The organism is Rhodoferax sp. BLA1, assembly GCF_013416775.1.
Taxonomy (GTDB): Bacteria; Pseudomonadota; Gammaproteobacteria; order Burkholderiales; family Burkholderiaceae_C; genus Rhodoferax.
This window is the reverse complement of sequence record NZ_SZVI01000010.1, coordinates 1-57,522: the sequence shown is the minus strand read 5'-3', so window position 1 is coordinate 57,522 and position 57,522 is coordinate 1. Positions and strand designations below refer to the sequence as shown.

The 57,522-nt window shown below is 59.6% G+C and carries 50 protein-coding genes, 3 tRNA genes and 3 pseudogenes (1 of these 56 only partly in view); 22 read left to right on the top strand and 34 right to left on the bottom strand.

Translation table 11 applies throughout. From position 1 onward, the window contains the following. The 3 genes from cls to FDG13_RS11135 all read left to right on the top strand — a co-directional run. Window positions 1-709, top strand: the 3' portion of a protein-coding gene (gene cls / locus FDG13_RS11145; protein WP_180127657.1) for a cardiolipin synthase. 692 nt of this gene lie to the left of the window's left edge; 709 of the gene's 1,401 nt are visible here — the last part of the coding sequence; the start codon falls outside the window, past its left edge; it ends in the stop codon at window positions 707-709. A 376-nt stretch (window positions 710-1,085) separates the two neighbouring features. Then, window positions 1,086-1,592, top strand: coding sequence for a chemotaxis protein CheW (locus FDG13_RS11140; RefSeq protein WP_180127655.1), 507 nt, complete (start codon window positions 1,086-1,088; stop codon window positions 1,590-1,592). A gap of 354 nt (window positions 1,593-1,946) precedes the next feature. After that, on the top strand, window positions 1,947-3,494 hold the full coding sequence (locus tag FDG13_RS11135) for a PAS domain-containing methyl-accepting chemotaxis protein (RefSeq protein ID WP_180127653.1): 1,548 nt from the start codon (window positions 1,947-1,949) through the stop codon (window positions 3,492-3,494). A 122-nt stretch (window positions 3,495-3,616) separates the two neighbouring features. Here FDG13_RS11135 and FDG13_RS11130 read toward each other — a convergent pair whose 3' ends face one another. From FDG13_RS11130 to FDG13_RS11120, 3 genes and pseudogenes are all read right to left on the bottom strand, one after another. After that, complete coding sequence (locus FDG13_RS11130) at window positions 3,617-4,045, bottom strand: VOC family protein (RefSeq protein WP_180127651.1); 429 nt, start codon at window positions 4,043-4,045, stop codon at window positions 3,617-3,619. 44 nt (window positions 4,046-4,089) lie between these two features. After that, a pseudogene (locus FDG13_RS11125) lies at window positions 4,090-4,248 on the bottom strand (IS3 family transposase); the annotation flags it as partial. Window positions 4,249-4,319: 71 nt separating this feature from the next. Then, entirely contained in the window at window positions 4,320-4,538 is a 219-nt protein-coding gene (locus FDG13_RS11120) for a hypothetical protein (RefSeq protein ID WP_180127647.1), read from the bottom strand. Window positions 4,539-4,743: 205 nt separating this feature from the next. On the opposite strand from FDG13_RS11120, the gene FDG13_RS11115 reads away from it, so the two are divergent. Next, window positions 4,744-5,322, top strand: a complete 579-nt coding sequence (locus FDG13_RS11115; protein WP_180127645.1) for a BON domain-containing protein — start codon at window positions 4,744-4,746, stop codon at window positions 5,320-5,322. A 12-nt stretch (window positions 5,323-5,334) separates the two neighbouring features. Further along, the gene (locus FDG13_RS11110) at window positions 5,335-5,628 is read left to right on the top strand and encodes a hypothetical protein (protein ID WP_180127643.1); all 294 of its coding nucleotides are present in this window, start codon (window positions 5,335-5,337) and stop codon (window positions 5,626-5,628) included. Here the strand turns inward: FDG13_RS11110 and FDG13_RS11105 are convergent. The 5 genes from FDG13_RS11105 to FDG13_RS11085 all read right to left on the bottom strand — a co-directional run bounded on the left by FDG13_RS11105 (window position 5,619) and on the right by FDG13_RS11085 (window position 11,640). Then, on the bottom strand, window positions 5,619-6,341 hold the full coding sequence (locus tag FDG13_RS11105) for a Crp/Fnr family transcriptional regulator (protein WP_180128090.1): 723 nt from the start codon (window positions 6,339-6,341) through the stop codon (window positions 5,619-5,621). The genes FDG13_RS11110 and FDG13_RS11105 overlap by 10 nt on opposite strands. Window positions 6,342-6,367: 26 nt before the next feature. Then, window positions 6,368-7,189 carry a response regulator gene (locus tag FDG13_RS11100; RefSeq protein WP_180127641.1) on the bottom strand — a complete coding sequence of 274 codons (822 nt, stop codon included), beginning with the start codon at window positions 7,187-7,189 and terminating at the stop codon, window positions 6,368-6,370. A 94-nt stretch (window positions 7,190-7,283) separates the two neighbouring features. Further along, on the bottom strand, window positions 7,284-7,892 hold the full coding sequence (locus tag FDG13_RS11095) for a chemotaxis protein CheB (protein ID WP_180127639.1): 609 nt from the start codon (window positions 7,890-7,892) through the stop codon (window positions 7,284-7,286). Further along, window positions 7,889-9,253 (bottom strand): PAS domain-containing sensor histidine kinase, encoded by a 1,365-nt coding sequence (locus FDG13_RS11090; protein WP_180127637.1) that lies wholly within the window; start codon window positions 9,251-9,253, stop codon window positions 7,889-7,891. The genes FDG13_RS11095 and FDG13_RS11090 overlap by 4 nt, the downstream gene beginning before the upstream one ends. A 74-nt stretch (window positions 9,254-9,327) precedes the next feature. Next, the gene (locus FDG13_RS11085) at window positions 9,328-11,640 is read right to left on the bottom strand and encodes an ATP-binding protein (protein WP_370528209.1); all 2,313 of its coding nucleotides are present in this window, start codon (window positions 11,638-11,640) and stop codon (window positions 9,328-9,330) included. Window positions 11,641-11,885: 245 nt separating this feature from the next. Between FDG13_RS11085 and FDG13_RS11080 the strand changes: the two genes are divergently transcribed. Next, on the top strand, window positions 11,886-14,927 hold the full coding sequence (locus FDG13_RS11080; RefSeq protein ID WP_180127635.1) for a chemotaxis protein CheB: 3,042 nt from the start codon (window positions 11,886-11,888) through the stop codon (window positions 14,925-14,927). A gap of 19 nt (window positions 14,928-14,946) precedes the next feature. Beyond that, on the top strand, window positions 14,947-17,274 hold the full coding sequence (locus tag FDG13_RS11075; protein WP_180127633.1) for a bifunctional diguanylate cyclase/phosphodiesterase: 2,328 nt from the start codon (window positions 14,947-14,949) through the stop codon (window positions 17,272-17,274). Window positions 17,275-17,444: 170 nt separating this feature from the next. Here FDG13_RS11075 and FDG13_RS11070 read toward each other — a convergent pair whose 3' ends face one another. The 8 genes from FDG13_RS11070 to kduD all read right to left on the bottom strand — a co-directional run bounded on the left by FDG13_RS11070 (window position 17,445) and on the right by kduD (window position 26,408). Beyond that, on the bottom strand, window positions 17,445-18,818 hold the full coding sequence (locus FDG13_RS11070; RefSeq protein WP_180127631.1) for a polysaccharide lyase family 1 protein: 1,374 nt from the start codon (window positions 18,816-18,818) through the stop codon (window positions 17,445-17,447). Continuing rightward, window positions 18,815-20,044 carry a pectinesterase family protein gene (locus tag FDG13_RS11065; protein WP_180127629.1) on the bottom strand — a complete coding sequence of 410 codons (1,230 nt, stop codon included), beginning with the start codon at window positions 20,042-20,044 and terminating at the stop codon, window positions 18,815-18,817. The genes FDG13_RS11070 and FDG13_RS11065 overlap by 4 nt, the downstream gene beginning before the upstream one ends. Before the next feature lie 137 nt (window positions 20,045-20,181). Next, on the bottom strand, window positions 20,182-21,330 hold the full coding sequence (locus tag FDG13_RS11060; RefSeq protein ID WP_180127627.1) for an oligogalacturonate lyase family protein: 1,149 nt from the start codon (window positions 21,328-21,330) through the stop codon (window positions 20,182-20,184). A gap of 13 nt (window positions 21,331-21,343) precedes the next feature. Beyond that, window positions 21,344-22,642, bottom strand: a complete 1,299-nt coding sequence (locus tag FDG13_RS11055; RefSeq protein WP_180127625.1) for an ABC transporter substrate-binding protein — start codon at window positions 22,640-22,642, stop codon at window positions 21,344-21,346. A gap of 45 nt (window positions 22,643-22,687) precedes the next feature. Continuing rightward, window positions 22,688-23,812: a sn-glycerol-3-phosphate ABC transporter ATP-binding protein UgpC gene (locus FDG13_RS11050; protein ID WP_180127623.1), complete on the bottom strand. Its 1,125-nt coding sequence runs from the start codon at window positions 23,810-23,812 to the stop codon at window positions 22,688-22,690. A 14-nt stretch (window positions 23,813-23,826) separates the two neighbouring features. Further along, window positions 23,827-24,726 (bottom strand): carbohydrate ABC transporter permease, encoded by a 900-nt coding sequence (locus tag FDG13_RS11045; protein WP_180127621.1) that lies wholly within the window; start codon window positions 24,724-24,726, stop codon window positions 23,827-23,829. Further along, window positions 24,726-25,610, bottom strand: coding sequence for a carbohydrate ABC transporter permease (locus tag FDG13_RS11040; protein ID WP_180127619.1), 885 nt, complete (start codon window positions 25,608-25,610; stop codon window positions 24,726-24,728). The genes FDG13_RS11045 and FDG13_RS11040 overlap by 1 nt, the downstream gene beginning before the upstream one ends. 36 nt (window positions 25,611-25,646) lie before the next feature. Continuing rightward, window positions 25,647-26,408: a 2-dehydro-3-deoxy-D-gluconate 5-dehydrogenase KduD gene (kduD, locus tag FDG13_RS11035; RefSeq protein WP_180127618.1), complete on the bottom strand. Its 762-nt coding sequence runs from the start codon at window positions 26,406-26,408 to the stop codon at window positions 25,647-25,649. Window positions 26,409-27,066: 658 nt separating this feature from the next. Between kduD and FDG13_RS11030 the strand changes: the two genes are divergently transcribed. The 3 genes from FDG13_RS11030 (at window position 27,067) to FDG13_RS11020 (ending at window position 29,547) form a co-directional block, all read left to right on the top strand. Beyond that, a complete protein-coding gene (locus FDG13_RS11030; RefSeq protein ID WP_180127615.1) occupies window positions 27,067-28,098 on the top strand; it encodes a porin in 1,032 nt (343 codons plus the stop codon). Between the two features lie 321 nt (window positions 28,099-28,419). Beyond that, complete coding sequence (locus tag FDG13_RS11025) at window positions 28,420-28,641, top strand: glycine zipper 2TM domain-containing protein (RefSeq protein ID WP_180127613.1); 222 nt, start codon at window positions 28,420-28,422, stop codon at window positions 28,639-28,641. A gap of 3 nt (window positions 28,642-28,644) precedes the next feature. Beyond that, entirely contained in the window at window positions 28,645-29,547 is a 903-nt protein-coding gene (locus FDG13_RS11020) for a hypothetical protein (protein WP_180127611.1), read from the top strand. A gap of 35 nt (window positions 29,548-29,582) precedes the next feature. Here FDG13_RS11020 and FDG13_RS11015 read toward each other — a convergent pair whose 3' ends face one another. Then, window positions 29,583-29,867: a hypothetical protein gene (locus tag FDG13_RS11015; protein ID WP_180127609.1), complete on the bottom strand. Its 285-nt coding sequence runs from the start codon at window positions 29,865-29,867 to the stop codon at window positions 29,583-29,585. Between the two features lie 221 nt (window positions 29,868-30,088). Between FDG13_RS11015 and FDG13_RS11010 the strand changes: the two genes are divergently transcribed. Both FDG13_RS11010 and FDG13_RS11005 read left to right on the top strand, forming a co-directional pair. Further along, window positions 30,089-30,298 (top strand): CsbD family protein, encoded by a 210-nt coding sequence (locus FDG13_RS11010; protein WP_078366304.1) that lies wholly within the window; start codon window positions 30,089-30,091, stop codon window positions 30,296-30,298. A gap of 44 nt (window positions 30,299-30,342) precedes the next feature. Beyond that, a complete protein-coding gene (locus tag FDG13_RS11005; RefSeq protein ID WP_180127607.1) occupies window positions 30,343-30,759 on the top strand; it encodes a PRC-barrel domain-containing protein in 417 nt (138 codons plus the stop codon). Between the two features lie 120 nt (window positions 30,760-30,879). Here FDG13_RS11005 and FDG13_RS11000 read toward each other — a convergent pair. From FDG13_RS11000 to fumC, 3 genes and pseudogenes are all read right to left on the bottom strand, one after another. Beyond that, window positions 30,880-32,219: pseudogene (locus FDG13_RS11000) on the bottom strand (sorbosone dehydrogenase family protein). Between the two features lie 34 nt (window positions 32,220-32,253). Further along, window positions 32,254-32,502, bottom strand: coding sequence for a hypothetical protein (locus FDG13_RS10995; RefSeq protein ID WP_180127605.1), 249 nt, complete (start codon window positions 32,500-32,502; stop codon window positions 32,254-32,256). 97 nt (window positions 32,503-32,599) lie between these two features. Next, on the bottom strand, window positions 32,600-34,042 hold the full coding sequence (gene fumC, locus FDG13_RS10990) for a class II fumarate hydratase (protein ID WP_180127603.1): 1,443 nt from the start codon (window positions 34,040-34,042) through the stop codon (window positions 32,600-32,602). Between the two features lie 197 nt (window positions 34,043-34,239). Here fumC and FDG13_RS10985 point away from each other — a divergent pair, with 197 nt between their 5' ends. The 3 genes from FDG13_RS10985 (at window position 34,240) to FDG13_RS10975 (ending at window position 37,090) form a co-directional block, all read left to right on the top strand. After that, window positions 34,240-34,791 carry an NADPH-dependent FMN reductase gene (locus tag FDG13_RS10985; protein ID WP_180127601.1) on the top strand — a complete coding sequence of 184 codons (552 nt, stop codon included), beginning with the start codon at window positions 34,240-34,242 and terminating at the stop codon, window positions 34,789-34,791. A gap of 26 nt (window positions 34,792-34,817) precedes the next feature. Further along, window positions 34,818-35,069, top strand: coding sequence for a DUF2789 family protein (locus FDG13_RS10980; protein ID WP_180127599.1), 252 nt, complete (start codon window positions 34,818-34,820; stop codon window positions 35,067-35,069). 299 nt (window positions 35,070-35,368) lie between these two features. Further along, complete coding sequence (locus tag FDG13_RS10975; protein WP_218942707.1) at window positions 35,369-37,090, top strand: methyl-accepting chemotaxis protein; 1,722 nt, start codon at window positions 35,369-35,371, stop codon at window positions 37,088-37,090. Between the two features lie 249 nt (window positions 37,091-37,339). Here FDG13_RS10975 and FDG13_RS10970 read toward each other — a convergent pair whose 3' ends face one another. Beyond that, entirely contained in the window at window positions 37,340-37,996 is a 657-nt protein-coding gene (locus FDG13_RS10970; protein WP_180127597.1) for a TetR/AcrR family transcriptional regulator, read from the bottom strand. Between the two features lie 166 nt (window positions 37,997-38,162). On the opposite strand from FDG13_RS10970, the gene FDG13_RS10965 reads away from it, so the two are divergent. The 4 genes from FDG13_RS10965 to FDG13_RS10950 are packed head-to-tail and all read left to right on the top strand — an operon-like array spanning window position 38,163 to window position 44,607. Then, complete coding sequence (locus tag FDG13_RS10965) at window positions 38,163-39,362, top strand: efflux RND transporter periplasmic adaptor subunit (RefSeq protein ID WP_180127595.1); 1,200 nt, start codon at window positions 38,163-38,165, stop codon at window positions 39,360-39,362. 20 nt (window positions 39,363-39,382) lie between these two features. Next, complete coding sequence (locus FDG13_RS10960; RefSeq protein ID WP_180127593.1) at window positions 39,383-42,544, top strand: efflux RND transporter permease subunit; 3,162 nt, start codon at window positions 39,383-39,385, stop codon at window positions 42,542-42,544. A 1-nt stretch (window position 42,545) separates the two neighbouring features. Then, window positions 42,546-43,952 (top strand): AdeC/AdeK/OprM family multidrug efflux complex outer membrane factor, encoded by a 1,407-nt coding sequence (gene adeC / locus FDG13_RS10955; RefSeq protein WP_180127591.1) that lies wholly within the window; start codon window positions 42,546-42,548, stop codon window positions 43,950-43,952. A gap of 19 nt (window positions 43,953-43,971) precedes the next feature. Beyond that, window positions 43,972-44,607, top strand: coding sequence for a TetR family transcriptional regulator (locus FDG13_RS10950; protein WP_180127589.1), 636 nt, complete (start codon window positions 43,972-43,974; stop codon window positions 44,605-44,607). A 214-nt stretch (window positions 44,608-44,821) separates the two neighbouring features. On the opposite strand, the gene FDG13_RS10945 is transcribed toward FDG13_RS10950, so the two are convergent. The 12 genes from FDG13_RS10945 to folC all read right to left on the bottom strand — a co-directional run bounded on the left by FDG13_RS10945 (window position 44,822) and on the right by folC (window position 54,441). After that, window positions 44,822-45,733, bottom strand: coding sequence for an OmpA family protein (locus FDG13_RS10945; protein WP_180127587.1), 912 nt, complete (start codon window positions 45,731-45,733; stop codon window positions 44,822-44,824). A 38-nt stretch (window positions 45,734-45,771) separates the two neighbouring features. Next, window positions 45,772-46,146, bottom strand: a complete 375-nt coding sequence (locus tag FDG13_RS10940) for a DUF4398 domain-containing protein (protein ID WP_180127585.1) — start codon at window positions 46,144-46,146, stop codon at window positions 45,772-45,774. 208 nt (window positions 46,147-46,354) lie between these two features. Beyond that, window positions 46,355-47,107, bottom strand: a complete 753-nt coding sequence (locus FDG13_RS10935; protein ID WP_255435203.1) for a DUF3047 domain-containing protein — start codon at window positions 47,105-47,107, stop codon at window positions 46,355-46,357. Window positions 47,108-47,215: 108 nt separating this feature from the next. After that, a tRNA-Asp gene (locus tag FDG13_RS10930) sits at window positions 47,216-47,292 on the bottom strand. 89 nt (window positions 47,293-47,381) lie between these two features. Continuing rightward, window positions 47,382-47,457 (bottom strand) — tRNA-Glu (locus FDG13_RS10925). A 37-nt stretch (window positions 47,458-47,494) separates the two neighbouring features. Next, window positions 47,495-47,570, bottom strand: a tRNA-Ala gene (locus FDG13_RS10920). Between the two features lie 65 nt (window positions 47,571-47,635). Next, on the bottom strand, window positions 47,636-49,033 hold the full coding sequence (gene gltX, locus FDG13_RS10915; protein ID WP_255435202.1) for a glutamate--tRNA ligase: 1,398 nt from the start codon (window positions 49,031-49,033) through the stop codon (window positions 47,636-47,638). A gap of 1 nt (window position 49,034) precedes the next feature. Beyond that, entirely contained in the window at window positions 49,035-50,243 is a 1,209-nt protein-coding gene (locus tag FDG13_RS10910; RefSeq protein ID WP_180127581.1) for an O-succinylhomoserine sulfhydrylase, read from the bottom strand. Window positions 50,244-50,245: 2 nt separating this feature from the next. Then, window positions 50,246-51,745, bottom strand: coding sequence for an amidophosphoribosyltransferase (gene purF, locus FDG13_RS10905; RefSeq protein ID WP_078366314.1), 1,500 nt, complete (start codon window positions 51,743-51,745; stop codon window positions 50,246-50,248). Between the two features lie 28 nt (window positions 51,746-51,773). Beyond that, window positions 51,774-52,262: a CvpA family protein gene (locus tag FDG13_RS10900; RefSeq protein WP_180127579.1), complete on the bottom strand. Its 489-nt coding sequence runs from the start codon at window positions 52,260-52,262 to the stop codon at window positions 51,774-51,776. Between the two features lie 12 nt (window positions 52,263-52,274). Beyond that, complete coding sequence (locus FDG13_RS10895; RefSeq protein ID WP_180127577.1) at window positions 52,275-53,105, bottom strand: SPOR domain-containing protein; 831 nt, start codon at window positions 53,103-53,105, stop codon at window positions 52,275-52,277. A gap of 19 nt (window positions 53,106-53,124) precedes the next feature. After that, a complete protein-coding gene (gene folC, locus FDG13_RS10890; RefSeq protein WP_180127575.1) occupies window positions 53,125-54,441 on the bottom strand; it encodes a bifunctional tetrahydrofolate synthase/dihydrofolate synthase in 1,317 nt (438 codons plus the stop codon). Window positions 54,442-54,500: 59 nt separating this feature from the next. On the opposite strand from folC, the gene FDG13_RS10885 reads away from it, so the two are divergent. From FDG13_RS10885 to argG, 3 genes are all read left to right on the top strand, one after another. Further along, complete coding sequence (locus FDG13_RS10885; RefSeq protein WP_180128082.1) at window positions 54,501-54,884, top strand: ArsC family reductase; 384 nt, start codon at window positions 54,501-54,503, stop codon at window positions 54,882-54,884. Window positions 54,885-54,971: 87 nt separating this feature from the next. Beyond that, window positions 54,972-55,298 carry a pyrimidine/purine nucleoside phosphorylase gene (locus tag FDG13_RS10880; protein ID WP_180127573.1) on the top strand — a complete coding sequence of 109 codons (327 nt, stop codon included), beginning with the start codon at window positions 54,972-54,974 and terminating at the stop codon, window positions 55,296-55,298. Between the two features lie 178 nt (window positions 55,299-55,476). Beyond that, a complete protein-coding gene (gene argG / locus FDG13_RS10875) occupies window positions 55,477-56,808 on the top strand; it encodes an argininosuccinate synthase (RefSeq protein WP_180127571.1) in 1,332 nt (443 codons plus the stop codon). Window positions 56,809-56,888: 80 nt separating this feature from the next. Here argG and FDG13_RS10870 read toward each other — a convergent pair. Next, window positions 56,889-57,398 (bottom strand): annotated as a pseudogene (locus FDG13_RS10870) (PDDEXK nuclease domain-containing protein); the annotation flags it as partial. Between the last annotated feature and the right edge of the window lie 124 nt (window positions 57,399-57,522).

Here is a 57,522-nt window from a genome sequence, read left to right as displayed (position 1 = left end):
CAAGGCCAGCCAGGGCGCTAACGCCTGGCGCGACACCGACCTGAGGATCGACGGCCCGGTGGTAGCCGACTTCCAGAAACTGTTCCTGCAGACCTGGGACAAACAAAAAGGCAAAGCATTGATGGCCAAAAACTACACCCCGGCGCCGGTGGCAGTTGGCAGAGACATTGTGCGTGCCATCGGCAGCACCCCGGACGACCCCTACAGTCTGGTCTACCTGACGCTGGTCTCGGCCATCAGCAACGCTGAAAAACAGGTGTATCTGACCAATGCGTACTTTGTGCCCGACCCGCAGCTCATTCAAGCGCTGATTGACGCCGCCGCACGTGGGGTGGATGTGCGACTGATTCTGCCCAGCTACAGCGACTCGGCCCTGGTGTTCCACGCCGGGCGCGCGCAATACGGCCCGCTGCTGGAAGGTGGGGTCAAGATTTATGAGCGCCAGGGTGCCTTGTTACACGCCAAAACCGCGATGGTCGACGGTGTCTGGTCCACCGTGGGCTCCAGCAACCTGGACTGGCGCAGCTTCATGGACAACGACGAGGTCAACGCGGTGGTGCTGGGGCGCGATTTTGCGGCGCAGATGGCTGCTGCGTTTGCCATCGACCAGGCGGCATCACAACCCATCGACGCCCAAACCTGGGCCAAGCGTCCGCTGGGGGTCAAGCTCAAGGAATGGCTGGCACGCCTGTGGGAACGCTGGTTGTAAGACGCACTGCAACATAAAAGCCCAAGCAGACATTCGTCCAGGCCACCCGAAAAGGTGCGTCGTGCTTGGGCCTCAACAGCATTGATTGATGGGTGAGGACCAATGGCACTGGGGTTTGGCGGTGAATGACTCATTGGGCTGGAAGCGGGTGCAGCGGATTGGGTCCTGCGTGCTCCAGACCGAACATTGACAACCAGAGGGACCCGCCCACTCATCCGACGAGTACCCCAAGTCACTTTCGATGCACCCTTCCACGTTCCCGGAAGGGTCATGCACTGCCAGGCATGAAAAAATATCAAAAAGCATATAATTTTGTTATAAATTGATATTTTTTGTCATTTAAATAACTGGTGGTCACATGAATCAGACGGCAACAATGCCTCACAACACAACAAGCTTCACTGCATCAGAAGCGGGCATCTCAGACCTTGCCCTCAGCGAATTCCTGGCCTTCAAACTCGGTGAGGAAGAGTACGGTATCGACATTTTGCGGGTGCAGGAAATCCGTTCCTTTGAGCGCCCCACCCGGATGGCCAATGCACCCGAGCACATCCTGGGCGTGGTCAACCTACGCGGTGTGATCGTGCCCATTGTGGACATGCGTATCAAGTTCAAGCTCAGTCCGGTGAACTACGACATCTTCACCGTGGTGATTGTTCTGAACATTGGCGCCAGGGTGGTCGGCATGGTGGTAGACGGTGTCTCCGATGTCATCACCCTGAGCCCGCAGCAATTACGCCCGGTTCCCGAATTCTCATCTGCCATCGGCAGTGATCACCTGCTGGCCATTGGTTCGCTGGAGAACCGCATGCTCATTCTGATCGACATCGAAAAGCTCATGAGCAGTGCGGATCTGGGTCTGTTTCCCGCACTTGTGCATTGAACGTTTCACTTACAGCTTATTGAGGGAGTCAACATGAAATTTGCAACAACCTGAAGATCGTCACCCGCTCGAAAGTGCTCCTGGGTTCTTGACGCCGATGCTGTTTGGCGTTGGCTATATCAGCTCTAACGGGTCGATAAGGTAAGAGGTTGCCACAGAACCATGAGCACAACCGACAACCAAGATCAGGATTGCAGCGCCAACCAATAACGCTCGACATTGGGAGTCTTTTTTACTTCCAACTCTTGTAATTGCTGCACCACCAGCTGCAAAAAAAGTCACTTTAACGCGATCAAAGATCGCGCCCGTCAACCATTTAAAAGTGACATCCACTTTGTCACCCGGAGTTCATCCATGAGAACCAATTTGCCCGTCACCCAGAGTGAATACCAGTTTCCGGCTTCGGAAACCCTTCTGTCCACCACCGACACCAACAGTCACATCGGTTATGCCAATGCCGCGTTCATTCGTACCAGCGGTTTCTCGCCTGAACAATTGCTGGGACAACCCCACAACATGGTGCGTCACCCTGACATGCCGGTGGAGGCTTTTGCCGACATGTGGCACAGCTTGAAGGAAGGGCAAACCTGGCGTGCCCTGGTGAAGAATCGGCGTAGCAATGGCGACCATTACTGGGTTGTTGCCAACGCGGCGCCGATGCGTCGGCACGGTAAGTTGACAGGCTATTTATCGGTCCGTACAAAACCAACACGCACCCAGATTGATGCTGCGCAGACGAGGTATCAGCAGTTCAAGGAAGGGACAGCTTCAGGTCTGGCGTTTCACCGCGGACTGATTGTGCGCACCGGCTTAATGCGCTGGAGCAGTACGTTGCAACTCTTGCCCACCGCCTGGCGAGTGCGCCTGCCCTTGCTTGCCCTGGGTGTTGCTGCCGAAACAGCCTTAACCTGGTCTGATCTGACAGGCGGTGTGTTGGCAGGGGCGGCGGCGGTCATTGCAGTTAGCCTGCTGCTGGTCGACTGGTTTATTGAGGCACAGATCACGACACCGCTGGGCCATGTGGCGCAGGCAGCACAACAAGTTGCCAGCGGAGAGGCAGCACCTGATCTCAACATGGACCGTTGCGATGACATTGGCCTGATGGCCAGATCCGTCAACCAGGCAGGACTGAACCTGCAATCCTTGGTGGCCGATGTGTTTGAGCAAGCCCAGGGTGTGCAAGTGGCCAGCCAACAAATTGCTGCAGCTACCGCAGATCTGTCCAGCCGCACCGAGCAAGCGGCCTCCAGCCTGGAGCAGACAGCTGCCGCCATGGAGCAGCAGACCGCCTCGGTCAAACAGAATTCAGACACGGCGCATCAGGCCAGCCAGCTGGCCCTGACTGCTACGCATGTGGCCGAAAAAGGCGGACAGGCGATGGCTAAAGTGGAGAGCACCATGACACTGATCAGTGCGTCCAGCCGCAAGATTGCCGACATCATCAGCGTCATTGATGGCATCGCCTTCCAGACCAACATCTTGGCATTGAATGCTGCGGTGGAAGCTGCACGCGCTGGCGATCAGGGGCGTGGCTTTGCTGTGGTGGCCAGCGAGGTCCGCAGCCTTGCAGGACGCTCGGCGGCGGCGGCCAAGGAAATCAAGGTACTGATAGATGACTCCGTCAGCAACGTGGAAAGTGGATCGCGCCTGGTGGCAGATGCAGGGGGCACGATGAATGAAGTTGTTACTCAGGTCAAACGTGTCAATGACCTGATGGCTGAGATCACCGTGGCATCCAAGGAGCAATCAGCAGGCATATCCCAGGTGGGCATGGCCGTGGCGCAACTTGACCAGATGATTCAGCAGAACGCAGCCATGGTGGAGCAAAGCAGCGCTGCGGCAACCAGCATGGGTGCTCAGGCGCAGAGACTGGTGGAGGCGGTCAAGGTGTTCTCTGTTTGATCCATCCGTTGAAACACGGGAAGTCAATCGACGTTTAGGTGACACGGCCAGGACTGTAAGACGCACTGCAAAGCAAAACCCCAAACCCACGCGACGCATCAACACCTCAATAGCTGCCGTAGTCAGAACGTGATCCGCACGGAGGCCGCGCTTCGCGTCGCTTCACCGTGATAGACCGCTTCGATGTTGTTGCCGTCTGGGTCTAGGACGAAAGCCGCGTAGTAGCCAGGATGGTAAGCACGCTCACCCGGAGCACCATTGTCCTGACCGCCATGCGCGAGCGCGGCTTGGTAAAAGCGGTCGACCATCATCCGGTCTTGTGCTTGGAACGCCAGGTGATGACGACCCGTCAGCACCCCCAGCGCCGCCGGGCTATCGACGGCGGTCACAAACAACTCGTCTGCCCAGAAGTACCCGTCACCCGTGCCTCCCATCGGTACATTGAGAGAAGCAAAAATGGCTGCGTAAAAAGCCTGGCTCGCAGACAGGTCTTGTACGACCAGTTGGATGTGATCGATCAGACGACCTCGATGTAGTTCTTGCGTTTCCATAAAACTGATCTTGCCCCTGTTTTCCGGACTTCTTAAGCCACCAATCATGCGGACTGCCTGTCTTGCTGCTGGTCCGCTGTCCAGCCTTGCTCAAACGTCATAGGACTGACATGGCCCAAGCTTGCGTGCCATCTCTTGTGATTGTAAAAGTTGATCCTGCCCATGACCTCATCCATCGCCTGCCTGCGGGTGGCGAACATGCGCGGAACCCTTCACCCCGGTGCCATGGGTCAACAGCGATGTGGTGTGTGCCCACATCCACAAGCCAAGCCGCCTACGTGCTGCGGCCAAACATCAACAAGGCCGCGCCTACCACAATGCCGGCGGCGCTCAGGATCAGCGGCACGTTAACGGTTTTGGTCTCTTGCACCTTGAGTTCCATGGTGCCGAGTTTGAGCGCGGTGGTCTCTGCGGGGTAGCTGAAGCCACCGTACACCAAGCCCAGGGCGCCAGCGGCTATCAGGACGATACCAATCAATTTGATGGGGTTCATGGGTCAACTTTCTGTCAAATGGGACAAGTGTGGCGCCAGCATCGCGCCCGGTCTGTGCGCTTGCACACACAGGCGTAACCCGACCAGCTCCAAGCGCTGTGGCAGAGGGCAAGCCACAGCGAAGGCGCTGGGTTCGCTATCGCACTGACAGGCCAGTCGCCGCAGGCCACAGTCGAGCCTGCTTTATCACTTTCGGAGAACTTTTATGAAAAACCCCTTGGGCCTGCGTCTTGTTGCCACCACCTTCGCCGGTGTTTTGACCCTCTCGATGGTCGCTTGCAGCAAACCGGTGGAAGGCACCGGTGCCGCTGCGCCAGCCATCACGGTGGGCACCGAGGTGGACGACAGTGTGGTCACCACCCGCGTCAAGGCGGCACTGCTTGACAACATCGATGTCAAAGGTTTTGACATCCAGGTGGAGACCCGCAAGGGTGAGGTCATGCTCAGCGGTTTTGTCAGCAACCAGACCCAGATCGACCAGGCGGTGAACGTCGCCAAGGCGGTTGAGGGTGTCACCAACATCAACAACAAACTCAGCATCAAAGACGGTGTGGCCACGGTGGGCAACAAGATCGATGACAGCGTGATCACCACCGAGGTCAAGGCCGCCTTGCTGGCAGACGCCAACATCAAAAGCCTGGACATCACGGTCACCACCCACAAGGGTGAGGTTCAGCTCAGCGGTTTTGTCAACAACCAAGGCCAGATTGACCGCGCCCAAGAAATTGCCAAAGGCGTGAGTGGTGTGACCCAGGTCGGCAACCAGATGAGCATCAAGAAATAGACCGCCCACGGCATGAGTATTCAAGAGAATTTTCAGACCGTGCTGGGTGTCACCACCCTGCTGCTGGGGTTTTCCGCCAACGGCGCCCTGCCCAGCAGCAACCGCAGCAGCGCGGCCCCGCGCTCCGGTGTGGTGCAGTCGATTGCGCTGGCCAAGCAACAGGCGGGGCAGACCAGCCAGGTCTACACCGTCACCCTGCGCATGAGCGACGGTGCCTACCAGACCCTCACCCAAAGCACCCACGTCGACATCCGCGTGGGTGAACTCGGCCAGGTGGACAACGGGGTGCTGCGCCCTTATGTGTGAGGCGACACGTCGCTGAGCAAACGGTCCAACTCTTTTTTAACCACACCGTAACACTCACACACGCTGGACTCCAGGCCAGCGCGGTTGAGCACCCCGATGTGGCCGCGCCGGTAGCGGATGTAACCGGCGGTCTGCAGGCGACCGGCCGCGTCGGTGACACTTTCGCGGCGCACACCGAGCATGCTGGCCACCAGCTCTTGTGTCATCACCAGCTCGCGGTCCGGCAGCCGGTCGAGTGTGAGCAATAACCAGCGGCACAGTTGCTGCTCTACCGAATGGTGGCGGTTACACACAGCCGTCTGCGCCATCTGGGTCATCAAAGCCTGGGTGTAACGCAGCAGCAGGCGCTGCAGGGCGCCACCGTGGTTGAACTCAGCCTTGAGGGTGTGGCGGTCCAGCCGCCAGGCCTGGCCAGCGGTCTGCACCACCGCCGAGCTGGAGGTGCTTTCACCGCCCATGAACAGCGAGACACCCACCACCCCTTCGTTGCCCACTCCGGCGGTCTCGGCCGAGGCGCCGGACTCGGTGACGTAATGCAGCGACACGATCGAGGTGGTGGGAAAGTAGGCATGGCGCATCTGGCTGCCGGGCTCAAACAACATCTGGCCCAGCGGCATCGGCACCAGTTCCAGGTGCGGGGCCAAAGTCTCGAAATCAGCCGCAGACAAAGCCGCCAGCAAATGGTTCTGGTTCGGGGTGTGAGGCAACAACATGGCGCGCTCCGTGAGGTTTTGGGTGCTCATAACTTGGAGGTCAACTCCACACCAATGCCGCGGTAACCGATAAAACGGCTGGCGCGGTCAAACATCGGCTCACCACTGACCTGAAAGGTCTGCTGGCTGCCGTCGGCACCGACACGGCGAAACACATAGTCCAGAAACGGCTGGCGCTCAGCAATGGTGCGACGCAACTTCTCGCGCTCGGACTCCACCCAACCGTCCAGCTCGGCCGGGCCGCTGTCCCCGGCCAGGGGCTCGACCTGCATGCCCAGCATCTCGAGCACCGGGCCCGAGACTTTGGTGAAGTTGCCGTTTTCGTCCTGCTCCCAGTACCAGTCCGAGGCCAGCTCGGTCAGGCTGCGGTAACGTGCTTCACTCTCGCGCAACTCGGCGGTGCGCTCGGCCACGGTGGCCTCCAACTCGCGGTTGTAGTTGGCCAGCTTTTTGTAGAGCAGGCGCACCTCGAGCATGTTGTGGATACGGGTTTTCACCTCCACCAGATCAAACGGCTTGCTGATGAAGTCCTTGGCACCCATTTGCAGCGCACGCAGCTTGTGGCCGGGCTGGGCGGTCAGCACAATCACCGGCAGGTAGCTGTCAGAGGTGTTGGTTTTGAGCCCCTCCATCACCTGAAAACCGTCCATCACCGGCATCTGCAGGTCCAGCAGGATCAGGTCGTAGCGGTTTTTGCGGTGCAAGGTGCACACCTCTTCGGGGGCCATACAGGCTGTGACATGGGTGTAACCGGCCTCGCCCAGCAGCTGTTCGAGCAGCTGCACATTGGCCGTCTGGTCATCAACGATCAGGATGCTGGCCTGGAGAATTTCGGCAGAGAGTGGCATGGCAGGTTCCTCTTGGGGCGTGGAATGGGCAGCAGTGCGCTTCATTTTGTATAGCTATTGGCTGAATTGGAATAAGGGCTGGAGACCGATTTGTCTATATTTCTGGCACAACATCGGGCGGTGCTGGCAAAACATCGGACTGCATCTGTGCAATGCCGACAATTTCCTTGGCAATCTCTTCGGGCGAGAGCACAAAGTCAATACAACCACTCTCGATGGCACTTTGCGGCATGTCGGGCTGGCTGGCCGTGCTGGGCTTTTGGGCGATGGTGATGCCACCCACGGCGCGGATGCCACACAGCGCCGCCGCGCCATCGCCGTCATAACCCGACACAATCACCGCGATCAATTTGCCGTGCCACTGTTGCGACAAGGAGCGCAAAAACACAGTGATCACATCGGGCCAGCCCCGGGGTTTGGAGATCGGTTTGAGCACAAACGCGCCATCCAGCACATGCAAATCACGGTTGGACGGGATGATAAAAACATGGTTCGGTAGCACCGGCTGGCCGTCGGTGATCAACACCACCGGCATGCTCGAAAAACGCAGCAGCACCTCGTGCAACTGGGTCGCCGCAATGGTGATGTGGTTGACGATGACCACCGCCACCCCCATGTCGGGCGGCAGGTGCTGCAGCAGCCGGATGTAGGCGTCCAGCCCACCGGCCGAGCCGCCCACACAGACCATCGGAAAGTCTTTCATGCGCCCCCTTCGGCCAGCGCCAGTTCAAACCAGAACACACTGCCCACACCGACCCGGCTGCTCACCCCAATGCTGCCGCCCATCATCTCGACCAGGCGTTTGCTCACTGCTAGGCCAATGCCGGTGCCCTCCTGCGCCCCACCCTCCTGGCCGAGCCGGTTAAACGGCTGGAACAGGTTGGCCACCTGCTCTGGCGACAGGCCCAGCCCGTCGTCTTGCACACTCAGGCGCACCCGCCCAGGTGCGGGCTGGCTCAGGCTCACCGTCACCGTGCCGTGCTGGCGGTTGTATTTGATGGCGTTGGACAGCAGGTTGATCACCACCTGTTTGAGCCGGCGCCGGTCTGCCTGCACCAGGCAAGGCTGGGCAAAGCTCGGGAAACTCACCACCAAACCCCGGGCCGTGGCCTGAGGTTCGATCATGGTCTGGCAATCAGCCAGAACTTCCTCAAGCGACTCACGCGCCAAAGCCAGTGCCAGCTGGCCCGCCTCGATGCTGGCCAGGTCCAGAATTTCGTTGACCAGGCCCAGCAGGTACCAGCCGCCGTGGATGATCTGGTCAATCGACGATTTCTGTGCCGGGGTGGGCGGTGGTCTGCTGGCCTCCATCAACTGGGCAAAACCCAGGATGGCGTTGAGCGGCGAGCGCAATTCATGGCTCATGCTGGTTAAAAAGTCCGACTTGGCGCTGTTGGCCTTGTCGGCCAGCTGGCGGGCGCGCTCCAGCTCGGCGTTTTTGACCTGCAGAATCGCATCCAGCCGCACCTGCTCGGACACGTCCTTGAGCATCACCCGCAGGGTCACGGCACCACTCACCCCGCGCGCCATGTTGATCGCCAGGCTGACCCAGATTGGCTGCCCCACACCGGTGATCATCTGCAACTCGCAGGTCTGGGTTTTGCCAAAGGTGTCGAGCAAGGCGCAACACTGCTGGTAAATTTTGCGCTGGACCATCGGCATGAAGTGGGTGATGCGCAGCTTGACCAAGGCGCTGCGTGTCACCCCCAGCAGCGTGGCAGCGGTCAAGTTGGCCTCCTGAATCTGGCCCTCGCCGTCGACCGTGCAGTAGCCCACCGGGGCCATGTCGTACAGGTCAAAGTAACGCTCGCGCGCCTGCTCCAGCTCCAGCTGGACACGGCGCAGCTCTTCGTTTTGCATCTCCAGCTCAATCTGGTGCACCCGCAGTTCGTGGTAGAGCAGCTGCGCGTCTTCGGGCTGCATCACCTTGAGCATCTCCAGCGGCAGCGGCGCCTTGAGCTGGTGGCTGTCCTGCGCCCGCCGCCGCAAAGATTGCAGCACCACCGCCAGGCCCGCGGTCTCGTCAACGGCGCTGGGCGGTGGGGTCTTGGGTGTGTCAGACATCAGAAATGGCTTCCATAGTGATAGCTACATGCGCTTATTCAACAAGGGCTTGGGGCCAATTTCATGCATAAAAGTCAAACATGTTGCAGCGCCGCACGCTGGGTCTTTGCCAAGGCCAACCCGGCATCCAGCGCGTCCATGAACTCGGTGACCCGGATCGGCTTGGTCAGGTAACGCAAGAAACCCGCCGCCAGGCCGCGCTCGATGTCGCGTGGCATGGCATTGGCGCTGAGCGCCAGCACCGGAATATGCCGGGTGTCCTCGTCTTCCTGCAAGATTTTGAGCGCCTGCAACCCGTTGATACCAGGCAGGTTGATGTCCAGCAGGATCACATCGGGCTGGTGTTCCCGCGCCATCGCAATACCCCGCATGGCGTCTTCGGCACCAAACATGCGCAGATCGGGGCGCCGGGCAATCAGCTGGCGCACCAGCTCCATGTTGGCGCGGTTGTCTTCCACATACAGCAGGGTGCGCATCCGCCCACCACTGGCCAGCGGGGCCACTTGGGCCAGCTGCATCTCGTCGGCCACATCGGTGAACTGCGGCGCACCAATCAGCGCCAGCTCCACCCAGAACACACTGCCTGCCCCCACGGTGCTGACCACCCCCATCTCACCCCCCATCTGCTCGACCAGGCGTTTGCTCACCACCAGGCCAATGCCGGTGCCCTCCTCCTCGCTGTCTTCCTTGCCAAGCCGGTTGAAGGGCTGGAACAGCTGCGCCAGTTTGTCGGCAGGCAGACCATCACCGGTGTCTTGCACATTCAGGCGGATGCGCCCTTTGGCGCCCTCATGGCAGCTCACGGTCACGTTGCCGCCGTGGCGGTTGTATTTGATGGCGTTGGACAGCAGGTTGATCACCACCTGTTTCAGGCGGGTGTGGTCAGCGCTGACAAAACACGGCAAGGTCAGCGGCACAAAAAACAGGCTCACCTGTTTTTTCAGCGCGGCCGGGGCCATCAGGGTCTGGCAGTCTTGCAGCACATCGGGCAGAGAGACCGGCTCACGCGACAGCGAGAGCTGGCCCGACTCGATCAGCGCCAGGTCCAGCACCTCGTTGATCAGCTCCAGCAAATACCAGCCCGCACGCAGGATCTGGTCGATGCTGGCTTTTTGGGATGCGGTGGGCAGCGGTGTGCCCGACTCCATCAGCTGGGCAAAACCCAGAATGGCGTTGAGTGGTGAGCGCAACTCGTGGCTCATGCCCGACAAAAACTCGGACTTGGCCAGATTGGCCTTGTCGGCAGCGGCACGGGCGGCTTCGAGCTCGGCATTTTTGTCGCGCAGCGCCTGGTCCAGCCGCTCCCGCTCGACTTCCGCCGCACGCCGGGCGGTATTGTCGGTGCCAATCAGCAGATAACCAATGATGGCATCCGCCTCGTCACGCAAGGCGGTCACCGACACCATGGCGGGCAGACGGCTGCCGTCTTTGCGGATGTAGGTCCGCTCGTCAATGTCTTCGATGCCACGCGAGGCCTTGAACACCAGGGATTCAAAACCCGGCGCAATCTCGGCTCCCAGTTCTAGGCTGAGTGACGCGGCGCGCGCCACCATTTCCTGCGGGTCGGAAATATCGGCAGGGGTGACCTTGTTCACCATCTCGGCAGCGGTGTAGCCCAGCATGCGCTCGGCACCCACGTTGAAGATCTGGATCACACCCCGGGCGTCGGTGGCAATGCTCGAGAAGTTGGCGCTGTTGAAAATGGCGTTCTGCAGCGCACTGACCTGGCGCAGCGCCTGTTGCGCCGCGTGTTCCTCGGTGACATTGCGAAACACCAGCACCGCACCCACCACCAGGCCACCCGCATCACGGATCGGTGCGCAGCAGTCGGCAATGTCGTACTGCGGGCCGTCGCGCGACAGCAGCACCGTGTGGTTGGCCATGCCCTGCACCGTGCCGTGCGCCAGCGCCGCCAATACCGGCACCGTGACCGGCTCGCGGCTGGCCTTGTTGATGATCTTGAACACCTCATCCACCGGCTGCCCGATGGCCTGCGCCAGGGTCCAGCCGGTGAGCTTTTGCGCCACCGGGTTGAGCAGCGTGATGCGCGCCTGGGCATCGGTGGCAATCACAGCGTCACCAATCGAGTCCAGCGTCACCGCCAGTTTTTGTGCGTCCTCTTGGGCTTTGGCGTTGGCCGCCAGCAGCTGGCGGTTGCTGTCTTCTTGCGCGACCAGCAGACGCCGGGTGTCCAGGTGGGCCAGGTTTTTTTCGGCCTGCTGTGTTTTCTGGACAAACCAGAACAACAAAAAGGCGGTCATCAGCAGGGCCAGCAGAATCAAGGCTTCGAGCCTGGGGTAAACCGACCCATAGGTGAAATAAGCGCCCGCACCCAACAACAGCAACGCGGCCGCCAGCCAAATCAATGGTTTGGAGATGTTTTTCAAGAAATAACCCGATGAAACCGGGCCACAACAGCCCAAGATAGAGATGCCCCAGCATAACGGCGCGGGCCCGTACGCTACGTGCGTTGGCGCACACAAGGGAGATTTGTAGATCAAATTGGCTTTTAGCCCTTATCTATCAAGGGCTGACAGCTATACATTTTGCACCACAGCGCAAGCCCTACACTCCAGCCAGATGCTGCCACCCAACGCCCGCACACACACACCGGTTTGACCAGGAGCCCCGCATGACCAACACCACCACGGGCGCCCTTGCCACCTTGCCCTCCCAGCCCCTCCCCAACCCAGGCACCGCCACCCCTCTCAGCGAAGCGGCAGCCGCGCCGGACAGCCCAGGCAGCTTTCCGATTGTGGGCATTGGCGCCTCGGCCGGTGGGCTGGCGGCGTTTGAGGCGTTTTTTGCAGGCATGCCCAAGACCGTGGCCAGCGGCATGGCCTTTGTGCTGGTGCAACACTTGGCGCCGGACCACAAAAGCCTGTTGGCCGAGTTGATTCGCCGCTTCACCCCGATGCCGGTGCTGGAGGTCGAAGACAGCATGACGGTGGCACCCAACTGCGTCTACATCATCACCCCCAACCACGACATGGCCTTGATCAACGGCAGCCTGCAATTGCTGGCGCCCGGCGCGCCACGCGGGCAACGCCTGCCCATCGATTTTTTCTTCAAGTCCCTCGCCGCTGACCAGCGTGAACGGGCCATTGGTGTGGTGCTGTCGGGCACCGGCAGCGACGGCAGCCTGGGCCTGCGTGCCATCAAGGATGCCGGGGGCATGGTGATGGTGCAAACCCCTGAGAGCGCCGAGTTTGACGGCATGCCACGCAGCGCCATCGCCACCGGTCTGGTGGACTACCAGCTCGACGCCAAGCAGATGCCGGCGCGGCTCAGCGCCTATGTGAGTTACGCCTTTGGCAAGTTGGCGATGCACGCTGACAAGCCGGTGGTCATCAACGAAAGTGCTTTGAAGCGCATTTTTGTGCTGCTGCGCAGCCAGACCAAACACGATTTTTCGCAGTACAAACCCAGCACCATCCAGCGCCGAATCGAGCGGCGCATGTCGGTGCACCAGATCAACCAGATCGACGACTATGTGCGTTACCTGCAGCACAACAGCGACGAGATCCAGGCGCTGTTTCGCGACCTGCTGATTGGGGTGACCAATTTTTTCCGCGACCCCGAGGTGTTTGAGGTGTTTGAAAAACAGGTGGTGCCCATGCTGTTTGCGGACAAGTCCGCCAACAATGACACGGTGCGCATCTGGGTCGCGGGTTGCTCCACCGGTGAAGAGGCGTATTCGATTGCCATCCTGCTGCAAGAGCACATGGCAACGCTCCAGCAAAGTTACACCGTGCAGCTGTTTGCCACCGACATCGACAGCCGCGCGATTGCCTTTGCCCGCGCCGGGCTGTACCCGGTAGGCATTGCGGCCGACATCACACCGCCGCGGTTGGCGCGTTTTTTCACGGCCGAGCCCGATGGCGGTGGTTACCGCATCCACAAAAGCATCCGCGACATGCTGGTGTTCTCCGAGCAGGACCTGACGCGCGACCCGCCGTTTTCGAGGCTTGACCTGATCACCTGCCGCAACCTGCTGATTTACCTGGGGGCCGAGCTGCAAAAGCGACTGATGCCGCTGTTCCACTACGCCTTGAATCCGAACGGTCTGCTGTTTTTGGGCACCTCCGAAGGCGTGGGTGACGCGTTGACGCTGTTTGCCTCACTCGACCGCAAGGCCAAGATTTACCAGCGCAAAGCCACCGAGGCCGGTTTGTCGCGCTCACCCGGACGTTTTTTACCAGCGCCCCACACCGGGCAGGCCACACAGCCGCGGGGCGCGGGCCGGGAAGTGTTCTCGGCCAAACTGCCCTTGCGTGAGCTGACCGAGCAGGCCATGCTGGCCCAGGTGGTGCCAGCCGGTGCACTGATCAACAGCCTGGGCGACATCCTTTACTTGCACGGGCGCACCGGCATGTATTTGGAGACACCCCCGGGTGAGGTCGGTGTGGCCAACATCCTCAAGATGGCGCGTGAGGGCCTGCGCCCGGCGCTCTCGAACGCCTTACACCGCTGTGTGGCGCAGCAAGAGCCGATGCACATCGCAGGTCTGCACGTCAAGACCAATGGCCACTTCAGCCGCGTCAACCTGTGTGTGCGCCCGGTGGCCACCGGGCCGGCACTGGCCGGGCCCGAGAGCGAGAGCGATGCGCCGCTGTACCTGGTGCTTCTGGAAGAGGCGCAGCAGCCCGAGCAGGTAGCGCCCGCCCTGCAGAACGGTGCCGCCACAGAAACGGCCGCGGCCCAGATGCGCACCCTGCGTGAGGAGTTGCGCGCCAAGGACGAGTACCTGCAAAGCACGCTGGAAGAGCTGGAAAGCTCCAACGAGGAGCTCAAGTCCAGCAACGAGGAGATGCAGTCGGTCAATGAGGAGTTACAAAGCACCAACGAAGAGCTGGAGACCTCCAAAGAGGAACTGCAGTCGGTCAACGAGGAGTTGTCCACCGTCAACAACGAGCTCAACCTCAAGGTCGACGACCTGTCGCGTCTGAACAACGACATGAACAACCTGCTGGCGGGCACCGGCATTGCCACCGTGTTTGTGGACCACCACCTGCGCATCCTGCGCTTTACCCCGACCGCCTCCCAGCTCATCAACCTGATCAGCAGCGACGTGGGGCGCCCGGTGGGGCACATTGTGTCCAACCTGGTGGGTTACACCAGCCTGGTGAGTGACGCACAAGCCGTGCTTGACACCCTGGTGGCCAAAGACGTGCAGGTGCAGACCACCGACGGCGCCTGGTTCACGCTGCGCATCCGGCCCTACCGCACGCTCGACAACGTGATCGAGGGCGCGGTGATCACCTTCAGCGACATCAGCGAGCTCAAACGCACCGAGGCGGCACTGGCGCAAGCCAACCAGCTGGCGCGGCTGGCGGTGGTGGTGCGTGACGCTTTTGACGCCATCACCATGACCGACCTGGAAGGCCGTATCCTGGCCTGGAACCCGGCGGCTGAGCGCCTGTACGGTTGGACCGAGGCGCAGGCCCTGCAGATGACCTTGCGTGAGCGCATTCCACCGGCCTTGGTTGAGGAGGCCATGCAACGGCTGCAGCAGCTCAGCGCAGGCCAGGTGCTGGCGCTGTACCCGACCCAAAGGCTGACACAAAGCGGCCAGACGGTGGAGGTGTCTCTGTTGGCTACCGCACTGATTGATGCCCACGGCAAGGTCTATGCTGTGACCACGACGGAGCGTTTGCGAACGTCAGACACCTAAACACCACGGAGGCTCTGTCATGCCCAGTCAGATCCCCGACCCAGCGCCAGCCGAACCCGCGCGCATACTGAAAAGTTATGCGCCCATCGAGGCACAAGCCTTGCGCCAGCATGCAGAAGCCACGTTGAAGCAGCAGTTGGCCACGAATCAGCACGCGCAGGACCACTCAACCGAGGGCGTCTTGCGTACCCTGCATGAGTTGCGGGTGCACCAGATCGAGCTGGAGATGCAAAACGACGAACTGCGCCACATGCAGGACACGCTGGAGACCTCGCGTGCCGACTACACCGACCTCTACGACCAGGCCCCGGTGGGCTATGTCACCCTCAATGACACGGGCCAGATGCTGCGGGCCAACCAAACGGCAACCAACCTGCTCGGTCTGACCAACCAGGCCATGGTGGGGGCGCCACTGAGCCAGTTCATCCACCGGGACGACCAGGACGCCTACTACCTGCTGCGCCAACGGCGCCAAACCCAGCAGGAGCTGTCGGCAGAGTTGCGCTTAAAACGCGCTGATGGCAGTTATTTCTGGGCCAGACTGATGGCCACCCTGGCGCAGGATGAAGCGGGTGCCCCCCTGTTGCGGGTGGTGTTGTTCGACATCAGCGCGCGCATCGCCGCACAAGAGCAGCTGTACCTGGCCGCCAGTGTGTTCAGCCAGGCGCGCGAGGGCATCATGATCACCAACACCCAAGGGCAGATCGTGAATGTGAATGCTGCGTTCACCCACATCACGGGCTACAGCCGCGACGAGGTGCTGCACAAAAACCCCAGCATGCTGTCCTCCGGACGGCAGAACGCCACCTTCTATGCAGCGATGTGGCACGACATCCTCAGCAAAGGCCACTGGTACGGCGAGATCTGGAACCGTCGCAAAAATGGTGAGGTCTATGCCGAGTTACAAACCATCACCACGGTGCGTGACGCCAAGGGCACAGCCACCCATTACCTGGCGCTGTTTTCCGACATCACCAGCTTCAAGGCGAGCCAGACCCAGCTGGAACACATTGCCCACTACGACCTGCTGACCAACCTGCCCAACCGCGCGCTGCTGGCTGACCGGCTGCGCCAGGACATGGCGCAGGTGCAGCGGCACGGTGCGCTGCTGGCGGTGGCCTACATTGACATCGACAGCTTCAAGGCGGTGAATGACCAATATGGCCACGAAACCGGCGACCATCTGCTGGTGGCGCTGGCCAAATGCATGAAAGAGGCCCTGCGTGAGGGTGACACCCTGGCCCGTGTGGGTGGCGACGAGTTTGTGGCGGTGTTGACCGACCTGGCCGACACCTCCGGCTGCGTGCCGATGCTCAAACGCCTGATCGCAGCGGCCAGCCAATGTTTTCAGATGGGCGAACTGGCACTGCAGGTCTCAGCCAGCGTGGGCGTCACCTTTTACCCGCAAGCCGAGACCATTGAGCCCGACCAACTGCTGCGCCAGGCCGACCAGGCCATGTACCAGGCCAAACAGACTGGCAAAAACCGCTACCACCTGTTTGACGCGGTGCACGACCGCAGCGTGCGTGGCCACCACGAGGGCCTGGAGCGCATCCGTCTGGCCCTCGCCAGCAATGAACTGGTTCTGTATTACCAGCCCAAGGTCAATATGCGCAGCGGCCAGGTGGTGGGTGCCGAGGCACTGATCCGCTGGCAACACCCAGACCATGGCCTGCTGTCACCGCTGACGTTTTTGCCACTGATGGAAACCGACCCGCTCGCCATTGAGGTGGGTGAGTGGGTGATTGCCACCGCATTGACACAGATCGCCCAATGGCAACAGCAGGGCCTGAACCTGCAGGTCAGCGTGAATGTGGGGGCGCAGCAGTTACAACAACCCAATTTTGTGGACCGCCTGCGTACGCTGCTGCAAGCGCATCCCAGCGTGGACCCCGCCAAACTGACGCTGGAGATGTTGGAGACCAGCGCGCTGCAAGACATTGGTTACGCCTCACAGGTGATTGAAGATTGCCAGAAGATGGGTGTGGCGTTTGCGCTGGACGACTTTGGCACCGGTTACTCCTCACTGACCTACCTGAAGCGCCTGCGGGTGTCGACGATCAAGATCGACCAGAGTTTTGTGCGCAACATGCTCGATGATCCGCAAGACCGAAGCATCCTGGAAGGGGTGATCGGCCTGGCGCGCGCCTTCAACCGCGAGGTGATTGCCGAGGGTGTGGAAACCATTGCACACGGCAGCCTGCTGTTGCAATTGGGCTGCGATCTGGCGCAGGGTTACGGCATTGCCCGCCCGATGCCTGCCGACACCTTGCCGGCCTGGGTCAGCAGCTGGCAGCCGGATGCGGCCTGGAGCCCCGCCACCGCCGTGGCTCAGGCATATATATAACAAATACCCTTCTAGCCCTTTATTAATAAGGACCAATAGCTACACCATCAATAGCATCACTGGTCACAAGGCTCATATGTGCTTGTCTGCGCAGAAGGTCTGCCCATGACAAAACAGCGTTTTGAGACAAGTGTGTCAACCGGGCGACAACTGACAAAACATGGGCAAGACTACAAACGCCCGGCCCCGGCCCTCGCTCGCACAATTTTTGCCACGTCGGCACTGGCATCCACGGTCTCGTGCAAAGTGGGTTGCCAACCAAGGTCAGCACTCACCGTCGCTGCCGGATTGGCGGCCCGCAACCCGGCCAACACATCCACGGGCCGACCGTTGTGCAGACTGCCACGGTCAAAAAAAGCGTTGCCCTTGTAGAGCTTGGCCAAGCTGTTGGACGAGATGTCTGACGTAGTTTCCCACACATTGTTTTCGCTGAATATCTGGGACTGCACCCCCACACCGATGGCGTAGCTGTAGGCGTAGGGAATGCCTTTGGCTGCCACATAGAGGTTGTTGTAGAGGTGCACCTGACCGTAGCGCACACGTGGTGTCCGTTCTTTGGTGTGCTCCCACAGGTTGTGGTGAAAAGTGACCTTGAGTTTGTTGGCATCCAGCTGGTAACTGTCACTGGCGCCCACCAGATTGGTTTTGTCGTGCTCTTTGAAGTGGTTGTAAGAAACCGTGACAAAGTTGGACTGTTGCGTGATGTCCAGCAACCCGTCATGGTGCTGCATCGGGCGGCCTAAGGCGGTACGCGCGGTGTGGTCTGGGCGGTCACCATCGCTGAAACTGCAGTGGTCCACCCACACATGGGTTGCACCGCGCAAGCTCACCGCGTCGTACTCGGAGTTCCATTCGCCATGGGCGTTGTCCTGCGGGTCCCAAGCCGGAAAGTGGTCATATGCATCTGAGAAGTGGATGTTGCGCAGGATGACGTTGTCGACCTTGGACAACAGCAACATGCCGTGTTCCAGCCCTGCATCGTGGCCCACACCGAGCAGCGTGGTGTTGGACGGAACGCGGATGGTGACCCGTGCCGCCTGCCTGGCCACTGATCGCTGGCGTGCCTCCTCCAGCGGACCGGTCAGTGGTATTTTGCCCCAGAGGGCAGGTGCATAGGTTTGTAAGTACTGCTCAAAGTCAAAGGCCGGGTCGCGGTAGTCTGCCGCACCCAACGGGCGGTTGGCATCGTCCACACTGAGGTCGATACGGCCATGCAAGCGGATGATTTTGGGCAAGTTGCCACTGCGCTGCAAGGCCACCACCAGCTCAGCCCGGTTGTGCACGTCAAACAGCTGCTCAGGGGCGGCATCTGAGCCGCCACGGGTGCCGCCTTCGGCAGCGGCCCAGCCATCCTGGCTGGCCAACACTTGGCGGGAGAGGTCGGTTGCCTGGGCCTGTGGGTGAAACACCAGCCAGCAGCTGAGCAACACGGTAAAACCAACCAAGGTGGTGAAGATGCGCCCGCTCAGAGGGTTGGTGGTTTTGTCTTGTGGTTCAGTGGTTGCGTAGCTCGGTAGCAGCGGCCTGCTGACGCGCCAGCTCATGGCGCAGAGGTGTTCTGAAACTCCACAAAACGGTTGCCGGTCTCGCTGAAAGGTCGGCCCGAGGTGGACGTGCCCCAAGGCACCAACGTCTGAATGTGTTGACCCAGTGAACTGTTACGCACCAGCAGTTGCCCGTTGGGGGATTGGCCTGCGACATAAGTGCCCTTGGGCACACTTTCGTCCCAGGCGCGCGCCAGGTAAATGCTGCCGGCAACGGCCCCGGCATCGGCGGTGAAGCGGCTTGCATGGACCAAGATACCGTAGTCATTGTTGGCAGCGGTGCTGGGAGCCAGCATGGTGGCGGGCTGCCCTTGGGGCAGGCGTGCGCTCAGGTAGTGGATGGTGCAGCCATCCAGCACCAGTGTGCCCCGGCCAAAAATGAAGTCCACATCCCCTTGGATGAAGCTGTTCTTGAAGTACACCCGCGCCACGCTTGTGGTGCTGGGGGTCTTGACATACAAGCTGTCTTGGTGACCCAACACCCGGACGTTGTCGAACACCAACTTGTCGGCTTGGGTCATGAGGGCCACCGCTTGTGCACCACCAGAACCCGAGGCACCTGGGGGATAACCCAGGCCGCTCACCACGGCTTGCATGGCATCGTTGGCAAAACTGATGTTTTTGGCGTGGAACTCGGCACTGTAGATGGCCACAGACGCGCTGCCGCTGGTACCCACGGTGGCCGATGATGAGCTTGGGTTACACGGGTTGCCACTCTCTGCACCTGCCACTTTGGCTTGGCCGTTGTAGTTGCCGTTGACAATGAGCACCTGACTCGCGTCAGAAGAGAGACCGTAGAGGGTGATCGGAGCCTTGTCTTTGACACACAGCACTTCGCGGTAAGTGCCTGGCAACACACGGATGTAGACCCGGGTGCTGCTGGCGCTGGCTGCCGGTACGGCGTCAATCGCCGCTTGTAATGTGGTGTGGGTGCCACGGCCATCGGCGGCCACGGTGTAGGTGGCCACAAAGTGCTTCACATCGCCCACGGCGGGCGGGAGCCAATGGTCGGTCACCAGACCAGCACCCTTGGCCCCGGTCAGGGTACCGGCCTGTGCCAAGTATTTGGCGATGGTGTGGTCAACAGCTTGGGTGTCGGCGAGCTGTGGCCTGTTACTGGCGTCAACTGCCGTCACCGCGTTGCCCCCACTGGCAGCCGTGGCCAGACTGGCCAGCAGCGTCAATAAAAAGCCCGAAGTGAAAACCATGCGTATGGAAAAAGCCATAGATGTGTCTCCTCATCGAATGAAGGTGTGTTGTCTCATCGGGCAAAAAAAAGCCTGTAACACGGCGTGACATCCGGGTGATGTGCCCTTAGATCACAACGCGGTTTCAGGCAAGCATCCTGCTGTGCCGAAAGCAGTTACAGGTCTGCCAAATACAGTGCCGGTTCACCTTCAAAGTCAGAGGTGTACAGCACTTGTTTTTCCCCCGGTACAAACGAGGGATGCGGGTGTGTGACTTGTCGGTTGCCCTTGTGGACACGCCATGAGCTGTCATGCCGAGCGATGCGGCGCGTGGTGCCCGCATCGAGGTCAAACAGGTGCAGGTAAGGATCGTTTTCGATCTTGTGGCTGCCACTGTCGGACACATCGACTGGCGTGCCGGACCCATCCCCCACAATCAAACGACCATTGAAGTTGCTCATCAAATGTGAGCATGGCGGCATGACGGTGATCTGACGGTTCTCCAGAGTCACCGGGTCCAGCGAGCAGATATAACGTTCTGTGTGGCCTTTGAGGTAAGACACATAAACCATGGCCGACCCATCCGGCACCCAGAATTCATGGGTGATGCTCTCACCCGGGGCATGCTCTTTGGCACAGCGCAGGTTGCTGCCGTCTTCGTTGATGAACCACATGCGGGCATCAATCAGGTCGTGTGTGCCTTCGTGGCAAAAAGCCACGGTGTTGTCGTCGAACGGACGGTACTGGGGGTGACCGAGCCAGAGCTTTTCTTCGTGAATCACCTCGCGCGCGCCGGTGACCAGATCGATGCGGATCAGGCGGCAGCGTGGCTTGGCATGAAACATCTCGGCAAACTTTTTCCAGTCGGTCAAAGGAAACCAGTCGGTTGCCAAAATTTCAATGCCAACGATTTGGGTACAGCGCGAGTTGGCCACCCAGGTGCCGTAGCCGACCCACTCAGAAGGCACGGTGTAGATCACCTCTTCCTTCTGTGTGGCCAGTTCCAGGCGGATCAGTTGACGTTCGGCTCGCACAAAATACAGATGCCGGTCATCTGGGCTCAGAAAACCACCAAAGGTGTTTTCGTCCGCCTGGTCGCTCAGTTGCGTCGCTGTCTGCGATGCCAGATCCAGCAGATGGTAATTCCAGTGTTCGCCAAATTGCGCGCCAAACACCAGCTTCTGACCATCGTTGGTGAAACACTTCTGGTAGAAGTAGGTGCGGTGGCAAGTCACGTCCGTGGGCGTGAGCCGGGTCACACGGGCCCCTGTGTCGGGGTCTTGGTGGGTGACAAACGAAAGTTGGCGTGTCGTGGATTTACTCATCTGACTCTCTGGATTACTTGATGCGAGCGAGCAGCGCGTTGCCGTCTTCAATCAGACGTTTTGCGGCTTCCTGGTCGGTCGATTTGCCATAGGCCACGGTCTCAAACACTTCGCGCATGAACTTGTTGAAACGGGCGTTTTCAAACAAAGGTGATGGCAGGTCGATCTTGCCGGCATCCTTTTGTTTCTTGATCTGCAAGAAGGCCTTCAATTCAGTGCCTTGCAGCGCATCGGTACGGGCCAGCGCACGGAACTGGCTGTCAGCCGACGGCACACCACGTGTCAGACCCAAAATGCCAGCAGCCTCTGGATCGGTCAGCACAAAGTTCATGAACTTGGCAGCCATTTCCGGATTTTTGGACTTTTTGCTGACCGCAAACATCAGCGACGGACGACCAAACATGCCGCTGTTTTTGGCATTGGGCAAAGTCAGGAAATCGCCGACATCGAGTTTCTGTTCTTTGTTGAGTGTGCTGACACGCAGGCCAATCACAGAATCCCAGGTGTAGTTGCCTGCCCAGTTACCGACCACCCAGTCTTGCTGCTGCTCGGTGGGTTTTTCAGCACCACCCAAAGAGGCACGCACCGGCAGTGGCACAGCCACGTTGTTGCTGACCAGTTTCTTGTAGACCTGCACCCATTCCAGGGCCGCAGCTTCGCTCATGGCGACTTTGGGGCTGGTTGGGCTGACATAAGGCGTGCCATATTTCTGCATGATGTAGGCTTGAGACAACAAAATCATGTCGTACAGCTCACCATCAATGGCGAAGGCTTTGGCACCCGCCTTTTGTTTGAGCACCGGGCCGGCTGCAAACAGCTCATCCCAGGTGGTTGGCATCTTCAAGCCGGCACGTTCGAACGCGGCGCGGTTCCACAGCAACACACGCGCGGTGTAAGAGACAGGAAGCGCGTTGAGCTTGTTGTTTACCATGCCCATTTTCAAATCGCTCTCGGCGAACTGGTTCAGCGCCAGCGACGACTTGCTTTTGTTCAGATCGTAAAACCCGTCACCTGTTTTGGAGAAGGTGGACAACCAAGCCCAGTTGATCTGCATGATGTCGGGTTCGGTGCCGCCCGCAATCTGCGTGGACAGGCGCTCCAGATAACCGGCAAAGCCCATGTATTCGGCCTTGATCTTCACGCCAGGATGCTTCGCTTCGAAAGCGGCAATGGCTTTGAGCGTCGCTTCGTGACGCGCGCCGCCGCCCCACCAAGAAAATCGCAGTGTGGTGGGCTCCTGAGCCTGAACTGTCGGGGCAAAAGCCATCACCATTGCGGCAGCAATTGCCAACAAACCATTACGTCTTTTCATATCATTTCTCCAGTTACATTGAGTGATAAAAATGTCGTCGAGCGTCTAAAGGAAAAGGTTGTTGCCACTGTCCATGTCAAACGCGTGGCAGGCATGCATTTGCAAGCCAAAGTGGTGTTTGTCGCCACGTTGTTTGGGGGCCAGATCACCGAGTTGGTCAGATGGCACGCGGCAGGTGAACGGCTTGTCACCCAGCGTGAAATGCACGAACACTTCGCTTCCCATGTGTTCCATGAAGCGCAAGGTGCCTTCAACACGTTGCACAGCCACCTCAGAGTGGCCACCCGCCGTGATGTGCTCGGGCCGAATGCCGAATTTCACGGTGTGACCAACCTGGGTTTTCAAGCGGTCAATGCGGTTGGCTGGCACTTCCAGACGGCAACCACCCACCACCAGGTGGGCGCCATCGGCGTCCACTTGGGCTTCTTGCAGATTCATCTCGGGGGAGCCAATGAAGCCGGCAACAAAGACATTGGCGGGACGTTCATAGAGTGCGGTTGGCGTGTCCACTTGCTGGATCGTGCCGTCCTTCAACACGCAGATGCGTTCACCCATGGTCATGGCTTCGACCTGATCGTGCGTGACATACACCACCGTCGACGGATGGCCTTTCTCACGCAGTGTGCGGTGTAACTCCGTCAAACGCACACGCATGGAAGCGCGCAACTTGGCATCCAGATTGGACAGCGGTTCGTCAAACAGGAAAACCTCTGGCCGTTTGACGATCGCACGGCCCACTGCCACGCGTTGCGCCTGACCACCCGACAGCTGTTTGGGATAACGGTCGAGCAACTGGTCCATCTCCAGCAGGCGGGCGGCATCACGCACACGGACATCGATCTCGGCTTTTTTCATGCCAGACAACTTCAGGCCAAAAGCCAGGTTGTCATACACCTTCATATGGGGGTAGAGCGCATAGTTTTGGAAAACCATGGCAATACCCCGCTGCTTAGGCGCCAAGTTGTTGACCACGGTGTTGCCGATGAACAGCTCACCGCCGCTGATGCTCTCCAGACCGGCAATCATGCGCAGAACCGTGCTCTTGGCGCAGCCAGACGGTCCCACAAAAACCATGAACTCTCCGTCGCGAATTTCGAGGTCGATGCCATGCACCGCCTTGAAGCCATTCGGATAGACCTTTTCGATTTTCTTTAAATTCAGTTGTGCCACGTTATGCTCCGTATTTACCCTTTGATGCCACTGCTTGTGGCGCCTTCAATGAAGTGGCGTTGTGCCAAGAAAAAGACCACCAGAGACGGCACCAGGGCCACCACTGAGATTGCAATCACACTGGCCCACTCGACCTCTTCGGTCGCACCAATGCTCATCTTCAGGGCCAACGACACTGGATACTTCTCAACCGAGGAGAGGTAAATCAGTGGTCCCATGAAGTCGTTCATGGTCCAGATGAACTGGAACACGACCACCGAAATGATGGCTGGTTTCAAGATCGGTACCAAGATGTACCAAAGCAATTGAAGCGGGTTGCAACCGTCAATCTGGGCGGCCTCTTCCATGTCACGAGGAATGCCGCGCAGGAACTGCACCAGCATGAAGACAAAGAAGGTGTCGGTCGCAAAGGCCGACGGCACGATCAATGGCAAGTAGCTGTCAATCCAGTCAAATTGTTTGAACATCAGGTATTGCGGCAGGCGCAACACAATCAGCGGCAACATCATGGTGCCGACCATGATGCTGAACAGCACCTTCTTGCCCCAGAACTCAAAACGTGCAAAGGCATAGGCCACCAGCACACAGGAGATCACAGTCACGATGACCTTCGGAATGATGATCAGAAATGAGTTGAGGAAGTAGGTCGCAAAGGTGTACTCAGAGCTGGTCTTCCAGCCCTTGGCGTAGGCGCCAAAGTCAAAACTCGATGGCCAGAAGCCGATCTCGGTAAAAACCTCAGCGTTGCTTTTGAAAGATGCACCCACCAGCCAAATCATGGGGTAGAGCATGACCAGACCCACGATGATCAGCGCCACATAGCGCACCACTGAACTGATGCGTTCCCCACGCAGCGTGCGTTTGGCCTGTGCGTCAGATGCGACACTGTCGCGGGAAGAGAGAACGGCTGCCATTATTTATGGTCCTTTTCGCTGGAGTAGAACACCCAGTATTTCGAGGTGAAGAAAGAGAAGGCACTCAAGCCGCCAACCAGGGCGAACAAGATCCATGACAGCGCGCTGCCATAACCGAGATTGAAGTACCTGAAGCTTTGGTCATAGATATAGAGCGACAGCAGATAGGTGGAATGCAGCGGCCCGCCCTCGGTGATCATGTAAGGCCCGTTGAACTCCTGGAACGCGTGCACCATCTGCATGATCATGTTGAAGAAGATGACCGGTGTGATGAGTGGCACCGTGATTTTGAAGAACTGCTGCATCTTTGTGGCGCCATCAATCTCTGCGGCTTCGTAGAGCGAGGTGGGCACGTTCTGCAGGGCTGCCAGAAAGATCACCATGGCCGAACCAAACTGCCAAGTGAACAGCAAAATGATCGTCCAGATGGAATAGTGCTCATCCGCCAGCCAAGCGATGGGCTCAATGCCAACCTTGGACAACACGATGTTCACCAAACCGTTTTGCGAGAAGATGAAGCGCCACATCACCGCCGCAGCGATGGATCCACCCAGAATGGACGGCAAATAGTAGGCCGAGCGAAAGAAATTGATGCCGCGCAGCTTGAAATTCAGGACATGGGCAACAAACAGCGCAAAACCCACCCGAAGCGGCACCGAAATGGCCACAAAGGTCAGGGTCACCCACAAGGATTTGCGAAACAGCGGGTCCTTGAAAAACAGCTCGTTGTAGTTTTCCAGCCCAATGAACTGCGGTGAATTGATGATGTCGTACTGCGTGAAACTCAACGCAAAACTCATCATGAACGGGAACAGCTTGAATCCGAGCACGCCTAAAACAAAGGGCAGCACGAACAAAAAGCCGATCTTCTTGTTTTCATACATGTCAGGTATCTCCTGGTGTGAGTGGTAAAACTTGGCTTAACGCGCCAGCCAGCCGCCGTCGACAGCCACGGTGTAGCCATTGACATAGTCCGACGCACCAGAGGCCAAGAACACCACTGGCCCAGCGAGATCATCTGCAGTCCCCCAACGACCGGCGGGTATGCGCTCCAGAATGGACGAGTTACGACTCTCATCTGCACGCAAAGCGGCGGTGTTGTCAGTGGCCATGTAGCCGGGGGCAATCGCATTGACATTGATGCCATGCACCGCCCATTCGTTGGCCATCAAACGGGTGATACCCATCACACCACTCTTGGAAGCGGTGTAAGACGGAACCCGCACACCGCCTTGGAATGACAGCATGGACCCAACGTTGATGATCTTGCCGCCGGTCTTTTGGGCGATGAACTGTCGCGCCACCGCCTGCGAGAAGAAAAACACCGACTTGAGGTTGATGTCAATCACATCGTCCCAGTCCTTTTCACTGAACGAGAGCGCATCTTCGCGGCGGATGATGCCGGCGTTGTTGACCAGGATGTCAACATGCCCAGCCAAACCCAGCGCTTGCTGAACCAGACCTTCGATGCCATCAATACGCCCCAGATTGGCACGCAGGTCCAAAAACTGGCGCCCGAGTGAGCGCACCTGCTCTGCCGTTTCAGTGGGCTCGGTGACATTGATGCCAACGATGTCGGCACCCGCCTGAGCAAGCGCCCGCGCCATACCCTGGCCGAGCCCGGTATTGCACCCGGTGACGATGGCCACGCGGCCCTGCAATTCAAACAAATCAAGAATCATGATGATGGGAGGGTTCTCGGTTAACGCACTGTGGTTGCGGGCAAGCAACACCGGCCATCAAAGACCGGCATCTGTCTCAACGCGCCACCAATAAAGGTGTGGACTGGTGTGCCGCCATGGCCATGCATATCAAGAAGGCTGGCTTGTGAGCACCGAAAAATCTGACGAATTTGCATGGATTGACTTTTTGGCATTCATGGTGGGGTAACAACTTCGCTACACCGTTCCGAAATAGTAAACGCTGTTTCATTTTTTTGAAACTGGGGTTTACCCTAGTTGGAATAATGTTTCATTTCATTTAAATTTGGGAAATGAACACGCCAAAACACTGTTCCGCAATTCTATCGAGGCAGTTTTTTATCACAGGGAAGATGTTTGATACAGATCAACATATGGCTTGTTTCAAAAATAAAACACGCTCCACATCGAAGCAAATGAAGTGTCAAAACAACGTCTTGAAATGCCGGGCCGAGGTGGCTCCGGACTTCGATAGGCAACTTGTTGTCATGAGAGGCGTGACGACATGCCGCTGAGCCATCCCCAAAGTAGTGATTGCCCCCAGTTTTCCGGTCGTCGCACCTGCCGTGTGAACGACTTTTTTCTTGATGCGCCCTACGCTGCGCTGCCAACTTTTCTTTAATTTGACTGGATATTTGCAATGAAACATTTAAAAGTGATGCTGCTCCCCATCGCTCTGGCTGCCGTGAGCATGACCGCCATGGCGCAGTCCAACGTGAAAATCAGTGGCCGGGTTGACCTGGGCTTCGGCAATATGCCCAGCGACTTGGGCACAGGCACTACCAAACAGTCGAAGGTGGACGATAGCTCGACCGGACGACTGAACTTCTCAGGCGTTGAAGAAATTTCTGCAGACTTGTCCACATTCTTTGCGCTGGAAATGCGCTTCAAAGCCGATACCGGCGCCCAAGACGGCGTCCTGTTCAAAGACAAGGCCTGGGTTGGTTTGAACAGCAAACAGTTTGGTCAAGTGAAGCTGGGCCGTATGTCTTCACCGCTAGACGCCGAAGTTATCGCCGGACGTTATGAGGCTTTTTCGGGTGACAGCTACGCCTCTATGGGCTCCCGTGGTGCCGCAATGGCCGCCAAGTGGGACAACGCCATTTACTACAACACCCCCACTTACAGCGGTTTCAACGCCGGTGTGGCCGCGCAGACCAGCGAAGCGACAACCGGCACAAGAGCCAGTGGCCAAGGTTTCCACGTCCAATATGCCAATGGTCCGTTTAGCACGGCTTTCGGTTATCAAAAGGAGCAGGACACAAAATACACCACCTCGGGTAACAGCATGAGCACCGTCGGCTTTGGTGCTAACTACGACTTCGGTGTGGCCACGTTGATGACGACCTATGCGCGCTCCAGCGACCTCGGTCTGTACGACGGCGGCAAGGAAACCGTCTTCACCATTGGTGCCCGTGTTCCGATGGGCCCCGGTCAATTCCGGACTTCTTACCGGAAGGTTGACGACACCAAAATCGCCTCCGCGACCAGTTCTGCTAGCGACAAGGACTCCACCCGGTATTCTGTGGGCTACTACTATCCTCTGAGCAAACAGACCTCCATCAACTTGTCACTGGCGCGTGAAAAGCAAGAACGCTTCAACGCCAACGGCTCCACCCTGACCAACTTCAGTGGTACTGGTTGGGAAGTTGCTTTGCGCAAGAACTTCTAAACCCTTCGGGGGCCAGGCACGCCAAGGCAGAGGCGAACTTTGGGACACCTCTGCTCAGCGTGTTTAGTTCGTGTAGATATCAGCCCTGCTTAACCGGTAGGGCTGATTTTCCATACATTCACTGTCTTTTTGACTGCTATCCCTTTTAAATAAAGGCCTGATAGCTTCATATTCAATAGCAAAATCGAACTGCGACCTTTGCTGCGCAGTGTTCGTTGCCGCACAGACACCTGGCACGCTGAAGCCAACAATGGGACTCGCCCGTGAAAGTGAATGCACTTTCATGACTGGATACATCCTTGTTTGTCTGGAGAATTTGCCATGAAATTGAATACCCGTTTTTGCACTGGCCTGTCTGCCCTGCTGTTGGTCTCGTCTCTGGGTCTGGCTGGCTGCGCTGGCATGACACATCAGGAAAAAGGCACGGCCACCGGTGCCGTGATTGGTGGTGTGGCTGGCAATGTGCTGTGTGGCGGCTTGGCCTGCACCGGCGTCGGCGCCGCTGTGGGTGGTGTGATTGGCCACGAAGCCACCAAAAAGTAAGCTGTGAGTTCACCCTCGCCGGTGGGTCGCCTCTGGCGCTGCCTGCTGGCGTTGGGCTTGGTCAGTTGCCTGGGCACTGCGTTAGCGCAGGACAGCTCGGAGGCCGCGCAACGGCTTCGAACACAGCGCAGCACGTTGGACGAGTCTCTCCAGCACAATGTGTTTGCGCGCCCCCTGGTGTTGGTGTCCAAAGAAACGACACAAGGTTTGCGCGGCGACATGTATGCACTGGTGGCCTTTCCGTTTGCCAACGTCAGTCGCGCACTGCAAGACCCACAACAATGGTGCGAGGTGATGATCCTGCACCTGAACACCAAGTACTGCCATGCCCTCGACGGCGTACAGGGCCAGCAGGTCCAACTCAACATCGGCAGCAAATCACCCCAAACACTGAGCCAGTCGTCACGTGTGACCTTGGCCTACTCCCTGACCACCAGCCAACCCGACTACTTTGAGGTGCAACTGAGCGCCAGAGAAGGCCCGATGGGTACCCGTGACTACCAGATCCGCCTGGAAGCGGTGGCGCTGGCCACGGGGCAAACCTTTTTGCATTTGACCTACGCCTACAGCGCCAATCTGGCCGCCCGGCTCGCGATGCAGACCTATCTGGCCACCGTGGGCAGCGACAAAGTCGGCTTTACCGTGCTGAGCCAGGCGGCACAGGGAGCACCGGTTCGGATCAAGGGCATGCGAGCGTTGCTTGAGCGCAACACCATGCGCTATTACCTGGCGATCAACAGCTACCTGGCAACCCGCCAGCAGCCACCTGCCCAACGTTTTGAGGCCAGCCTGCAACACTGGTTCAGCGCCTCCGAAACTTACTCAGAACAATTGCATGAAATTGAACGGCCCGCTTACCTCACGATGAAACGGGCCGAACACTTGCGCCAGCAAACGGCGCAGTGAGCTGCTGTCTGGCTCAGCCACACCGGCAACTCACCTCAGAGCTGTGACTTGAAATAACGAAACGAGTGCACAAAGGCGTCGCGCACCTTGTCCATCTCGGCCACCATGCTGTCCCAGGCCGACTCGGTGCTGGCCTGCATCTCAGCAAGTTTGGCCTTGGCCAGTTCGGACTGCTGGTGCAACTTGGCCATCTCGGTCTTGTAGGTGTCTCGCACGTCTTCACGCGCTTCCTGGGCGCGGGCTTCGAGTTTGGCCATTTGCAAATTCAGCTCGTCGAGTTGCAGTTTCATTTTGGTGATGTAGATGTCACGTGTGGTCATGGTGTGTCCTCCTGGTGAAAAGAGCTTGGGCCTGCGCAAACCGCAGCCTGCCTGTTGCAGCGTAGGCCGACGACAAGCCGTTGTCGGTGTGTTGGCGCACCCAAACACGCGCGCTGTGTGTATGCAAGCGCACCGACACAAACGCTTGCCCTGGCTAATCTTGGACCTGAGTCTGCATTGGGCTCGTGTATGCATTTATCCACTTTTCACAAGGAAACATCATGAACAAAGACCAAGTCAAGGGCCAAGTTAAAGACATCGCCGGCAAAGTGCAGGAAGGTGCTGGCAAACTGGTGGACAGCAAAGAGCAGCAGGCCAAAGGCGCCAAGTTGCAGGTCGAAGGCAAGATTCAAAAAGGTTTTGGCGATCTCAAAGAAGTGGCCAAAGACGCCCGCGATGCGGTGACAAAAGCCGCCAAGTCCAAGGCCTGAACCCGGCGCCTTCCACTTCACGCCACCCAAGAAAGGACAACACCATGAACGAACTGCAAAGCGACGGTTTTGGCGCATTCGCTGTCTCTGACAGCCATGGTCCCGGCCCCCGACTGATGGGGGCAGACACCTTGATCGGCAACAGCGTGGTCAACCACCAGGATGAAGACCTGGGCACCATCCTGGACATCATGCTGGATGTGCGCGCTGGCACCATCAGTTACGCGGTGTTGTCGTATGGCGGCATTCTGGGCATCGGTGACAAGCTGTTTGCCGTGCCTTGGGATGCTTTGAGCCTGGACACCAAAAATGAGCGCTTTACCCTGGATGTGGCCAAAGAGCGTCTGGAGGCCAGCGCCGGTTTTGACAAGGACAAGTGGCCCCACGTGGCGGACCAGACCTGGGGCAAGGATGCCCGCGGCGGCAACGGCACACAAGCTAGCGCCCTGCCCGTCTCTTAAACACCTCGCTGACAGCGCCCTCTTTACGAGGGCACTGTCGGCAGGTGTTGGATCGTGTGTTGGAAACTACAAAAAGATAGCTGCCAGCCCTTACATCAAAAGGGCCAGAAGCCAATTTCGCTATAAAGCTTTGGCACTGACGCGCCACACCACATTGCCCACATCGTCGGCCACCAGCAAGGCGCCTTGTTTGTCCAGGACCACACCCACGGGTCGCCCTTGCGCCTTGCCCTCTGGGTTGAGAAAACCGGTCAACACATCCACAGGGTCACCCGCGGGCTGACCTGATTTGAAGGGCACAAAAACCACCTTGTAACCACTGTGAGGACGGCGGTTCCAGGAGCCATGCTGGCCAATGAACATGCCATTGGCAAAGGTCTGCCCCAGGGTGTTGCCCGTAGCAGCAGCCAGCCCGAGTGAGGCGGTGTGGGCGCCCAGCGCGTAGTCTGGTGCTTTGGCCTTGGCCACCAGATCAGGCCGCTGCGGCTCTACCCGCGAGTCCACATGCTGGCCAAAGTAGCTGTACGGCCAGCCGTAAAAACCGCCGTCAGACACCGAGGTCAAAAAATCAGGCACCAGATCGTCACCCAGCTCATCGCGCTCATTCACCACCGTCCACAAAGCCCCAGTGCTGGGCTCCCAGGCCAGGCCATTGGGGTTGCGCAAGCCGGTGGCAAACAGGCGTTGTTTGGCACTGGCGATATCCACCTCCCAGATCGCAGCGCGTCCGGCCTCTGCCTCCATGCCCCGCTCAGCCACATTGCTGTTGGAACCCACGGTCACATAGAGCTTGCTGCCGTCCTGGCTGGCGATCAGGTTTTTGGTCCAGTGGTGGTTGATCGGGCCGGCCGGCAAATCCACCAGCTTGGTGCCCGCCGCCAGGATCTGTGTAGCGCCCCATCCATGTACGGGAAACCCAGCACTGCATCGGAGTTGGCCACATACAGGGTGCGCCCCACCAGCACCATGCCAAACGGAGAGTTCAGCCCCTCGATCAACACCGAGCGCAAATCGGCGACACCGTCGCCATTGCTGTCGCGCAGCAACGTAATGCGGTTGGCGCTGGGCACGGCTGCCCCTGCGCGTTGCATCACCTTGCCCATGACCCAGCCTTTGATGCCTTTGCCATCGTCGGGCTTGGGCGGTGCGTTGGTTTCGGCCACCAGCACATCCCCATTGGGCAACACATACAACCAGCGCGGGTGGTCCAGGCCGCTGGCAAACGCAGCCACCTGGGTACCGGGCGCCGGGGTGGGTGCCGCGCCTGCGGGCCAACCAATGGCGGGCGCAATGTTCACGGTGGGTACCAGGGCATGCTCCGGCGCTGGCAGTGTGGGCTGCGGGCCAAAACCCACGTCGGCACTGTGAACCGGTACCTGGCTGCAGACAGCCAGAACGGCCGCCAGCACACCAAGTGACCGGTTGAGCCTGGGTGAGCGAGAAACAGCGAGGGATGTCATACAACAGGCTCCTAAAACAAACAGTGGCAGGTGATCAGTTGGCTGGCGCCGAGGCTGGAGGGGTCACGATGACCGTGGTGCCTGTGCCCGCGTCGCCGGTGGCGCCTTGGGTGCCAGTTGCACCCTGATCGCCGGTTGCACCCGTTGTACCTGTGGGGCCCGCTGGACCGGCAGGGCCAGGCACAACGACTGTTTCCGGGGTCGGTGTAACCACAGTGTTGCGTTCACAAGCGACCAAGCTCAGGGTGGCCATCACGGCAGAAATCAAAAGTGTGTAGCGCATGGTGTGTCCTTTAAAAAAGCCGCAGCTTAGGTCGGCGCTGGCCTCCAGTCGGTGGGCTGGCGAACACAGTGCCTATTCAAAGTGGCAGGTGCCCGATTCACACCCCGGGGGCAGATGGACCCACCATCTGCCGCGCATCCACCCAGGCATCAAACTGCTCGGCCGTCACCGTGCCCAACACCAGCGCGGCCTCGCGCAGCGTGCTGCCGTGGGTCTGCGCATGTTTGGCAATGGCAGCGGCGCGGTCGTAACCAATGTGGGGCGCCAGCGCCGTCACCAGCATCAGCGAGCTGTGTAACAACGCATCCACCCGCGCCTGGTTGACCTCGATGCCCACCACACAAAACTTGGCGAAACTGGACATGGCGTCGGCCAACAAGCGCAGGCTGTCCAGGGTGTTCAGGGCAATCAGCGGTTTGTAAACGTTGAGCTCAAACTGCCCCTGACTTGCTGCAAAGCTGATAGCTACATCATGGCCCAGCACCTGGGCGCAGACCATGGTCAACGCCTCGACCTGGGTCGGATTCACCTTGCCGGGCATGATCGAGCTGCCGGGCTCGTTTTGCGGCAGCGTCAGTTCACCCAACCCAGCGCGTGGGCCGCTGCCCATCAGGCGGATGTCGTTGGCCATTTTGATCAGTGCCAGCGCCAGCATCTTGAGGCTGGCATGCAGGGCCACCAGCGCTTCATGGCCGGCCAACGCGGCAAACAGGTTGCTGGCCTGACGCAAAGGCAAGTCCAGCCGCTTGGCCAACTGGGCGCACACCCGCTCGCCAAATTCAGGATGGGTGTTGATACCGGTGCCCACTGCCGTGCCGCCCAAAGCCAACGTGTGCACCGCACCCAGCGCAAATACCAGGCTGTCTTGGCACAGCTGCAACTGCGCGGCGTAGCCACCCAACTCCTGGCCAAATGTGATCGGGGTAGCATCCTGCAGGTGGGTGCGGCCGATTTTCACCACTGCAGCAAAGTCATCCGCTTTGCAGGCCAGCGCTGAGCCCAGTTCATGCAGAGCGGGCAGCAGCGCGTGTTTGGCATACAAAACCACGGCGATGTGCATGGCGCTCGGGAACACATCGTTGGACGACTGCCCCAAATTGACATCATCATTGGGATGCACCACAGCCGTGGCGCCACCCTGCCCTAAGGCACGACCGGCCAGAGTGGCGATCACCTCATTGACATTCATATTGCTCTGGGTGCCCGAACCGGTTTGCCAGACCGACAGCGGAAACTGTTCATCAAACTGACCGCTGGCCACCGACTCGGCCGCATCGGCAATGGCTTGTGCCTTGTGGGGGTCTTGCAGCTGCAGATCGCGGTTGACGTGGGCCGCGGCCCACTTGATCCAGGCCAGGGCGTGGATGATGCTCAGTGGCATGGTTTGCTCACCAATCGCAAAAAAATGCAGGCTGCGGGCAGTTTGTGCTCCCCACAACACACCGGCAGGTACGGTGACCGAGCCAAAGCTGTCTGTCACGGTACGTGGCCGGGTCTCATCAGGAACAAGGAGCGCTGGGGATGGGTTGGTTGGCAACATGGCAGAACCCCTCTCATCAAAAAAGCCCGATCCTAAAGAATGTTCAAACCACCGCATGTTCGCCAGGTCACGCAGACACCCATGACGTGTTCTTGAAACCCCTGGCCAGCCGATGGTCATCAGTCGACCAAGGTGCGCCAACGCACTGTCATCGCGCACAGTTGTGGCACAAACTGCCCCTTTTTTTGGAGAAAGACATGACCCAGTTCCATATCGCCGTGATGGTTGGCAGCCTGCGCCAGGATTCATTCAACAAAAAACTCGCCACCGCGCTGGCCAGGCTGGCGCCGGTTGATTTCACCTTCAAGCAGGTCCAGATTGGTGAGTTGCCGCTGTACAACCAGGACGACGATGCACATCAGGCAGCGCCGGTGCTGCAACTCAAGTCGGACATCCAGGCCGCACACGGGCTGTTGTTTGTCACGCCGGAATACAACCGATCGATCCCCGGCGTGCTCAAAAATGCGCTGGACCACGGCTCTCGCCCCTATGGCGCCAATGCCTGGGCGGGCAAACCAGCGGGTGTCATCGGAGTGTCGGTCGGTGCCATCGGCACGGCCATGGCGCAGCAGCACCTGCGCAACATCCTGGCTTACCTGAACGTGCCCACCCTGGGCCAACCCGAGGCGTTTATCCAGGCCAAAGACGGTCTGTTTGACAGTGATGGCGGTATCGGCGAGAGCAGCAAAAAATTCCTGCAAGGCTGGATGGACCAGTATGTGGCCTGGGTCCGACAACACACAGCCTGACCACAACCCGCTTTGGAGACAGCCCTATGCACACCACCCAACCTCACTTTGCTGCTTTGTTTGCACAACTTGGCCTGCCTGACGACGACCAGAGCATTGCCGAGTTCCTGATCAAACACCGGTCCATGGCGCAAGACATGCGACTCGCCGAAGCGCCCTACTGGACCCCCTCCCAAGCGGCCTTTTTGCGCGAGGCCTTGAGTCAAGACGCGGAATGGGCGCTTGTGGTGGACCAGCTCAGCAAAGCGCTGGAAGCGCCAGAAGCATCCCAGCCCTAACGACACACACCAGACGCACGAGTGGCCACGCACCGCCCTGTGACTCGCTAGTTCACTTCGATATTCATAGCTTCCAGCCCTTATTCAGTAAGGGCTAGAAGCTATTTTCATGCCAATTTTCCAGGCACATCAGATCCATCGTCCCAAAGCGGCTCATTGACTTGAGATAGAACAACTTTCCCCATGTGTATTTGTATGAGAATCCCCGTGCTTGATGCGCCCTTCAAGCAGGTCAAACGGTAGCTGGCTACCACTCACACTAACAAATTTGGAGACTTGTCTTGTTCACGATCAAAAAAATGCGGCTCTCAACCCGCTTGGCCTCGGGCTTTGGCCTGGTGATACTGATTGGCATCGCCATCGCCTCACTTGCGGCCTGGCAGCTGCGCTCACTGGCCACGCATCTGGATGACATGGCCAACGACCACATGGTCAAGATGGCGCAGTTTTCCGATCTGAAAGACAACTTCAATGCGGTTGCCCTTTCTGCGCGCAATATCGTCATCAGCAGCGATGCCATGTTCCAGGAAATCGAGAAGATGAAGATTGTGGATGTCAGAAAGGCCAACAAGGAGCTTCTCGACAAACTCACGCAAAGCGTCACCTTGCCCGAGGCGATGGCGTCCCTCAAGCTCATCAATGACAACAACGACACCTACAACGCCGAACTCGATCGTGCCATGGCTTTGGGCGAGTCAGGCGACAAAGCGCAGGCCAGTGAGGTGTTGGCCAGCGACGTGCGCACGCTGCAAAATGTGGTGTTCAAAGCGGTCGAGGCCTCACGTGCGCTGCAAAAAGGCATAGCAGAGAACTTGGCCAAAGATACCGGTGTGGCCGTCACCCTCTACTCCAATCTCATGATGGCCTTGGGCGTCTTGATGCTGTTGTTGGGGTCCACCATCGCTTGGCTCATCACCCGCTCCATCACCAGGCCGCTGAACCAGGCGGTTGAGGTGGCTGACCGTGTGGCAGCTGGCGATTTGTCGGGCACGATCGACATCCGGTCTCAGGATGAAACTGGGCAGGTGCTGCAGGCACTCGACAGCATGCAAACCGCCTTGATCGAAGTGGTCGCCAAAGTACGCCACGGCTCCGAATCGGTCTCCACCGCCAGCGCCGAGATCGCCCAGGGCAACCATGACCTCTCCAGCCGCACCGAGTCCCAGGCCAGCGCCCTGGAACAAACCGCTGCCTCCATGGAAGAACTGTCCTCCACCGTCAAACAAAATGCCGACAACGCGCGCCAAGCCAACCAGCTCGCTCAAAACGCCAGCAGTGTGGCCATCAAGGGCGGTGAAGTGGTGGCCCAGGTGGTTAACACCATGAAAGGCATCAATGAATCGAGCCGCAAGATCAGCGACATCATCAGTGTGATTGACGGCATCGCTTTCCAGACCAACATCCTGGCTTTGAACGCGGCGGTGGAAGCCGCCCGTGCTGGAGAACAGGGCCGTGGTTTTGCGGTGGTTGCCAGCGAAGTGCGCAGTTTGGCCGGACGTTCAGCTGAAGCCGCCAAAGAAATCAAAAGCCTGATCAGCGCCAGTGTGGAGCGTGTTGAACAAGGCACCAGCCTGGTCGACCAAGCCGGCGCCACCATGACCGAAGTGGTGAACTCGATCAAACGCGTCAACGACATCATGGGTGAAATCAGCGCCGCCAGCGTCGAACAAAGCCAGGGTGTGGGCCAGGTGGGTGAAGCCATCCAGCAGATGGACCAAGCCACCCAACAAAACGCCGCTCTGGTGGAAGAAATGGCCGCCGCTGCCAGCAGCCTCAAGAGCCAGGCACAAGAGCTGGTGGGTACCGTGGCGGTGTTCAAACTGGCAGCGGGGCAGGACAGTGGGTACGCAACCCCAACACCAACCCAGACGCCGAGTCTGGCAACCCCGGTCAGTCACAGCGCACCCAAGCAATTGGCCAGCAGCCGCCAACCTGTCGCCAAGGCAGCACCGCAAGCGGTGGCCTTGACGCATGACAGCGGCGCCAAGGCGGGTGGTTCACAGGAGTGGGAGAGTTTCTGAGTCGGGCGACTGAGCCACAGCCGGGTCAGGGCAGACATCGGCCATCCGAAGCTGCACATGCAGATTCAAGGAAAATTGGCCTCTATCCCTTATTCATAAAGGGCTAGTAGCTATTAACAATATAGTGAATTCAGAGCACTACCTAAGTTGACAGACACCACTCACGGTGTCTTGGGTTGAGGAATAACCCGTGTTTGGGATTCAAACATCCCACTGCTGGCAACCGTGCCAGCCCACCCGTCAATGGGGTCAATCAGCGCACCGACGGGGAGACTCTTCAGCCATACCGCTGTCGGACTCCAGCGCGTAAGCATTTGCAAAAGCGAGCATGGCGCGCCCCGCCATGTCTTTGATCTGCTCGTCTGTCAGGGGTGACAGCGCTTTGTAGTACCAGCGTGGCTGGATTTCCGCCTGTACCAAGGCGATAAATTGTTGGGCGGCCACCGTCGGGTCGCCTTGGCGCATACAGCCCTGTTCCATGGCTCGGCGGAAAAACTCAGCAATGTCTGTGATGCCTAGCTTGGGCCCCGCTTCATAAAACAACTCTCCCACATTGGAATGCCCCGCCTCGGCCAACACCATGCGGTGGGTGGCCGCCAATTCCGGGCTGCACATCAAAACAGCTAACTTCTCGCTGAACTTGCCCAGTACCTCACGGATGCCCACACGGACATCGTGTGCGACCAGTTCATCGAAGGCACTCTGGATGTGCCGTTCACCCGCCGCCTTGGTGACTGCCAGAAACAGCGCCTCTTTGGACGGGTAGTAGCCGTAGATGGTGGATTTGGAGCCGCCAATGCGGTGAACGATCTCGGCCATAGACGCACGTTCGAAACCGAACTCAAGAAATACCTGCGACGCGACTTCCAGGATCGCCTCGCGGCGAGCTTCTGTCCGAACTTTCATCACTCCTCCTTAAATGTACCGATGAGTCTATTTTTGCTTGACAAACGCATTTTGTCAATTTAATATTCGCCAATACCGTACCGTTCAGTATTTTTTTAAATCCGTTTTTCACCCTTTTGTATCTGCCTGGCGTCCTGAGTGATGCCGCAGCTTAGGAGCCTTGTCCATGCACCCTGTTTTTCATCGACCCGTGGCCGTGCTGGCCACCGTTTCAGCCCTGGCCCTGGTGGCTTGTGGCGAAGCACCCCAGCCACCCGCCACCGCAGGCCAAGGTGTGCCCCAGGTCAGTGTGCATACGCTGCAACCCCAGCGCCTGGCCCTCACCACCGAGTTGCCTGGTCGTGTGGCACCCGCGTTGATTGCCGAAGTGCGCCCCCAGATCACCGGGCTGGTGTTGCAGCGCCGTTTCAAGGAAGGCAGCGACGTCAAGGCGGGCGATTTGCTCTACCAGATTGACCCCGCCACCTACCGCGCCAATGTGGACAGCGCCCAGGCTACCCTGGCCAAGGCCGAGGCCAATCTGGTCACGGTGAAGCTCAAGGCCGGTCGATACAAGGAACTGGCCGCCATCAAAGCGGTGAGCCAACAGGATGCCGACGATGCCGCAGCCTCCTTGCAACAGGCCGAGGCCGAGGTCAGCTCTGCCAAGGCGACCCTGCAAACCCAGCGCATCAACCTTGACTACACCCACATCACCTCACCGATCAGCGGTCGTATTGGCCGCTCGTCGGTCACGCAAGGTGCACTGGTCACAGCCAACCAGGCCAGCGCCCTGGCCACCGTGCAGCAGTTGAACCCGATTTATGTGGACGTGACCCAATCCACCAGCACCCTGCTGGCGATCAAACGCGCCATGGATGCGGGCACACTCAAAAGTGGCACCGCCAAAGTGCGTCTGGTGCTGGAGGACGGCAGCGTCTATGCGCAGCCGGGCAAGCTGCAGTTTTCAGATGTGACCGTTGACAAAAGCACCGGGGCAGTGACCTTGCGTGCCGAGTTCCCCAACCCCCGCGCCGACCTGCTGCCCGGTATGTACGCTCGGGCAGTGCTGGAAGAAGGTGTGCTGGAACAGGCTCTGCTGGTGCCGCAACTCGCAGTGGCGCGTGACACCACAGGCAAACCTTATGCCTTTGTGGTGGACAGCGACGGCAAGCTGCAACAGCGCACGTTGACCACCAACCGTGCAGTGGGTGACCAATGGCTGGTGAGCGAAGGACTCCAACCCGGTGATGTCGTGGTGGTAGAAGGCCAACAAAAAGCGCGACCTGGTCAAGCAGTGCAGGCCCAGCCCTACGTACCCGCCGCACAAAAGACCGTTGCAGCTCAAAAGACGGACGCCGCTAGCGCCCCCGCTGGCACCAAATAAATCCCCACCGAGAGACTCCCATGGCCCGTTTTTTCATAGACCGCCCCATCTTCGCGTGGGTGCTTGCCATCATCACGATGCTGGCAGGCTTGATGGCAGTGCTGACACTGCCGATTGCCCAATACCCCACCATCGCACCGCCTGCGATTGCCATTTCGGCCAACTACCCTGGTGCGTCGTCCAAAACGCTCGAAGACACCGTGACCCAGGTGATCGAGCAGAAGATGAAGGGGCTGGACCGGCTGTCCTACATCGCCTCCACCAGCGAATCTTCGGGCAGCGTGACCATCACGCTGACCTTTGAGAACGGCACCGACCCCGACACCGCCCAGGTGCAGGTGCAAAACAAACTGGCCCTGGCCACACCCTTGTTGCCGCAAGAAGTGCAACAACAAGGTGTGCAGGTGACCAAGTCAGCCAGCAATTTTTTGAACGTGCTGGCGTTTGTGTCCGAAGACGGCAGGCTCAATGGCGCGGACCTGTCCGACTATGTGGCCGCCAACGTGCAGGACCCGATCAGCCGTGTGGAAGGTGTGGGAGACACCACGCTGTTTGGCTCGCAATACGCCATGCGCATCTGGCTCGACCCGAGCAAGCTCAACAGCTTCAACCTGACACCGCTGGACGTGAAAACGGCCATCGAAGCACAGAACGCCCAGGTGTCTGCCGGGCAACTGGGTGGCCTGCCCTCTGCCGCCAACCAACAGCTCAACGCCACCATCACCGCGCAGACACGCATGAAAACGGCAGAGGAATTCGCCGGTATCTTGTTGCGCACCCAGGCTGGCGGTGCTGCCGTGCGCCTGAGTGATGTGGCACGTATCGAGCTGGGGGGTGAGAGCTACGCCGTGGTAGCCCGCTTCAACGGCAAGCCCGCTGCGGGCCTGGCCATCAAGCTGGCCACCGGTGCCAATGCGCTCAACACCGTGAAAGCGGTGGATGCCAAGCTGGACGAACTGAGCCAGTTCCTCCCCCAGGGCGTCAAGGTCATCAAACCCTACGACACCACGCCGTTTGTGCGCATCTCGATCCAGGAAGTGGTCAAGACACTGATTGAGGCGGTGGTGCTGGTGTTTGTGGTGATGTACCTGTTTTTGCAGAACTTTCGCGCCACCTTGATCCCCACGATTGCGGTGCCGGTGGTGCTGATGGGCACCTTTGGTGTGCTGGCGGCGTTTGGGTATTCACTCAACACTCTGACCATGCTGGCCATGGTGCTGGCGATTGGCCTGCTGGTAGACGACGCCATTGTGGTGGTCGAGAACGTGGAGCGGGTGATGAGTGAAGAAGGCCTGCCCCCGCTGGAGGCCACACGCAAGTCCATGGGGCAGATCACCGGCGCCCTGGTCGGTGTGGCCCTGGTGCTGGCCGCGGTGTTTGTGCCCATGGCCTTTTTTGGTGGCTCCACCGGTGTGATCTACCGCCAGTTCACCGTCACCATCGTGTCGGCCATGACGCTGTCGGTGCTGGTGGCGATGATCCTTACACCCGCGCTGTGTGCCACGCTGCTCAAGCCCGTAGAAAAGGGACATGGCCTGGCCAACCAGGGCTTTTTTGGTGTCTTCAACCGCGCGTTTGACCGCAGCAACCGGGGTTACCAGGGCCTGGTGCAGCGCATGCTCAAACACGGCTGGCGCTGGATGTTGGGTTACGCCCTGTTGGTGATGGTGGTGGGTTTTGTATTCACCAAACTGCCCGCTGGCTTTTTGCCGGATGAAGACCAAGGCACCCTGTTTGCCCTGGTGGAACTGCCGCCTGGCGCCACACAAAGCAACACCGAGAAGGTGCTGGAGCAGGTGCAGAGCCACTTCCTGGAAGACCAGAAAGACGCTGTCGACTCCATCTTCACCGTGTCGGGCTTCAGCTTTGCCGGCAGTGGTCAGAACACCGGCCTGGCGTTCATCAAACTCAAGCCCTGGGACGAACGCACGGCCCCCGGCCTGAAGGCGCAGGCCGTGGCCAACAAGGCCATGGCAGCGTTGTCGCAGATCCGCAATGCCTCGGTGTTTGCATTTGCACCACCTGCGGTGTCCGAACTGGGCAACGCCAGCGGGTTTGACCTGATGCTGCAAGACCGTGCCAACCTGGGCCACGAGGCCCTGATGCAGGCGCGCAACCAATTGCTGGGGGCCTTGATGAAAGAGCCCGGCCTGGTCGCAGTGCGCCCCAACGGCATGGAAGACACCCCCGAGTTCCGGGTGGACATCGATGAACACAAGGCCGGTGCCTTGGGCCTGTCTATGAGTGACATCAACAACACCTTCTCGGTGGCCTGGGGCAGCAGCTACGTCAATGACTTCATCGACAAGGGTCGGGTCAAAAAAGTGTTCTTGCAGGCCGATGCACCGCACCGCATGGTGCCCGAAGACATGAACAAATGGTTTGTGCGCAACAGCAGCGGCACCATGGTTCCGTTCAGTGCGTTCTCCACCTCCAGCTGGACGACCGGCTCACCCCGTCTGGAGCGCTACAACGGCGTGCCTTCGGTCGAAATTCTGGGCATGGCCTTGCCGGGCACCCTGTCCAGCGGGCAGGCACTGGACTTGGTGGAACGCCACGCAGCCGAATTGCCCCCGGGCATCGGCTTTGAATGGACGGGTGTGTCGCGCCAGGAGCGCGAGTCGGGCGGCCAGGCCATGCTGCTGTATGCGGTGTCCATCCTGGTGGTGTTTTTGTGCCTGGCAGCGCTGTACGAGAGCTGGTCGATTCCGTTCTCGGTGCTGCTGGTGGTGCCGCTGGGCGTGCTGGGCACCCTGGCCGGGGCAATTCTGACGTGGAAGATGAATGACGTGTACTTCCAGGTCGGCTTGCTCACCACGGTGGGGCTGGCGTCCAAAAACGCCATCCTGATCGTCGAATTTGCCAAAGAGTTGCATGCCCACGGCATGTCGCTGGTGGAGTCAGCCGTCACGGCAGCACGTATGCGCTTGCGCCCGATTTTGATGACCTCGCTGGCGTTCATTCTGGGTGTATTGCCCCTGATGATCAGCCAAGGCGCGGGTGCCGGTGCACAAAACGCACTGGGCACCGCCGTGGTGGGAGGCATGGTGACCGGCACGGTGCTGGCCATCTTCTTCGTGCCACTGTTTTTTGTGGTGGTGCAAAAGCAGTTTGACCGCGCCCATCACCTGCCGCTTGTTGTTGAACCTGTTGTTACCCCTGTTGTATCGGAGGGCCATTGAAATGCCTCGTTCCCTGACCTTGTCCCTGGTGGCTGCCGCACTTGTGCTGGCAGGTTGTGCCAACCTGGCGCCGACCTATGAGCGGCCTGCCGCCCCGGTGCCCGCAGCCTACCCCGGCACCGCGCCTAACAGCCCGACTGTGACCGACATCGACTGGCGCACCTTTTTTGCCGACGCCAAATTGCGCAGCCTGATCGAGTTGGCCCTGGCCAACAACCGTGATCTACGCGTGGCCATCCTCAACATCGAGCAGGCCCGTGCGCAATACCGCGTGCAAGACGCGCAGACCCTGCCCACGGTCAACGCATCGGGCAGTGGCACGGCAGCGCGCACACCGGCCAGCCTGTCGGGTACCGGCGCCACCGTGACCAGCCACCAGTACATTGCCAACCTGGGTGTAAGTGCCTATGAGCTGGACCTGTTTGGCCGCGTGCACAACCTCAGCAGCCAGGCCCTGGAGCAATACCTGGCGACCGAGCAGGCGCGCCGGACCACACAAATCAGTCTGGTGGCCGAGGTCACCACGGCCTACCTCACCTGGGCGGCTGACCTGGAGCGCCTGACCCTGGCGGCTGAGACCCTGCGCAGCCAGACCGAGTCCTACCAGCTGACACAAACGCGGTTTGATCTGGGTGTGGCATCGGCCCTGACGCTGCGCCAGTTACAAACCAGTGTGGAGAGTGCGCGCGTCGATGTGGCCCGCTACACCGGCCAGGTGGCACAAGACCGCAACGCGCTGGCGCTGCTACTGGGCACGCCGGTGCCCGAGGCACTGGCACCCGAGGCCTTGGGTGACACGCTCAACACCTTGCCCGAGCTGCCTGCGGGCGTGCCATCTGACCTGCTGCTGCGCCGGCCTGACCTGCTGCAGTCCGAACACCAGCTCAAGGCCTACACCGCCAACATTGGTGCGGCGCGGGCCGCGTTCTACCCACGCATCAGCCTCACGGCCACGGCGGGCAGCAGCAGCGCAGATCTGTCCAGCCTGTTCAAGGCGGGATCGGGCAGCTGGAGCTTCATCCCGCAAATCAGCTTGCCCATTTTTGATGGTGGGAGCAACCAGGCCAACCTCGACAGCGCGGTCGCCGGGCGCGACATCGCAGTGGCGCAGTACGAAAAAGCGATCCAAACCGCCTTTCGCGAAGTGGCCGATGCCCTGGCCCAGCGCAGCGCTGTCGGTGACCAATGGCTGGCACAGACCGCGCTGGTGCAGGCCAGTGGTGAGGTACTGCAGATGTCGCAGGCCCGTTTTGACCGCGGTGTGGACAGCTACCTGGACGTGCTGGACGCCCAGCGCTCCTGGTACAGCGCACGCCAGACCCTCATCGGCACCCGCCTGACCCGCCTGACCAATGGCGTGACGCTGTACAAAGCGCTGGGCGGCGGCTGGTCTGGCACAACGTCCTGAAACCTGAAGGCCAGCCATCATGCGCAGAACACGGCAGCAGGCCCTGGCCACCCGCCAGAGCATTCTGGACGCAGCCGTCCAGGTGTTTCTGGAGCACGGTTTTCAGCACACGGCGATACAGGATGTGGCCGAGCGGGCGGGCGTGACCCGGGGCGCGGTCTACTGGCACTTTCGCAACCAGCTCGATGTGCTGGAGGCGCTGCTGGACACCACCCGACTGCCCTGGCAGGTGTTGCAGCCCCTGCCCAGGTCGCTGCTTGGCAGCACACCGGTGGCACCCATGCGGCAGGCCCTGGTGCGCATGGCCACCACACCCTTGACGTGGTTGGAGGGCTCGGTGCCAGCCCAGCAGATGCTGCGAATTCTGGGACAGATGAACGAGCCTGACAGTGCCACGCGTCTGGGTGTGCGCTTGAGCGCCCGTTTGGATGCGGACCGCAGTGCAGGTTTGCAGTGCTTGCGCATGGCGTTGGCACAAACCGCCGCCAGCGGTGCGCTGCGTCAGGGTACCGATCCTGCGGCGGCTGCGCTCGGGCTGTTTGTTCTGGTCGATGGACTCATGCACCAGTGGCTGCGCCAGCCCGAGGCCTTTGCTTTGGCGGCGATGGGCACGCAGGCGGTGCAATCCCACCTGGCGGGACTGCTACCGGCTTGATCGGCAGCTAATCAAGCGGTCTCAAGACCGCGCTATGGATTGCAAGCTCTGCTGCAGGGGCTTGACCCGGCAACAGAGCACCTACACAAGCATCACTATTCATAGCTACCTGCCCTTATTCAATAAGGGCTAGAAGCCATTTTATGCATAACCGTCTGGGCCACCCCAGACCACCCCGACCGCAGCAAGGGCTGCGATTTGGAGCAACTGCGCCTTAACGCGCCGTGACCCGGCCACTTTCGTCAGACAACACAATTTCCACCCGGCGGTTGAGCTGGCGGTTGGTGGCGGTGTCATTGGCCACCACCGGGAAAGACTCGCCATAACCCCGCATGGCAACACGGTCCGAGGCAATACCCATCTGTTGCAAGGCGGCCTGTACCGCACCTGCACGGCGCTCTGACAGGGCCTGGTTGTAGTCAGCCGCACCCGTGCTGTCGGCAAACCCTTCCACCAGCACATTGCGCTGTGGGTTGTTTTGCAGCAGGGTGGCGAGCTTTTGTGCGGTGGCCATGCCGGTGGCGGTCAGACGCGACTGGTCGGTCGCAAACAGCACATCCCCCATGGTGATGACCATGCCGCGCTCGGTCTTTTTGGCCGCCAGATCGGCCAACTGGGTTTCCAGCTGGGCGTTACGCAACTGGGCGTTGGCAGCATCATCCTGGGCTTGCTGAGTCTGCAGCTTGGCGCGGGCAGCGTCGTTTTGCGCCATCAAAGCCGCTTGATTGGCGGTGTTGGCGCGGATCTGGGCGGCATTGGCTTCGTTGGTGCGCTGGTCCAGCATCAGTTGGCTACGCTGCTTACCAGCATTGGCGACATCTGCCTCGGCCATACGGCGTTTGGTCACCTCTTGTGTCAAGGCAATCTTTTGCCGGGCCAAATAGGCCAGTTGGTCCACCTCATCTTTGCTGCCACGCTCAGCGGCCACAGTTTCGGTTTTGTCCATGGCGTCGCTGGCGAGTTTCATCTCTTGGGGCGCATAGGTGGCCACGTTCGGGCTGGCCTGAGCTGAGCGGTATTCCAAGCGAGTTTGCTCCAGCAAGGAGGTGGATTGCGGGGTCGAGCCACAGGCTGCCAGCAGCGCAGCCACGGCCAGAACAACGGGGGTCAGATAGGTGTTTTTCATAGTGGATTCCAATGGGTGTGAGGGAGTGTGAGCGTGGCTCAGAGATTGCGCTCAAGCTCGGCGCGCAACACACGAATGTCCTCTTGCAGAGCATCCGAGGCGGCCTGGGCTTTGGCTGAATTGGCCTTGCTTTGGGCCAGTTTGGCGTCTACCTCAGCCTGGGCGGCCAATTCACGTGCCAGCTTGTAGTCTTTGGCGGCCATGGCTTGGTTGGCCAGCACCATCTTGTCGCGCGCAGCAGTCATTTCGACCGGTGCGTATTGCACACCACCGGCGCCTGCCGCGTTGTCCACGGCGGCTTTGGAAACAGCCACATCAGCGGTCGCCGGGGTTTTCAAACTGCTACAACCGACCACCAGCAAAGCAGTGGCACCGAACAAGGCCGTTACCCAGCGTCTTGAATGTGTTCTCATCATCTCTCTCCTTAAATGTCCATCAAGCGCAGGATCACTCTTGATAAGGACGGTTATAGGCGGATGGGTCAAACTGGTCTGTTCGCTGGCACACGATGGTGTGGACCCGGCGGCTCATTCCAGCACGAACAGATCGCTGTCAGCTGGCGCCTGGCCAGAGGCGCGCTAAGGGAAAAAAGAAAAGGAATGCGGTAGCCGAGTCGGCGGCTTAACGCGCTGGTGTCAGATCGAGCTGTCCGTACACAACGCGTGCGTTGGAGCGGGTGTTGTCGGTATCGGTCATGATGCCGATCCCCACCAGGGCACCGGGGGGTTCGCCAAAGGCGCGCTCAAAGTCGGCGCGAATGTTTCGCTCATAGAAGTGCCAGCGGCTGAGCCCTCGCGCACCAGACTCCACCACCATCTGGCGAATGCGGTCGGTACGCGGATTCACAATCACAGAATCCGATGGCCGGGTGTTGCACCAGACATACATCAAGGTCGCGTAAGGCAAAGGTTCACCGGTGATGGCGTGTGAAAGCTCCGACATCATCGCGTTTTTCATGGAAAACCGCGACCGATCACCGTCAAAGGCCAAGATGATCCGCACCGGTGAGTCATCGGCTTCGGGCAAAGCCATGTCGGCAGCGTCGATCAGTTGAGGAACGTTCCATGAAAACCGGATGCGCCCCAGCTCAGCCGGCTCAACACGCATTCGGTGGCGCAACATGCTGGCTGAGGACTTGGCTTGTGCCGCCACCGCCGGTCTGCCGTCTACCCGCTGGAATGAAAACTCGGTCGCTTGTTTGCCAGGCAACAGGTAGTGCTGCCAGGTATCAAAAGCGGGCAATGCCTGCGCCGGACGGGTCAGATTTGGCGCTGGGTCTGGCGTTTTGCCATCGGCCAGCTGCGAGGATGTGTTGGAAACCGTCGAGCAGCCCCCCAGCACAGCCAAAGCCAGAACACACACACCAGGTGTCAAACAAAGGCTCTTGGGAATCGGCAGGTGGAACATGCTTTTGCTGCAGTCAGTGTCGAGACAAGAAAAAAGGGTTTGCTACTACTTTCGTAGCGGCAAACCCTTTGATACTGGCGGAGCGGACGGGACTCGAACCCGCGACCCCCGGCGTGACAGGCCGGTATTCTAACCAACTGAACTACCACTCCTGGTAGCTAACGTTTACTCTTTCGAGCCAAGTCATTTGCTTTTGACAGCAAACCGTTACCGACTTGCGCCGTGTTATCCGAAGATAACTTGGCGACCCCACGGGGATTCGAACCCCGGTACTCACCGTGAAAGGGTGATGTCCTAGGCCTCTAGACGATGGGGTCAAAACCTTTGGACTAACCAGTCAACACTTTGGAACTTTGGTGGAGGTAAGCGGGATCGAACCGCTGACCTCTTGCATGCCATGCAAGCGCTCTCCCAGCTGAGCTATACCCCCAAAAACCACTTTGCAACTTTTTCAAATTGCTCGTAACTTCCAAGCCTCAAATTATAGCGCGTAATTTACGCTTGTTGCAAGCGTTGCAAAACTTTTTGTCGATCGAACAAAGAAAGCATCGCATCGACCGACGGTGTATGGGCTGTGCCCGCCACCAAAACACGCACTGGCATCGCCAAATGCGGCATCTTCAGGCTGCAAGCCGTCAGCACTTCCTTGATGGCGGCAGCAATCCCCGCCTTGTCCCAGGCGCAGCTGGACAGCTTCTCGGACAACAAGGCCAGGGCCGGTTTGACGGCCTCGGTGACATGCTGTGTACGCTCGGCCTCGGTCGGTGTGACATCGGCATAAAACACCGCCGCCCAGTCGGCCAGAGCCACCGTGGTGTCACAGCGGTCCTTGAACAAGGCACAAATGCCGACCAGGCGCTCATCGGCGGTGATGCCACGTTTTTGCAACTGGGCTTGCACCAGCGGGGCCAACACCTCGTCTGCCGTGGCCTTGATGTGTTGTGCGTTCACCCAGCGCAACTTGGCCTCATCAAACTGCGCTGCACTCTTGCCCAGGTGGTCCAGGTTGAACCACTGCAGGAACTGCTCACGGCTGAAAATTTCGTCGTTGCCATGACTCCAGCCCAGGCGCGCCAAGTAGTTCACCATGGCGTCGGGCAAATAACCTTCGTCACGGTACTGGGTGACCGGTTTGGCACCGTTGCGTTTACTCATCTTTTCACCCTGCTCATTGAGCACGGTCGGCAGATGGGCATACACCGGGTGCTCTTTGCCCAAGGCCTTGAAGATGTTGATCTGGCGCGGTGTGTTGTTAACGTGGTCGTCACCCCGGATCACATGGGTGATGGCCATGTCCATGTCGTCCACCACCACACAGAAGTTGTAGGTGGGCGTGCCGTCCGGGCGGGCGATCACCAGGTCATCGAGCTCGTCGTTGCTGATCTCGATGCGGCCTTTGACCTTGTCCTCCCACACGACTGAGCCACTCTGCGGATTTTTGAAACGCAGCACCGGCGCCACACCTTCGGGAACGGGTGGCAAGACCTTGCCCTCGGCCGGGCGCCAGGTGCCGTCGTAACGCGGCTTTTCCTTGGCGGCGGTCTGGCGCTCACGCAACGCGTCGAGTTCCGCCATGCTCATGTAGCAGGGATACACATGGCCAGCAGCGACCAGTTCCGCCAGCACTTCCTTGTAGCGGTCCATGCGCTGCATCTGGTAGAACGGGCCTTCGTCGTGGTCCAGACCCAACCAGGTCATGCCTTCAATGATCACATCCACAGCAGCCTGGCTCGAGCGCTCCAGGTCGGTGTCTTCGATGCGCAGCACAAAATCACCACCGGTGGAGCGGGCAAAGGCCCAGGGGTACAAGGCCGAGCGGATGTTGCCCAGGTGAATAAAACCAGTGGGAGACGGTGCAAAACGGGTGCGGGTACGCATAGTAGGTGTGTTCATATCAGAAAGAAGTGAGGCCACGGTCAAGGTCAGCCTGAATGTCGTTGATGTTTTCCAGACCCACGGCCACGCGGATCATGCCTTGGCTGACACCCGCGAGTTGCCGCTGCGCCGGGGTCAAGCGGCCATGTGAGGTGCTGGCGGGGTGCGCGAGCAGGGTTTTGGTATCACCCAGGTTGGTGCACAGCGACAGCGTCGCGAGTGAATCCAACACATGGAAGGCACGCTGGCGCGCTTGGTCGTCGTCAGTCGCTTTGACCTCAAACGACAACACGGCACCACCACAGTTAGACTGCTGCGCCATCGCCAATTCATGCTGCGGGTGGCTGGCCAGGCCAGGGTAATACACCTTGGCCACCGCTGGATGGGCCTGCAGCCACTGCGCCAGAGCCAGGGCACGTTCGGACTGGGCTTGCATACGGATCGATAGCGTCTCCAGCCCCTTGAGCACCACCCAGGCGTTGAACGGCGCCAGCGTCATGCCACCACTCTTGAGGATCGGCAGAAAGCTCTCGCTCACCAGCTCTTCACTGGCGCACAAAGCCCCGGCCATGACCCGTCCCTGGCCGTCCAGGTACTTGGTGCCCGAATGCACCACGATGTCGGCGCCCAGGGTCATCGGCCGCTGCAGCGCCGGTGTGGCAAAACAGTTGTCCACCGCCAGCAGCGCGCCCGCCTCATGGGCGATGTCGGCCAGCGCCCGGATGTCACAGACGTCGGTCAGCGGGTTGGTGGGGGTTTCGGCAAACAGCAGCTTGGTGTTGGGCTGGATGGCCGCTTTCCAGGCGGCTGCATCGGTCTGCGGTACAAAGGTCGAGCTCACCCCAAACTTGGCCAGGTCCGAGCCAATGAGTTTGATGGTGGAGCCAAACATCGAGTGGGAGCAGATCACATGGTCGCCCGCCTGCAGCAGCCCCAGACACATCATCAAAATGGCCGACATGCCCGATGCGGTGGAAATACAGGCCTGCGCACCTTCGAGTGCGGCCAGGCGCTGCTCAAAACTGCTCACCGTCGGGTTGCCGTAACGGCCATAGGTGTAGCCGTCTTCTTCCCCCGAAAAACGGCGTGCGGCGGCCTCGGCACCGGGCTGCACATAACCACTGGTGAGAAACAGCGCCTCGGAATTTTCGCCATACTGGCTGCGCGCCACGGCGGTGCGCACCGCCAGCGTGTCGCGGTGCAGGGGTTCAAAAAGAGGGGTTGTCATGCTCAGTCCTCAGAATTGGGTAGGGCCAGGCGCGAGTTGTCGTCCTGGTTGTCGTCGGTGCCGACCCGGCTGGCATTCAGGCGAACGATGTCCTCCACCGTGATGTCGCCGGTGACGTACACACCGTCAAAACACGAAGCATCAAAACCATGGATGGCTGGGTTGAGTGAACCGATGGCCTTTTTCATGGCTTCCACGTCCTGGTAAATCAGGGCATCACAACCAATGAGTTCGCGGATTTCTTCGACCGTGCGGTTGTGCGCCACCAGCTCCTGCGGTGTCGGCATGTCGATGCCATACACATTGGGGTAACGGACCGGCGGCGCGGCGCTGGCCATGTAAACCTTGCGGGCACCGGCATCACGCGCCATTTGCACAATCTCCTTGGAGGTGGTGCCACGCACAATGGAGTCGTCCACCAGCAGCACATTGCGACCCTTGAACTCGCTGGCGATCACATTGAGCTTCTGGCGCACCGACTTCTTGCGTACCGACTGGCCCGGCATGATGAAGGTGCGGCCCACATAACGGTTTTTCACAAAACCTTCGCGGTACGGCAGGCCCAGCAGCTGTGCCAGCTGCGCCGCACTCGGGCGGCTGGACTCGGGGATCGGGATGACCACGTCAATCTCATTGGGCGGCACGGTGGAGATCACCCGTTTGGCCAGAGTTTCGCCCAGGTTCAGTCGTGCCTGGTAGACCGAGATGCCGTCCAGCACCGAATCCGGCCGCGCCAGGTAAACAAACTCGAAGATGCAGGGGTTGAGCACCGGCGCGTCAGCGCACTGCTTGGTGTGCATCTGGCCTTGCAGGTCGATGAACACCGCCTCACCGGGCGCCACATTGCGCTCAAACTTGTGCGAGGTGCCCTCCAACGCCACCGATTCGCTGGCCAACATCCAGGTGTCATCGGTGCGGCCCACGCACAGCGGGCGGATGCCGTGCGGGTCACGGAACGCCAGCACACCATGGCCGGCAATCATGGCGATCACCGCGTACGAGCCCCGAATACGGCGGTGCACCCGGCGCACCGCCTCGAACACGTCGCTGGGGGTCAGAGGCAGGCCACGGGTTGTGGCCTCGATCTCGTGCGCCAGCACATTGAGCAGCACCTCGGAGTCGCTCTCTGTGTTGATGTGGCGGTGGTCGGCGTTGAACAACTCCGCCTTGAGGGCATGGGCGTTGGTCAGATTGCCGTTGTGCACCAACACAATGCCAAATGGCGCGTTCACATAAAAGGGCTGGGCCTCTTCTTCGCTGAAGGCATTGCCTGCAGTGGGATAACGCACCTGGCCCAGGCCGCAGTTGCCCGGCAAAGAGCGCATGTTGCGGGTGCGAAACACGTCGCGCACCATGCCCTTGGCCTTGTGCATGAAAAACTTGCGGTTGAGCTGGGTGACGATACCCGCTGCATCCTGGCCACGGTGCTGCAACAGCAGCAACGCGTCATAAATCAGCTGGTTAACCGGCGACTGGCTGACAACACCTACGATTCCACACATTTAGATTTCCCGGTTATTTCATAAAGAGTCAGACTGGCAAGAACCGATTGAGTTCATGCGGCAAAACAGGTTTCAGCTGGGTGATCAAAGCCTCAGCCATCGCGGCCCCCACCGATTCACGCCAGGCGCTACTGTCTTTCACGGGTGTCATGTGCACCACCACCGTGGCCAACAGCAGCAGCAAGACCCCGCGCAACACACCAAACAACGCCCCCAGCGCCCGGTCCAGCGGGTTCAGGCCCACGGCAGCGGTCAGTTTCTTGATCAGCACCACCACCAGACCACCCAACAGGATCACCAGCACAAACACCAGCAAGAAGCCTGCCGCGTAACGCATCGGTGCACTGGCGCCGCTCATCGGCAGCTGCTGCGCGGCATCCAGCGCCAGCCACTGTGCCAGCACAAAAGCCAGCACCCAGTTCACCAGCGACAGCACCTCGTACACCAGGCCGCGCCAAGCCCCGAGCACCATCGAGAACAGCAACACCGCAGCAAAAATCCAGTCCAACGCAGGCATGGTCACCAACAACTACAGCGTCAACAAGGCAGCGGGCAAATTGAGTTTCTTGATTTTTTCAGCCACCTTGTCGGCCTCGGCCTTGCTGGTGAAGGGGCCGGCACGCACCCGGATGCGCCGCCCTTCCTTGGTGTCGGCGGTCTGGGCATAGGTTTTCACGCCGGCGCGCTCGAGTTTGACCCGCACCTCATGTGCGCGGGCGTTGTCAGAAAAAGCGCCCACCTGCACCACGTAGCGCTCGGCGGTGGCGCTGGCGGTTTTGGCGGGTGCAGCTGCCGAACTGGCGGCTTTGGGTGCCTTGGCAGCGGTTTCCGCCGATTTATCGGCGGGCTTGGGCTCAGGCTTGCCTTCCAACAGCGCCAGCGCCCGGTTGGCCTCGGCCGGGGTGGCCGCCGGTTTGGGGCTGGTAGGCGCCTCTTTGACTACGGTATTTGTAGCTACCTGCCCTTTATCTACCTGGGCTGGAGGCTGTTTTGATTCTGCAAGTTTGTCCGCAGCCGGTTTGGGTGCGGTGGCCGCAGCGGCTTGTGCAGCCGGTTCAGCCGCCACCGGGCTGGTTGGCGCAACGGTGTCCGCACTGGCCTGGGCGGGTTTGGCCGGGCTGGCCGGGATCACCAGCGGCAGCACCTTGTTTTTGTCGGGAATCACAATCGGGGTGTCCACCGCAATCGGGCGCGGCTGCTTGTCAAACAGCAGTGGCAGGCCGATCACAGCCACCAGCACCAGCACCGTGGCACCGGCCAGCCGGTATTTGGCGCGCTGGCGGATGGCTTCGATGCTGGGCGGCTGCCCGGATGCTCTTGGAAAGTCATCGGCGCCCTTGCGAAACTTGAAAAAAGCCATGCTGGTGTGTGGAGGTGGTTCAGGAGGTGGGCAGATGCCTGGCGGCCAGTCGGGGCACGCCGTCTTTCAAGACGCCGCCCACGGTGTAAAACGACCCGAAGACAACAATTCTATCAGCGGGGTCGGCGCCAGCCAGGGCCGCCTGCAGGGCCGCCTCGGGGTCGGGGTGCACGCTGGCACTGGCGTCTTTGCGGGTGTTCTGGGCTTGCCAGCGCTGCAGCAGCTCAGCCGCCGACAGCGCACGTTCGGTCGGTAAGTCGGAGAAATACCACTTGTCGATGACCGGGCCAATGCGGGCCAACATGGTGGCCAGGTCCTTGTCGGCCATCGCGCCAAAGACCGCATGGGTGGTCGGGAAATACCCCATGGCGTCCAGGTTGGCAGTGAGCGCCGCCACCGCATGCGGGTTGTGCGCCACGTCCAACACCAGGGTCGGCTGGCCCGGCACAATCTGAAAACGCCCGGGCAAATCGGCCATCAGCAAACCGGCGCGTACTGACTGTGCACTCACCGGCAAACGCTCCCGCAACGCGGTCAGGGCCGACAACACACCAGCGGCGTTGAGCAGCTGGTTGGCACCACGCAGCGCCGGGTAGGCCAGCCCGGCAAAACGCCGCCCACGCCCGGCCCAGCCCCACTGCTGTTTGTCGCCGGACACATTGAAGTCCACCCCAACACGCCACAGGTCGGCCTCGACCTCCAACGCTCGGTCCAACACACTCTGCGGGGGCACCGGGTCGCTCACGATCACCGGTTTACCGGTGCGCATGATGCCGGCCTTCTCGTAACCAATGGCCTCGCGGTCATCCCCCAGCAAGGCCATGTGGTCCAGGTCGACGCTTGTGATGATGGCGCAGTCGGGCTCGATGATGTTGACCGCATCCAGGCGACCGCCCAGACCCACTTCCAGAATCACCACATCAAGTGGATGATGCCGTATCACGTCCAAGATGGCCAGGGTCGAAAACTCGAAGTAGGTCAGCGACACTTCATCGCCTTTTTTGCACCTGGCCCTTTCCACATCAGCAAAAGCCGCTACCAATTCTGCAGCTTTGACGGGCTCGCCATTGAGCCGCAGGCGCTCTTCAAAATGCACCAGGTGGGGTGAGGTGTAGACGCCGGTGCGGTAACCGGCCTGCCGCAAAATGGCCTCCAGCATGGCACAGGTCGAGCCCTTGCCGTTGGTGCCAGCCACGGTGATCACCGGGCAGTTCAGGCGGATGGCCATGCGCTCGGCCACCGTGCGCACACGCTCCAGCGTCATGTCGATGGCGGTCGGGTGGAGTTGCTCGCAGTACGCAAGCCAGTCGTTGAGGGTGTCAAAGGAATGTGTCATAGCGGCGCCAATTGTCGCGCAGCCCGGCAGGCCTGCAGCCGGGCCCGGTCAATGGCATCATGGCGGGCATGAAAAACACCGCGCCCTCCTCCTCGACCGTCACCGTGTACGGCATCCCCAACTGCGACACCGTCAAAAAAGCCCGCACCTGGCTCACCGACCAGGGTGTGGACTACCAGTTCCGCGACTTCAAGAAGCAAGGTGTGCCTGCAGACCTGTTGCCGGGCTGGCTCGCAGCCATTGGATGGGAAACCCTGGTCAACCGCAAAGGCACGACCTGGCGCAAGCTCGACGAAGCCACCCGGCTGGCGGTGGTGGACGATGCCTCCGCCACGGCGCTGATGCTGGCGAATCCGAGTGCAATCAAGCGACCGGTGGTGGTGTGGGCCGATGGCGCGGTCAGTGTCGGGTTTACTGCGGAGGCGTTTGCTGATCGGCTGTGAGTCTGTGACACCGCTGCGCAGGGCAAAAGCCGCGCTGCAAGCTCCCCTAAAATCCCCAGCTTTCACCGCCCGGAAAACAGCAGCACCATGACCACCACCCATATCGACAACGTGAATGTCACCACCAAAGCCAATGTGTACTTTGACGGCAAATGTGTCAGCCACGGTTTCACCGAGGCCGACGGCAGTAAAAAGTCGATCGGCGTGATCCTGCCGGCCACCCTCACCTTCAACACTGGCGCGCCCGAGATCATGGAATGTGTGGCTGGCAGCTGTGAGTACAAACTCGACGGCACCGACGTGTGGGTCAAGTCGTCCGAAGGCGAGAAGTTCAGCGTGCCTGGCAATGCCAAATTCCAGATCCGTGTCACCGAAGGGTTTGACGCGTACCACTACATCTGCGCCTACAACTGACTTCTGGATGATCGACGAAAAAGCGCCCTGGCGTCGTTGCGCCGCCTTGCCGTACAGGAGCGTACTGTCTGCGGCGGCGCGCCTAGCCAGACCACTTTTTCGTCGCCCCGAGATGTCTTGTTAAATTCAGTTTTCATAGCTACCCACCCATATTCCACAAGGGCTAGAGGCCAAAATCATGTCTAACACCATTCTGCAGAACATCCCCGTCGGCCAAAAGGTTGGCATCGCTTTCTCAGGCGGGCTCGACACCAGCGCCGCCTTGCACTGGATGAAGCTCAAGGGCGCCCTGCCCTACGCCTACACCGCCAACCTGGGCCAGCCCGACGAGTCGGACTACGACGAAATTCCGCGCAAGGCGATGACCTACGGCGCTGAAAAAGCCCGCCTGATCGACTGCCGCCAGCAGCTCGCTGCCGAAGGCTTGGCCGCCCTGCAAAGTGGCGCCTTCCACATCAGCACCGCAGGCGTGACCTACTTCAACACCACGCCGCTGGGCCGCGCGGTGACCGGCACCATGCTGGTGGCGGCGATGAAAGAGGACGACGTCAACATCTGGGGCGACGGCAGCACCTTCAAGGGCAACGACATCGAGCGCTTCTACCGCTACGGCCTGCTGACCAACCCGGCACTCAAGATCTACAAACCCTGGCTGGACCAGGCCTTCATCGACGAACTCGGTGGCCGCGCTGAAATGAGCGCCTTCATGACCGCGCACGGTTTTGGTTACAAGATGAGCGCCGAAAAGGCCTACAGCACTGACTCCAACATGCTCGGCGCCACCCACGAAGCCAAGGACCTGGAAAACCTCAACAGCGGCATCCGCATCGTCAACCCGATCATGGGTGTACCGTTCTGGAAAGACGACTGTGTGGTCAAGGCCGAAGAGGTGAGCGTGACCTTTGAAGAAGGCCGTCCGGTCGCGCTGAACGGTGTGGAATACCCCGATCTGGTCAGCCTGTTCCTGGAAGCCAACCGCATTGGTGGCCGCCACGGCCTGGGCATGAGTGACCAGATTGAGAACCGCATCATCGAAGCCAAGAGCCGCGGCATCTACGAAGCCCCCGGCCTGGCCCTGCTGTTCATCGCGTATGAGCGCCTGGTCACCGGCATCCACAACGAAGACACCATCGAACAATACCGCGAAAGCGGCCGCAAACTTGGCCGCCTGCTGTACCAAGGCCGCTGGTTCGACAGCCAGGCCATCATGCTCAGAGAGACCGCTCAACGCTGGGTGGCTAGCGCCATTACCGGCACCGTCACACTCGAACTGCGCCGTGGCAACGACTACTCGCTGCTCAACACCGAATCGCCTAACCTGACTTATGCGCCCGAGCGCCTGAGCATGGAAAAGGTGGAAGACGCACCTTTTAGCCCGCTTGACCGCATCGGTCAGCTGACCATGCGCAACCTGGACATCACCGACACCCGCGCCAAACTCGGCATTTATGCCAAGGCCGGGCTGTTGGAGCTGGGCAAGGGGGAAGACTTTTTGAAGCTGGGTAAGTAAGTCATTACTGACTGATCTGGCAAAAAGCCCGTCAGGCGTCACGCTTGGCGGGTTTTTTTATTGACCTTAGCGGTGTAGGCTCACTGCTCCAACCCGCCCAACTCGCTCTCAATGTGCGCAATGCTGGGCAGGCTGGTTTGCAGTTCAGCAGGCAGGGATTCGAGTAGCTGGTATTCCGCCACACCAATGGGCTGGGCGGTATCACGCAGCGCGTATTCGGCGACGATCTTGTTTTTGTTTTTGCAGAGCAATAAACCTATGGTCGGATTGTCCTGCTCGGCCTTGACCTGCATGTCCACTGCCGTCAAGTAAAAGCCCAGCTGCCCCAAATGCTCAGGCTTGAATTTGTCCGCCTTGAGTTCGACCACCACATAACAACGCAGCTTGAGGTGATAAAAAAGCAAGTCGATGTAAAAGTCATCACCACCGACTTCCAGATGAACCTGCCGCCCCACAAAGGCAAAACCAGCACCCAGTTCCAACAAAAATTGTGTGATGTGCTTGACCAACGCGGATTCGATTTCCCTCTCGTCCGCCTCTTTGCCAACATCCAGAAAGTCAAACAGATAAGGATCTTTGAGCGCCTGCCTAGGAGTCTGGGCGGCAGAAATATTTCGACGAAGGTGGCGTTGACATTTGGCGACACGAATTCGTCCGAGCCATGGTGATCGTGGCCATCAACAACTGTGTTGGTGGTCGTTTGATGGCTGGTGT

Coding starts and splice junctions, on each gene's coding strand:
- FDG13_RS11140 (WP_180127655.1), top strand. CDS start 1,086: ATGCCTCACAACACAACAAGCTTCACTGCATCAGAAGCGGGCATCTCA.
- FDG13_RS11135 (WP_180127653.1), top strand. CDS start 1,947: ATGAGAACCAATTTGCCCGTCACCCAGAGTGAATACCAGTTTCCGGCT.
- FDG13_RS11130 (WP_180127651.1), bottom strand. CDS start 4,045: ATGGAAACGCAAGAACTACATCGAGGTCGTCTGATCGATCACATCCAA.
- FDG13_RS11120 (WP_180127647.1), bottom strand. CDS start 4,538: ATGAACCCCATCAAATTGATTGGTATCGTCCTGATAGCCGCTGGCGCC.
- FDG13_RS11115 (WP_180127645.1), top strand. CDS start 4,744: ATGAAAAACCCCTTGGGCCTGCGTCTTGTTGCCACCACCTTCGCCGGT.
- FDG13_RS11110 (WP_180127643.1), top strand. CDS start 5,335: ATGAGTATTCAAGAGAATTTTCAGACCGTGCTGGGTGTCACCACCCTG.
- FDG13_RS11105 (WP_180128090.1), bottom strand. CDS start 6,341: ATGTTGTTGCCTCACACCCCGAACCAGAACCATTTGCTGGCGGCTTTG.
- FDG13_RS11100 (WP_180127641.1), bottom strand. CDS start 7,189: ATGCCACTCTCTGCCGAAATTCTCCAGGCCAGCATCCTGATCGTTGAT.
- FDG13_RS11095 (WP_180127639.1), bottom strand. CDS start 7,892: ATGAAAGACTTTCCGATGGTCTGTGTGGGCGGCTCGGCCGGTGGGCTG.
- FDG13_RS11090 (WP_180127637.1), bottom strand. CDS start 9,253: ATGTCTGACACACCCAAGACCCCACCGCCCAGCGCCGTTGACGAGACC.
- FDG13_RS11080 (WP_180127635.1), top strand. CDS start 11,886: ATGACCAACACCACCACGGGCGCCCTTGCCACCTTGCCCTCCCAGCCC.
- FDG13_RS11075 (WP_180127633.1), top strand. CDS start 14,947: ATGCCCAGTCAGATCCCCGACCCAGCGCCAGCCGAACCCGCGCGCATA.
- FDG13_RS11070 (WP_180127631.1), bottom strand. CDS start 18,818: ATGAGCTGGCGCGTCAGCAGGCCGCTGCTACCGAGCTACGCAACCACT.
- FDG13_RS11065 (WP_180127629.1), bottom strand. CDS start 20,044: ATGGCTTTTTCCATACGCATGGTTTTCACTTCGGGCTTTTTATTGACG.
- FDG13_RS11060 (WP_180127627.1), bottom strand. CDS start 21,330: ATGAGTAAATCCACGACACGCCAACTTTCGTTTGTCACCCACCAAGAC.
- FDG13_RS11055 (WP_180127625.1), bottom strand. CDS start 22,642: ATGAAAAGACGTAATGGTTTGTTGGCAATTGCTGCCGCAATGGTGATG.
- FDG13_RS11045 (WP_180127621.1), bottom strand. CDS start 24,726: ATGGCAGCCGTTCTCTCTTCCCGCGACAGTGTCGCATCTGACGCACAG.
- FDG13_RS11040 (WP_180127619.1), bottom strand. CDS start 25,610: ATGTATGAAAACAAGAAGATCGGCTTTTTGTTCGTGCTGCCCTTTGTT.
- kduD (WP_180127618.1), bottom strand. CDS start 26,408: ATGATTCTTGATTTGTTTGAATTGCAGGGCCGCGTGGCCATCGTCACC.
- FDG13_RS11030 (WP_180127615.1), top strand. CDS start 27,067: ATGAAACATTTAAAAGTGATGCTGCTCCCCATCGCTCTGGCTGCCGTG.
- FDG13_RS11025 (WP_180127613.1), top strand. CDS start 28,420: ATGAAATTGAATACCCGTTTTTGCACTGGCCTGTCTGCCCTGCTGTTG.
- FDG13_RS11015 (WP_180127609.1), bottom strand. CDS start 29,867: ATGACCACACGTGACATCTACATCACCAAAATGAAACTGCAACTCGAC.
- FDG13_RS11010 (WP_078366304.1), top strand. CDS start 30,089: ATGAACAAAGACCAAGTCAAGGGCCAAGTTAAAGACATCGCCGGCAAA.
- FDG13_RS11005 (WP_180127607.1), top strand. CDS start 30,343: ATGAACGAACTGCAAAGCGACGGTTTTGGCGCATTCGCTGTCTCTGAC.
- FDG13_RS10995 (WP_180127605.1), bottom strand. CDS start 32,502: ATGCGCTACACACTTTTGATTTCTGCCGTGATGGCCACCCTGAGCTTG.
- fumC (WP_180127603.1), bottom strand. CDS start 34,042: ATGTTGCCAACCAACCCATCCCCAGCGCTCCTTGTTCCTGATGAGACC.
- FDG13_RS10985 (WP_180127601.1), top strand. CDS start 34,240: ATGACCCAGTTCCATATCGCCGTGATGGTTGGCAGCCTGCGCCAGGAT.
- FDG13_RS10980 (WP_180127599.1), top strand. CDS start 34,818: ATGCACACCACCCAACCTCACTTTGCTGCTTTGTTTGCACAACTTGGC.
- FDG13_RS10975 (WP_218942707.1), top strand. CDS start 35,369: ATGCGGCTCTCAACCCGCTTGGCCTCGGGCTTTGGCCTGGTGATACTG.
- FDG13_RS10970 (WP_180127597.1), bottom strand. CDS start 37,996: ATGAAAGTTCGGACAGAAGCTCGCCGCGAGGCGATCCTGGAAGTCGCG.
- FDG13_RS10965 (WP_180127595.1), top strand. CDS start 38,163: ATGCACCCTGTTTTTCATCGACCCGTGGCCGTGCTGGCCACCGTTTCA.
- FDG13_RS10960 (WP_180127593.1), top strand. CDS start 39,383: ATGGCCCGTTTTTTCATAGACCGCCCCATCTTCGCGTGGGTGCTTGCC.
- adeC (WP_180127591.1), top strand. CDS start 42,546: ATGCCTCGTTCCCTGACCTTGTCCCTGGTGGCTGCCGCACTTGTGCTG.
- FDG13_RS10950 (WP_180127589.1), top strand. CDS start 43,972: ATGCGCAGAACACGGCAGCAGGCCCTGGCCACCCGCCAGAGCATTCTG.
- FDG13_RS10945 (WP_180127587.1), bottom strand. CDS start 45,733: ATGAAAAACACCTATCTGACCCCCGTTGTTCTGGCCGTGGCTGCGCTG.
- FDG13_RS10940 (WP_180127585.1), bottom strand. CDS start 46,146: ATGAGAACACATTCAAGACGCTGGGTAACGGCCTTGTTCGGTGCCACT.
- gltX (WP_255435202.1), bottom strand. CDS start 49,033: ATGAACACACCTACTATGCGTACCCGCACCCGTTTTGCACCGTCTCCC.
- FDG13_RS10910 (WP_180127581.1), bottom strand. CDS start 50,243: ATGACAACCCCTCTTTTTGAACCCCTGCACCGCGACACGCTGGCGGTG.
- purF (WP_078366314.1), bottom strand. CDS start 51,745: ATGTGTGGAATCGTAGGTGTTGTCAGCCAGTCGCCGGTTAACCAGCTG.
- FDG13_RS10900 (WP_180127579.1), bottom strand. CDS start 52,262: ATGCCTGCGTTGGACTGGATTTTTGCTGCGGTGTTGCTGTTCTCGATG.
- FDG13_RS10895 (WP_180127577.1), bottom strand. CDS start 53,105: ATGGCTTTTTTCAAGTTTCGCAAGGGCGCCGATGACTTTCCAAGAGCA.
- folC (WP_180127575.1), bottom strand. CDS start 54,441: ATGACACATTCCTTTGACACCCTCAACGACTGGCTTGCGTACTGCGAG.
- FDG13_RS10885 (WP_180128082.1), top strand. CDS start 54,501: ATGGCGGGCATGAAAAACACCGCGCCCTCCTCCTCGACCGTCACCGTG.
- FDG13_RS10880 (WP_180127573.1), top strand. CDS start 54,972: ATGACCACCACCCATATCGACAACGTGAATGTCACCACCAAAGCCAAT.
- argG (WP_180127571.1), top strand. CDS start 55,477: ATGTCTAACACCATTCTGCAGAACATCCCCGTCGGCCAAAAGGTTGGC.